The organism is Citrobacter farmeri (assembly GCF_019048065.1).
In the GTDB taxonomy this organism is placed as follows: Bacteria; Pseudomonadota; Gammaproteobacteria; order Enterobacterales; family Enterobacteriaceae; genus Citrobacter_A; species Citrobacter_A farmeri.
Genome location: NZ_CP077291.1, coordinates 922,081 through 979,751 on the forward strand (window position 1 = coordinate 922,081; position 57,671 = coordinate 979,751).

At 52.7% G+C, this 57,671-nt stretch carries 53 protein-coding genes and 3 tRNA genes (2 of these 56 only partly in view); 29 read left to right on the plus strand and 27 right to left on the minus strand.

All coding sequences use genetic code 11. The features are described 5' to 3' along the window. Together kduI and kduD are read left to right on the plus strand one after the other, a co-directional pair. Nucleotides 1-664, plus strand: partial view of a 5-dehydro-4-deoxy-D-glucuronate isomerase gene (gene kduI, locus I6L53_RS04300; protein WP_042288966.1) — the 3' portion only. It extends 173 nt beyond the left edge of the window; 664 of the gene's 837 nt are visible here — the last part of the coding sequence; the start codon falls outside the window, past its left edge; it ends in the stop codon at nucleotides 662-664. Between the two features lie 55 nt (nucleotides 665-719). Then, entirely contained in the window at nucleotides 720-1,481 is a 762-nt protein-coding gene (kduD, locus tag I6L53_RS04305; RefSeq protein ID WP_042288962.1) for a 2-dehydro-3-deoxy-D-gluconate 5-dehydrogenase KduD, read from the plus strand. 57 nt (nucleotides 1,482-1,538) lie between these two features. Here the strand turns inward: kduD and I6L53_RS04310 are convergent, their stop codons facing one another. Further along, nucleotides 1,539-1,865, minus strand: coding sequence for a cupin domain-containing protein (locus I6L53_RS04310; protein ID WP_042322392.1), 327 nt, complete (start codon nucleotides 1,863-1,865; stop codon nucleotides 1,539-1,541). 141 nt (nucleotides 1,866-2,006) lie between these two features. Here I6L53_RS04310 and I6L53_RS04315 point away from each other — a divergent pair, with 141 nt between their 5' ends. Further along, the gene (locus tag I6L53_RS04315) at nucleotides 2,007-2,699 is read left to right on the plus strand and encodes an aspartate/glutamate racemase (RefSeq protein ID WP_042322394.1); all 693 of its coding nucleotides are present in this window, start codon (nucleotides 2,007-2,009) and stop codon (nucleotides 2,697-2,699) included. On the opposite strand, the gene I6L53_RS04320 is transcribed toward I6L53_RS04315, so the two are convergent. After that, a complete protein-coding gene (locus I6L53_RS04320; RefSeq protein ID WP_042322396.1) occupies nucleotides 2,686-3,621 on the minus strand; it encodes a LysR family transcriptional regulator in 936 nt (311 codons plus the stop codon). The genes I6L53_RS04315 and I6L53_RS04320 overlap by 14 nt on opposite strands. 117 nt (nucleotides 3,622-3,738) lie before the next feature. Between I6L53_RS04320 and lysA the strand changes: the two genes are divergently transcribed. Then, nucleotides 3,739-5,001, plus strand: a complete 1,263-nt coding sequence (gene lysA / locus I6L53_RS04325) for a diaminopimelate decarboxylase (RefSeq protein ID WP_042322398.1) — start codon at nucleotides 3,739-3,741, stop codon at nucleotides 4,999-5,001. Between the two features lie 63 nt (nucleotides 5,002-5,064). On the opposite strand, the gene I6L53_RS04330 is transcribed toward lysA, so the two are convergent. The 3 genes from I6L53_RS04330 to I6L53_RS23600 all read right to left on the minus strand — a co-directional run bounded on the left by I6L53_RS04330 (nucleotide 5,065) and on the right by I6L53_RS23600 (nucleotide 7,535). Beyond that, nucleotides 5,065-6,084 carry a LacI family DNA-binding transcriptional regulator gene (locus I6L53_RS04330; protein WP_042322399.1) on the minus strand — a complete coding sequence of 340 codons (1,020 nt, stop codon included), beginning with the start codon at nucleotides 6,082-6,084 and terminating at the stop codon, nucleotides 5,065-5,067. A gap of 13 nt (nucleotides 6,085-6,097) precedes the next feature. After that, a complete protein-coding gene (gene galR, locus I6L53_RS04335) occupies nucleotides 6,098-7,126 on the minus strand; it encodes an HTH-type transcriptional regulator GalR (protein WP_042322402.1) in 1,029 nt (342 codons plus the stop codon). Between the two features lie 142 nt (nucleotides 7,127-7,268). Further along, complete coding sequence (locus tag I6L53_RS23600) at nucleotides 7,269-7,535, minus strand: hypothetical protein (RefSeq protein ID WP_247751670.1); 267 nt, start codon at nucleotides 7,533-7,535, stop codon at nucleotides 7,269-7,271. A 181-nt stretch (nucleotides 7,536-7,716) separates the two neighbouring features. Here I6L53_RS23600 and aas point away from each other — a divergent pair, with 181 nt between their 5' ends. Then, the gene (aas, locus tag I6L53_RS04345; protein ID WP_042322404.1) at nucleotides 7,717-9,876 is read left to right on the plus strand and encodes a bifunctional acyl-ACP--phospholipid O-acyltransferase/long-chain-fatty-acid--ACP ligase; all 2,160 of its coding nucleotides are present in this window, start codon (nucleotides 7,717-7,719) and stop codon (nucleotides 9,874-9,876) included. Next, nucleotides 9,869-11,065 carry a lysophospholipid transporter LplT gene (lplT, locus tag I6L53_RS04350; protein ID WP_042322406.1) on the plus strand — a complete coding sequence of 399 codons (1,197 nt, stop codon included), beginning with the start codon at nucleotides 9,869-9,871 and terminating at the stop codon, nucleotides 11,063-11,065. Before aas ends, lplT begins: the two co-directional genes overlap by 8 nt. Nucleotides 11,066-11,098: 33 nt before the next feature. Here lplT and I6L53_RS04355 read toward each other — a convergent pair whose 3' ends face one another. From I6L53_RS04355 to mutH, 4 genes are all read right to left on the minus strand, one after another. After that, a complete protein-coding gene (locus I6L53_RS04355; protein ID WP_042322408.1) occupies nucleotides 11,099-12,139 on the minus strand; it encodes an NADP(H)-dependent aldo-keto reductase in 1,041 nt (346 codons plus the stop codon). Between the two features lie 107 nt (nucleotides 12,140-12,246). Then, nucleotides 12,247-12,465, minus strand: coding sequence for a lipoprotein YgdR (gene ygdR / locus I6L53_RS04360; RefSeq protein ID WP_000758655.1), 219 nt, complete (start codon nucleotides 12,463-12,465; stop codon nucleotides 12,247-12,249). Between the two features lie 137 nt (nucleotides 12,466-12,602). After that, entirely contained in the window at nucleotides 12,603-13,316 is a 714-nt protein-coding gene (locus I6L53_RS04365; RefSeq protein WP_042322411.1) for a TerC family protein, read from the minus strand. A 63-nt stretch (nucleotides 13,317-13,379) separates the two neighbouring features. Then, a complete protein-coding gene (gene mutH, locus I6L53_RS04370; protein WP_042322414.1) occupies nucleotides 13,380-14,075 on the minus strand; it encodes a DNA mismatch repair endonuclease MutH in 696 nt (231 codons plus the stop codon). A gap of 684 nt (nucleotides 14,076-14,759) precedes the next feature. On the opposite strand from mutH, the gene rppH reads away from it, so the two are divergent. The 12 genes from rppH to recD all read left to right on the plus strand — a co-directional run bounded on the left by rppH (nucleotide 14,760) and on the right by recD (nucleotide 33,039). Next, complete coding sequence (gene rppH / locus I6L53_RS04375) at nucleotides 14,760-15,290, plus strand: RNA pyrophosphohydrolase (RefSeq protein ID WP_042322417.1); 531 nt, start codon at nucleotides 14,760-14,762, stop codon at nucleotides 15,288-15,290. 12 nt (nucleotides 15,291-15,302) lie between these two features. Beyond that, the gene (gene ptsP / locus I6L53_RS04380) at nucleotides 15,303-17,549 is read left to right on the plus strand and encodes a phosphoenolpyruvate--protein phosphotransferase (RefSeq protein WP_042322419.1); all 2,247 of its coding nucleotides are present in this window, start codon (nucleotides 15,303-15,305) and stop codon (nucleotides 17,547-17,549) included. Between the two features lie 148 nt (nucleotides 17,550-17,697). Continuing rightward, nucleotides 17,698-18,573, plus strand: a complete 876-nt coding sequence (gene lgt, locus I6L53_RS04385) for a prolipoprotein diacylglyceryl transferase (protein ID WP_042322421.1) — start codon at nucleotides 17,698-17,700, stop codon at nucleotides 18,571-18,573. Nucleotides 18,574-18,579: 6 nt separating this feature from the next. Further along, entirely contained in the window at nucleotides 18,580-19,374 is a 795-nt protein-coding gene (thyA, locus tag I6L53_RS04390) for a thymidylate synthase (RefSeq protein WP_042322422.1), read from the plus strand. Nucleotides 19,375-19,558: 184 nt separating this feature from the next. Then, nucleotides 19,559-20,029: a prepilin peptidase-dependent protein gene (locus I6L53_RS04395; RefSeq protein WP_042322424.1), complete on the plus strand. Its 471-nt coding sequence runs from the start codon at nucleotides 19,559-19,561 to the stop codon at nucleotides 20,027-20,029. Next, on the plus strand, nucleotides 20,020-20,583 hold the full coding sequence (locus I6L53_RS04400; RefSeq protein ID WP_042322426.1) for a prepilin peptidase-dependent protein: 564 nt from the start codon (nucleotides 20,020-20,022) through the stop codon (nucleotides 20,581-20,583). Before I6L53_RS04395 ends, I6L53_RS04400 begins: the two co-directional genes overlap by 10 nt. Then, nucleotides 20,580-20,987, plus strand: a complete 408-nt coding sequence (locus I6L53_RS04405) for a DUF2509 family protein (RefSeq protein WP_042322428.1) — start codon at nucleotides 20,580-20,582, stop codon at nucleotides 20,985-20,987. Before I6L53_RS04400 ends, I6L53_RS04405 begins: the two co-directional genes overlap by 4 nt. After that, a complete protein-coding gene (locus I6L53_RS04410; protein WP_042322430.1) occupies nucleotides 20,972-21,292 on the plus strand; it encodes a prepilin-type N-terminal cleavage/methylation domain-containing protein in 321 nt (106 codons plus the stop codon). Before I6L53_RS04405 ends, I6L53_RS04410 begins: the two co-directional genes overlap by 16 nt. 15 nt (nucleotides 21,293-21,307) lie before the next feature. Beyond that, a complete protein-coding gene (gene recC / locus I6L53_RS04415; protein WP_042322432.1) occupies nucleotides 21,308-24,676 on the plus strand; it encodes an exodeoxyribonuclease V subunit gamma in 3,369 nt (1,122 codons plus the stop codon). 113 nt (nucleotides 24,677-24,789) lie between these two features. Then, nucleotides 24,790-27,678 carry a pitrilysin gene (ptrA, locus tag I6L53_RS04420; protein WP_042322434.1) on the plus strand — a complete coding sequence of 963 codons (2,889 nt, stop codon included), beginning with the start codon at nucleotides 24,790-24,792 and terminating at the stop codon, nucleotides 27,676-27,678. Next, nucleotides 27,671-31,216: an exodeoxyribonuclease V subunit beta gene (recB, locus tag I6L53_RS04425; protein WP_042322436.1), complete on the plus strand. Its 3,546-nt coding sequence runs from the start codon at nucleotides 27,671-27,673 to the stop codon at nucleotides 31,214-31,216. Before ptrA ends, recB begins: the two co-directional genes overlap by 8 nt. Further along, nucleotides 31,213-33,039, plus strand: a complete 1,827-nt coding sequence (gene recD / locus I6L53_RS04430) for an exodeoxyribonuclease V subunit alpha (RefSeq protein ID WP_042322438.1) — start codon at nucleotides 31,213-31,215, stop codon at nucleotides 33,037-33,039. Before recB ends, recD begins: the two co-directional genes overlap by 4 nt. A 70-nt stretch (nucleotides 33,040-33,109) precedes the next feature. Here recD and argA read toward each other — a convergent pair whose 3' ends face one another. Beyond that, entirely contained in the window at nucleotides 33,110-34,441 is a 1,332-nt protein-coding gene (gene argA / locus I6L53_RS04435) for an amino-acid N-acetyltransferase (RefSeq protein WP_042322440.1), read from the minus strand. A 234-nt stretch (nucleotides 34,442-34,675) separates the two neighbouring features. Between argA and amiC the strand changes: the two genes are divergently transcribed. Then, nucleotides 34,676-35,929, plus strand: a complete 1,254-nt coding sequence (gene amiC, locus I6L53_RS04440; RefSeq protein WP_042322442.1) for an N-acetylmuramoyl-L-alanine amidase AmiC — start codon at nucleotides 34,676-34,678, stop codon at nucleotides 35,927-35,929. A 71-nt stretch (nucleotides 35,930-36,000) separates the two neighbouring features. Here amiC and I6L53_RS04445 read toward each other — a convergent pair. The 3 genes from I6L53_RS04445 to I6L53_RS04455 all read right to left on the minus strand — a co-directional run bounded on the left by I6L53_RS04445 (nucleotide 36,001) and on the right by I6L53_RS04455 (nucleotide 36,372). Then, nucleotides 36,001-36,077: transfer RNA gene (locus I6L53_RS04445), tRNA-Met, on the minus strand. A gap of 47 nt (nucleotides 36,078-36,124) precedes the next feature. After that, a tRNA-Met gene (locus I6L53_RS04450) sits at nucleotides 36,125-36,201 on the minus strand. Between the two features lie 94 nt (nucleotides 36,202-36,295). After that, nucleotides 36,296-36,372 (minus strand) — tRNA-Met (locus I6L53_RS04455). A gap of 207 nt (nucleotides 36,373-36,579) precedes the next feature. Between I6L53_RS04455 and mltA the strand changes: the two genes are divergently transcribed. Together mltA and tcdA are read left to right on the plus strand one after the other, a co-directional pair. After that, nucleotides 36,580-37,677 carry a murein transglycosylase A gene (mltA, locus tag I6L53_RS04460; protein WP_042322444.1) on the plus strand — a complete coding sequence of 366 codons (1,098 nt, stop codon included), beginning with the start codon at nucleotides 36,580-36,582 and terminating at the stop codon, nucleotides 37,675-37,677. A gap of 77 nt (nucleotides 37,678-37,754) precedes the next feature. Further along, nucleotides 37,755-38,561, plus strand: a complete 807-nt coding sequence (tcdA, locus tag I6L53_RS04465; RefSeq protein WP_042322446.1) for a tRNA cyclic N6-threonylcarbamoyladenosine(37) synthase TcdA — start codon at nucleotides 37,755-37,757, stop codon at nucleotides 38,559-38,561. 24 nt (nucleotides 38,562-38,585) lie between these two features. Here the strand turns inward: tcdA and csdE are convergent, their stop codons facing one another. Beyond that, nucleotides 38,586-39,032: a cysteine desulfurase sulfur acceptor subunit CsdE gene (gene csdE, locus I6L53_RS04470; protein WP_042322448.1), complete on the minus strand. Its 447-nt coding sequence runs from the start codon at nucleotides 39,030-39,032 to the stop codon at nucleotides 38,586-38,588. Next, nucleotides 39,032-40,237, minus strand: a complete 1,206-nt coding sequence (csdA, locus tag I6L53_RS04475; RefSeq protein WP_042322450.1) for a cysteine desulfurase CsdA — start codon at nucleotides 40,235-40,237, stop codon at nucleotides 39,032-39,034. The genes csdE and csdA overlap by 1 nt, the downstream gene beginning before the upstream one ends. A gap of 193 nt (nucleotides 40,238-40,430) precedes the next feature. Here csdA and I6L53_RS04480 point away from each other — a divergent pair, with 193 nt between their 5' ends. From I6L53_RS04480 to I6L53_RS04510, 7 genes are all read left to right on the plus strand, one after another. After that, nucleotides 40,431-40,658 carry a YgdI/YgdR family lipoprotein gene (locus I6L53_RS04480; RefSeq protein WP_042322452.1) on the plus strand — a complete coding sequence of 76 codons (228 nt, stop codon included), beginning with the start codon at nucleotides 40,431-40,433 and terminating at the stop codon, nucleotides 40,656-40,658. Between the two features lie 350 nt (nucleotides 40,659-41,008). Next, on the plus strand, nucleotides 41,009-41,926 hold the full coding sequence (gene gcvA, locus I6L53_RS04485; protein WP_042322455.1) for a glycine cleavage system transcriptional regulator GcvA: 918 nt from the start codon (nucleotides 41,009-41,011) through the stop codon (nucleotides 41,924-41,926). A gap of 18 nt (nucleotides 41,927-41,944) precedes the next feature. Then, a complete protein-coding gene (locus tag I6L53_RS04490) occupies nucleotides 41,945-42,340 on the plus strand; it encodes a DUF423 domain-containing protein (RefSeq protein WP_042322457.1) in 396 nt (131 codons plus the stop codon). After that, the gene (gene rlmM / locus I6L53_RS04495; protein WP_042322459.1) at nucleotides 42,333-43,433 is read left to right on the plus strand and encodes a 23S rRNA (cytidine(2498)-2'-O)-methyltransferase RlmM; all 1,101 of its coding nucleotides are present in this window, start codon (nucleotides 42,333-42,335) and stop codon (nucleotides 43,431-43,433) included. Before I6L53_RS04490 ends, rlmM begins: the two co-directional genes overlap by 8 nt. Before the next feature lie 580 nt (nucleotides 43,434-44,013). Then, the gene (locus tag I6L53_RS04500; protein ID WP_072015736.1) at nucleotides 44,014-44,181 is read left to right on the plus strand and encodes a YhfL family protein; all 168 of its coding nucleotides are present in this window, start codon (nucleotides 44,014-44,016) and stop codon (nucleotides 44,179-44,181) included. 122 nt (nucleotides 44,182-44,303) lie between these two features. Further along, nucleotides 44,304-44,951, plus strand: coding sequence for a winged helix-turn-helix domain-containing protein (locus tag I6L53_RS04505; protein ID WP_052425409.1), 648 nt, complete (start codon nucleotides 44,304-44,306; stop codon nucleotides 44,949-44,951). Between the two features lie 72 nt (nucleotides 44,952-45,023). Further along, nucleotides 45,024-45,581 carry a hypothetical protein gene (locus tag I6L53_RS04510; RefSeq protein ID WP_042322460.1) on the plus strand — a complete coding sequence of 186 codons (558 nt, stop codon included), beginning with the start codon at nucleotides 45,024-45,026 and terminating at the stop codon, nucleotides 45,579-45,581. A 22-nt stretch (nucleotides 45,582-45,603) separates the two neighbouring features. Here I6L53_RS04510 and I6L53_RS04515 read toward each other — a convergent pair whose 3' ends face one another. The 12 genes from I6L53_RS04515 to fucI form a co-directional block, all read right to left on the minus strand. Next, complete coding sequence (locus tag I6L53_RS04515; protein WP_042322462.1) at nucleotides 45,604-46,119, minus strand: hypothetical protein; 516 nt, start codon at nucleotides 46,117-46,119, stop codon at nucleotides 45,604-45,606. Further along, on the minus strand, nucleotides 46,109-46,987 hold the full coding sequence (locus tag I6L53_RS04520; RefSeq protein ID WP_042322464.1) for a DMT family transporter: 879 nt from the start codon (nucleotides 46,985-46,987) through the stop codon (nucleotides 46,109-46,111). Before I6L53_RS04520 ends, I6L53_RS04515 begins: the two co-directional genes overlap by 11 nt. A gap of 46 nt (nucleotides 46,988-47,033) precedes the next feature. Continuing rightward, nucleotides 47,034-47,585, minus strand: coding sequence for a hypothetical protein (locus I6L53_RS04525; protein WP_042322466.1), 552 nt, complete (start codon nucleotides 47,583-47,585; stop codon nucleotides 47,034-47,036). Between the two features lie 241 nt (nucleotides 47,586-47,826). After that, a complete protein-coding gene (locus I6L53_RS04530) occupies nucleotides 47,827-48,276 on the minus strand; it encodes a winged helix-turn-helix domain-containing protein (protein ID WP_167382398.1) in 450 nt (149 codons plus the stop codon). Nucleotides 48,277-49,013: 737 nt separating this feature from the next. Continuing rightward, nucleotides 49,014-49,487, minus strand: a complete 474-nt coding sequence (locus I6L53_RS04535; RefSeq protein WP_042322472.1) for a hypothetical protein — start codon at nucleotides 49,485-49,487, stop codon at nucleotides 49,014-49,016. Next, a complete protein-coding gene (locus I6L53_RS04540) occupies nucleotides 49,484-50,200 on the minus strand; it encodes a winged helix-turn-helix domain-containing protein (RefSeq protein ID WP_052425411.1) in 717 nt (238 codons plus the stop codon). Before I6L53_RS04540 ends, I6L53_RS04535 begins: the two co-directional genes overlap by 4 nt. Before the next feature lie 402 nt (nucleotides 50,201-50,602). Further along, nucleotides 50,603-51,226, minus strand: a complete 624-nt coding sequence (locus I6L53_RS04545) for a response regulator transcription factor family protein (RefSeq protein ID WP_042322473.1) — start codon at nucleotides 51,224-51,226, stop codon at nucleotides 50,603-50,605. A gap of 178 nt (nucleotides 51,227-51,404) precedes the next feature. After that, on the minus strand, nucleotides 51,405-51,992 hold the full coding sequence (locus tag I6L53_RS04550; RefSeq protein ID WP_042322476.1) for a hypothetical protein: 588 nt from the start codon (nucleotides 51,990-51,992) through the stop codon (nucleotides 51,405-51,407). 403 nt (nucleotides 51,993-52,395) lie between these two features. After that, nucleotides 52,396-53,106: an L-fucose operon activator gene (fucR, locus tag I6L53_RS04555; RefSeq protein ID WP_042322479.1), complete on the minus strand. Its 711-nt coding sequence runs from the start codon at nucleotides 53,104-53,106 to the stop codon at nucleotides 52,396-52,398. 42 nt (nucleotides 53,107-53,148) lie between these two features. Continuing rightward, a complete protein-coding gene (gene fucU, locus I6L53_RS04560; RefSeq protein WP_042322480.1) occupies nucleotides 53,149-53,571 on the minus strand; it encodes an L-fucose mutarotase in 423 nt (140 codons plus the stop codon). Between the two features lie 11 nt (nucleotides 53,572-53,582). Next, nucleotides 53,583-54,980: an L-fuculokinase gene (gene fucK / locus I6L53_RS04565; protein WP_042322482.1), complete on the minus strand. Its 1,398-nt coding sequence runs from the start codon at nucleotides 54,978-54,980 to the stop codon at nucleotides 53,583-53,585. Between the two features lie 51 nt (nucleotides 54,981-55,031). Beyond that, complete coding sequence (gene fucI, locus I6L53_RS04570; RefSeq protein ID WP_042322486.1) at nucleotides 55,032-56,807, minus strand: L-fucose isomerase; 1,776 nt, start codon at nucleotides 56,805-56,807, stop codon at nucleotides 55,032-55,034. A 476-nt stretch (nucleotides 56,808-57,283) separates the two neighbouring features. Between fucI and I6L53_RS04575 the strand changes: the two genes are divergently transcribed. Further along, nucleotides 57,284-57,671: the start of a sugar ABC transporter ATP-binding protein gene (locus I6L53_RS04575; RefSeq protein WP_042322489.1), read on the plus strand. It continues 1,112 nt past the right edge of the window; only the first 388 of its 1,500 coding nucleotides appear in the window; the start codon lies at nucleotides 57,284-57,286; the stop codon falls past the right edge of the window.

Sequence of the window (57,671 nt, forward strand, 5' to 3'; positions counted from 1 at the left end):
CGTCGGCGGCGAAGTGGGTAAACAACTCGGTGTAACCTATTTCCTGGAACGTCGCGAACTGGGTGTGATCAACATCGGTGGCGCAGGCACCATCACCGTCGACGGTCAGTGCTATGAGATCGGTCACCGCGATGCGCTGTATGTGGGTAAAGGGGCAAAAGAAGTGGTCTTCGCCAGCGTGGATAGCGCGACGCCAGCCAAGTTCTACTACAACTGCGCGCCAGCGCATACCACGTACCCAACCAAAAAAGTGACGCCTGCCGATGTTGCGCCTGTGACCTTAGGCGACAATCTCACCAGCAATCGTCGTACCATCAATAAATATTTCGTGCCGGATGTGCTGGAGACCTGCCAGCTGAGCATGGGGCTTACCGAATTGGCGCCGGGCAATCTGTGGAACACGATGCCGTGCCACACCCATGAGCGCCGCATGGAAGTGTACTTTTATTTCAATATGGAAGAAGACACCTGCGTCTTCCATATGATGGGGCAGCCTCAGGAAACGCGTCATATTGTCATGCACAATGAACAGGCGGTTATTTCACCAAGCTGGTCGATTCACTCCGGCGTGGGCACCAAAGCCTATACCTTCATTTGGGGCATGGTCGGTGAAAACCAGGTCTTTGATGACATGGACCACGTAGCGGTGAAAGATCTGCGCTAGTCGCGGGCGCTCATAACGCCTGTCCGTGACAGGTATGAAAAACTAAGGATTTACAATGATTTTGAATGCATTCTCTCTCGAAGGTAAAGTCGCTGTCGTGACCGGTTGTGATACCGGTCTGGGCCAGGGCATGGCGCTCGGTCTGGCGGAAGCCGGCTGCGATATCGTCGGGATTAACATCGTTGAGCCGACCGAAACCATCGAGCGTGTGACCGCACTGGGCCGTCGCTTTTTGAGCCTGACCGCTGACCTGCGTCAGATCGACGGGATCCCGGCACTGCTGGAGCGCGCGGTGGCTGAGTTCGGCCATATTGATATTCTGGTCAACAACGCAGGGCTGATCCGTCGTGAAGACGCGATCAATTTCAGCGAAAAAGACTGGGATGACGTGATGAACCTGAACATCAAGAGCGTATTCTTTATGTCTCAGGCGGCGGCAAAACACTTCATCGCACAGGGTAACGGCGGCAAAATCATCAATATCGCCTCGATGCTCTCGTTCCAGGGCGGTATCCGCGTCCCGTCTTACACGGCTTCCAAAAGCGGCGTAATGGGGGTGACCCGTCTGATGGCGAACGAATGGGCGAAGCACAATATCAACGTCAACGCGATCGCGCCGGGTTATATGGCAACCAACAATACCCAGCAGTTGCGTGCTGATGAGCAGCGTAGCGCTGAGATCCTCGATCGTATCCCGGCGGGTCGTTGGGGTCTGCCGAGCGATCTGATGGGGCCAGTGGTGTTCCTGGCATCCAGCGCCTCTGATTACATCAACGGCTACACTGTGGCGGTTGACGGTGGCTGGCTGGCGCGTTAACACGTTCCCGTTTGCCGGGCAAACCCTGCCTTCGCGCAGGGTTTTTTATTGATGAAATCAGGCGTTGAGAAAATCCTCGCGAACCGGTGTAAAAGTATCCAGCAGGGTTCCCGGTTTCAGGCAGACACAGCCGTGCACAATATTCGGCTGCTTATATAACGTATCCCCGGCGCGTACCACCTGCTTCTCGTCACCGATGGTAAATTCAAATTCACCGGATAACACGTAGGTCAATTGTTCATGAGGATGATGATGCAATGGGCCGATCGCCCCTTCTTCGAAATTAACCTCAACGGCCATCATGTTGCCATTATGCGCGAGGATGCGGCGGGTAACGCCATTGCCCAGATCTTCAAGCGTCGTCTCGTGATGGAAAACAAACATACGGGATCCTGTTAGTGTTTGAAACAATGTTTCATTAAAGCTAACTCAGGCGCGTGACAAAGAAAACGGCAGAGCGAATGAACTGGAAAGTTGATCACAAGTTTGTTTCACTGCAGTAAATCACTAATGAAGGAGCAGGTAATGAAGACGATCGGCTTGTTAGGCGGGATGAGTTGGGAATCGACGATCCCCTACTACCGGTTAATTAACGAAGGGATTAAACAGCAACTGGGTGGGCTTCATTCTGCGAGCCTGCTGTTACACAGCGTTGATTTCCATGAGATCGAAGCATGCCAGAGCCGCGGCGAGTGGGACAAAGCCGGGGACATTCTCGCGCAGGCCGCGATCGGCTTGCAGCAGGCGGGGGCGGAGGGGATCGTCTTATGTACCAACACGATGCACAAAGTGGCGGAGGCCATTGAATCGCGCTGTTCGTTGCCTTTTCTACATATTGCCGATGCGACCGGGCGTGTCATTTCCGCGCAGGGAATGCGCCGGGTGGCGCTGCTGGGAACACGTTACACCATGGAGCAGGATTTTTATCGCGGTCGCCTGGAACAGCAGTTTGCCATTGAAAGCCTGGTGCCAGAGGCGGATGTGCGGGCGAAGATCAATCAGATCATCTTTGATGAGCTTTGCCTCGGACGCTTTACCGACGCTTCGCGTCAGTTCTATGTAGAGGTGATTGAAGACCTGGCGTCGCAAGGTGCAGAGGGCGTCATTTTTGGCTGCACGGAGATTGGCCTGCTGGTACCGGTAGAGTGCAGTCCGATCCCGGTGTTCGACACCACCGCGATCCATGCCGCAGACGCCGTGACGTTTATGCTGTCGTAACCGGCCCGAGGATCTGCTCCAGCGCCGTCACCAGGTGGTGATGGCGGGTCTGCAGATGATGGCTGAATGCCTCTACCAGCGCGGAAGCGGGGCGGTGGACAGGGCGGACCAGGCTGACGGTAAACGGCACGGAAATACTGAAACGACGCGCCACCACGCCGCTCGCCGCATAATCCAGCGCGGTGAACGGATTCACGATCGAAAGACCGGCTCCGGCGCGCACCATCGCACACACGGATGCCGCGCTGTGGGTCTCCACCACCATCCGCCGTTTAACGTCGTGCTCATTAAACAGCGTGTCCAGCAGTTTCCGGTAACTGTCCGTACGCGACAGGCTGATGTAGTTCTCCCCCTGAAAATCCTGTGGCGTTAATACCGATTTTTCCGCCAGCGGATGACCCGGCGGCAGCACGCAGACTTCATCAAGCGAGAAGAGCTCCGTACGTTCAGTTCCGGCTGGCGTATGCAACGTCTCCGTCAGCCCCAGATCGTGACGCTGAGCGGAAAGCCACTCTTCCAGCAGCGGTGACTCCTGCGGCACGATATTCAGGCTGACTTCCGGATAGCGGGCAAGAAACGGCTGAATCAATACAGGCAGCAGCGACTGCGAAAAAACCGGCAGACAGACAATAGACAACTCCCCCTGACGAAACTCCCGCAGGCTTTCCGCGGCGCTGACGATTCGATCCAGCCCGTACCAGGAACGCTGTACCTCTTCAAAAAGACGTAACCCCTGAACCGTCGGATGCAGGCGACCGCGCGTGCGTTCAAACAGCGTCAGCCCCAGCACTTTTTCAAAGCGAGCCAGTTCGCGACTGACGGTGGGCTGTGACGTATGCAGCAGCCGTGCGGCTTCGGTCAGGTTTCCGGCGGTCATGACCGCATGAAAAATTTCAATATGACGTAAGTTAACGGCAGCCATAGTCACCTCGTTTGACTCAACCCATATCATTTTTGCATAGAGTCTATATAAAACGATATTTTTTATTCTCTTCACGCTGTGGCGTAATGATAAAAAAACATCATGTCCGGAGCCGTTATGCCTCATTCCTTGTATTGTACCGATACCGATCTCACCGCGGAAAACCTGCTCAGGTTACCGGCTGAATTTGGCTGTCCGGTCTGGGTTTACGACGCACAGATCGTTCGTCGCCAGATTGCGGCGTTACAACAGTTTGATGTGGTGCGCTTCGCACAGAAGGCCTGTTCCAATATTCATATTCTGCGTTTAATGCGCGAGCAGGGCGTCAAAGTGGACTCCGTGTCATTAGGCGAAATCGAACGTGCGCTGGCGGCGGGATACGATCCGCAAACGCATCCGGATGACATTGTTTTTACCGCCGATGTGATTGACAGCGCCACCCTGGCACGCGTCAGCGAATTGCGCATACCGGTCAATGCCGGTTCTGTCGATATGCTGGATCAGCTTGGACAAGTCTCGCCGGGGCATCGCGTCTGGTTGCGTGTAAATCCGGGTTTTGGTCACGGTCACAGCCAGAAAACCAATACCGGTGGCGAAAACAGTAAACACGGCATCTGGCATACTGATTTGCCGCAGGCGCTGGCGGTGATGCAGCGGCATCAGTTGAAACTGGTCGGTATTCACATGCACATTGGTTCAGGCGTTGACTATGAACATCTGGAGCAGGTGTGTGGGGCGATGGTACGCCAGGTGGTGGATTTTGGTCAGGATCTGGAAGCGATCTCCGCCGGTGGTGGCCTGTCGATTCCTTATCATGATGACGAAGAGGCGGTGGACACCCGGCATTATTTTGGCCTGTGGAATGCCGCACGCGAACAGATCGCTCGCCACCTGGGACATTATGTGAAGCTGGAAATTGAGCCAGGACGTTTTCTCGTCGCTCAGTCAGGCGTACTGGTCACCCAGGTACGCAGCGTGAAGCAGATGGGCAGTCGCCATTTCGTGCTGGTGGATGCGGGATTTAATGACCTGATGCGTCCGGCGATGTACGGCAGTTATCACCATATTACCGCGCTGGCGGCGGATGGTCGCTCGCTGGAAAATGCGCCGCGGGTCGACACGGTTGTCGCAGGACCGCTGTGTGAATCTGGCGACGTCTTTACCCAACAGGAAGGCGGTAAAGTAGAAACCCGCGCGCTGCCAGCGGTGGTGCCGGGCGATTATCTGGTGCTGCATGATACCGGCGCGTACGGTGCGTCAATGTCGTCGAATTACAACAGCCGCCCGCTGTTGCCGGAAGTGTTATTTGACAATGGTCAGGCGCGACTGATTCGCCGCCGCCAGACCATTGAAGAACTGTTAGCGCTGGAGTTACTTTAAGCTGAACCAGTTTGTAGGCCTGATAAGCGAAGCGCCATCAGGCATTGCGTCGCGCAGATAACGTTACGATTTATGTGTTAAATACGGCCCGGTGGTCACCGAGTCGCGCAACACCAGCGTGCCGGTAAAGGGCGGGATCGGTTCAACCTCTTCACCATTGACCATGCGGATCGCCTGGTCAATGGCGGTGGTGATCATCGTGTCGATGGGGAGATAAACCGTCGACAGCCCTGGCTCAAGCCATTTCGCGCTCGGCGCATCGTCAAATCCAAACAGCGACACATCCTGCGGAATGTTAAGCCCGGCCTGATGCAGGGCTTTCGATGCGCCCAACGCCATATCATCATTACAGGCGAACAGCGCGGTGAACGTCACTCCTTCCTGTAGCAGTTCGTTACAGGCGTCATAGCCGCGCGTCATGCTGGAATCGCCATATTTCACCTTCGCCGGATCCCAGGCGATGCCGTTTTTCTCCAGCGCTTTACGATAGCCCATCAGACGCGACTTCCCGGTCGGCGTGTGTCCCGGCACGGTAATACAGGCGATCTCGCGGTGTCCCTGGGAAATCAGGTAATCTACCGCCTGAAATGCCGCGTCTTCCTGTTCAAAAAAGATGGCGCGTTCACGGGCGAGGCTGACGTCGCGGTTGATGATAATCAACGGCATAGTGATCGAATCCGCCAGCGCCAGAATTGCTTTTTCGCTCATATAGCGGGTGTAGAGAATGATGGCGTCACACTGCCGGTCGGCCAGCATTTGCACCGCTTCCTGTTCGCGCTCTGGTGTATCGTGACCATCGGTGACAATCAACTGTTTGCCATGAGATTCAGTCTGTCGCGAGGCCTGCTGTAGCAGGCGGCCAAAGTAGAAGCCATCAAAGGTCGACACGACCAGCCCAATGCTGTTGCTGGTCCGGTTTGCCAGCGAACGGGCCAGAAAGTTCGGACGATAATCCAGCGCCTGCATCGCTTTAAACACTTTCTGACGTGTACTCTCTTTAACCTGACCGGTGCCATTCAGCACGCGAGAAACGGTGGCTTTCGAGACACCGGCACGACGGGAAACATCCAGCATTGTTATCATGACGCGTTCCTGATTACTCGTTTGATGACGCATTGCCCGGATCCACTGGCGTTGTCACGGAATGGCGACGGACCAGCGTAGGGCTGAAGACATGGGTAACATCCGGCAGCGGGTGTTTTTTCGCCAGCGCGAGCGCCAGTTCTGCGGCCTGCGTCGCCATCGTCACGATGGGATAACGCACAGTGGTCAGTCGCGGGCGAACGTAACGCGAAACCAACACATCATCAAAGCCGATCAGCGAGATTTCCGCCGGGACTTCCACACCGTTATCATTTAGCACGCCCATTGCGCCTGCGGCCATGGAGTCGTTATAACAGGCTACCGCAGTGAAGTTTCTGCCCCTACCCAGCAGTTCGGTCATCGCCTGCTCACCGCCGCTCTCATCCGGCTCGCCAAACGTCACAAGGCGATCGTTGACCGGGAGATGGCTCTCTTCAAGCGCATCGTAATAGCCTTTGAGACGATCTTCCGCATCCGAAATGGAATGATTTGAGCAGAGATAGCCAATGCGGGTATGGCCCTGCTGGATCAGGTGACGGGTCGCCAGCCAGGCACCGTAGCGGTCATCCAGCGCCACACAGCGTTGTTCGAAACCTGGCAGGATCCGGTTGATTAGCACCATGCCGGGAATTTGCTTCATGAGTGACGCCAGATCGGCATCCGGGATCATCTTGGCGTGCACGACGAGCGCGGCGCAGCGGTGACGAATGAGTTGCTCGATCGCCTGACGCTCTTTTTGTTCATTATGGTAGCCGTTGCCAATCAGTAAAAAATTTCCGGTGTTGTAGGAGACCTGCTCCACCGCTTTTACCATCGCGCCGAAAAAAGGGTCGGAAACATCGCCAACCACCAGACCGATGGTCTCGGTGGATTGCTGCGCCAGGGCGCGCGCGTTGGCGTTGGGATGGTAGCTGAGCGACTCCATCGCACTGGTCACCGCCAGGCGTGACGCCTCGCTGGCTTTGGGGGAATCGTTGATGACGCGGGAAACGGTGGCGACTGATACACCAGCCAGTCGGGCTACATCCTTTATGGTCGCCATGACAGTACCTATTGTGGGTAAACGCTTACATTCTGTCAGTGTTACGGAAAACGTCTGTTGGTTCAAGCAGATTGCCCGTTACGACGCGGCAAATGTGAGCAACACCCTCGGAATTAAGACAAAAATCGAAAGATGCAAACCATTAGTTACACTTTGCGAAGGGCTGTTGCGATTGTTCGCTGGCGACGTTTCCTGGCGGCTTGATAAAGTTGAGATCCCAGAGGTATTGATAGGTGAAGCCAACTTTCGGGTTGAGCACACGAATTACACCAGCCTGCGCCAGTTGCGCAGGTTTTTTTTTGTGATTACGGCAATCTGTAACAGTAAGCGATAATTTACACAACTGGTTGCATTTCCCTTCATTCCTTTGCGTTTTCTCGCTGGCGAAGCGGCCATGTACCGACCACAATCAAGATCCCAGAGGTATTGATTGGTGAGATTATTCGGTACGCTCTTCGTACTCTGTCTCTTGCACCAACCTGCGCGGATGCGCAGGTTTTTTTTCGCCCCGAGTTTACTGTCGCTCCCGTTGCCTTGTTCGTGTAATCTGCCACCATTATTTTACCGAATCGTGCGCAAAGGGAGTTGAAATGTTATTTGGCTTTTTCCGTAACCTGTGCCGTGTGCTCTATCGGGTACGCGTGACGGGGGATATGCAGGCGTTACAGGGAGAGCGCGTCTTAATCACCCCCAACCACGTCTCTTTCATCGACGGTATTCTGCTGGCGTTGTTTCTACCGGTACGCCCGGTGTTTGCGGTCTATACCTCGATTAGCCAGAAGTGGTACATGCGCTGGTTAACCTCGCTGATTGATTTTGTGCCGCTCGATCCAACGAAGCCGATGGCGATTAAACATCTGGTCCGACTGATCGAGCAGGGGCGTCCGGTGGTGATTTTCCCGGAGGGACGCATTTCGGTGAGCGGCTCGCTAATGAAAATCTACGATGGCGCCGGATTTGTTGCCGCGAAATCCGGGGCGACGCTGGTGCCAGTGCGGATTGAAGGCGCAGAGCTCACCCATTTCAGCCGCCTGAAAGGGCTGGTGAAACGTCGTTTCTTCCCGCAGATCCATCTGCATGTTTTACCGCCAACCCGTCTGCCGATGCCTGATGCGCCGCGCGCACGCGATCGTCGTAAAATTGCGGGTGAAATGCTGCATCAAAAAATGATGGAAGCGCGAATGGCGGTGCGCCCACGCGAAACGCTGTATGAATCGCTGCTGGCGGCAATGTACCGCTATGGCGCGGGTAAGCACTGTATCGAAGACATCAATTTCAAGCCGGACAGTTACCGACAGTTGCTCACTAAGACGCTGTTTGTCGGGCGTATTCTGGAAAAATACAGCGCAGAGGGTGAAAGAATTGGCCTGATGCTACCGAATGCCGCCATCAGCGCAGCGGTGATTTTCGGCGCGGTTTCTCGCCGTCGTATCCCGGCAATGATGAACTACACGGCGGGCGTCAAAGGGCTGACCAGCGCCATCACCGCCGCGGAAATCAAAACCATTTTTACCTCCCGCCAGTTCCTGGATAAAGGCAAACTCTGGCACCTGCCGGAGCAACTGACGCAGGTTCGCTGGGTCTATCTGGAAGATCTCAAAGCCGATGTGACTACCGCAGACAAGCTGTGGATCTTTGCGCATCTGCTGATGCCGCATCGGGCGCAGGTTAAGCAGCAGCCGGAAGAAGCGGCGGTGATCCTCTTTACCTCAGGTTCTGAGGGGCACCCAAAGGGGGTGGTACATAGCCACAAGAGCCTGCTGGCCAACGTTGAGCAGATCAAAACCATTGCTGACTTCACCGCTAATGACCGCTTTATGTCGGCGCTGCCGCTGTTTCATTCTTTCGGCCTGACGGTGGGGCTGTTTACGCCGTTACTCACCGGCGCTGAAGTGTTCCTCTATCCCAGTCCGCTGCATTATCGCATTGTGCCGGAACTGGTTTATGACCGGAACTGCACGGTACTGTTTGGCACCTCCACGTTCCTCGGGAACTATGCGCGCTTTGCCAATCCGTATGATTTCTATCGCCTGCGCTATGTGGTGGCGGGAGCGGAAAAACTCCAGGAGAGTACTAAACAGCTCTGGCAGGACAAGTTTGGTCTGCGCATTCTTGAAGGTTACGGCGTGACGGAATGTGCGCCTGTGGTCTCGATTAACGTCCCGATGGCAGCGAAGCCTGATACCGTCGGGCGGATCCTGCCAGGTATGGACGCGCGCCTGCTGGCGATCCCTGGCATTGAAGAGGGCGGTCGTTTGCAGTTGAAAGGGCCCAACATCATGAACGGTTACCTGCGCGTAGAAAAACCGGGCGTGCTGGAGGTGCCGGTGGCGGAAAACGCCGCGGGAGAACTGGAACGCGGCTGGTATGACACCGGAGACATCGTGCGCTTTGATGAGCAGGGATTCGTGCAGATTCAAGGGCGCGCCAAACGCTTTGCGAAAATTGCCGGCGAGATGGTCTCGCTGGAGATGGTTGAGCAACTGGCGCTCGGCGTGTCGCCAGAGAAAATGCATGCAACGGCGATCAAGAGCGATGCCAGTAAAGGTGAAGCGCTGGTGCTCTTCACCTCCGATAGCGAACTGACGCGTGAGGCTTTACAGCAGTATGCCCGTGCGCACGGCATCCCGGAACTGGCGGTGCCGCGCGATATCCGTTACCTGAAACAACTCCCGTTACTCGGCAGCGGTAAGCCGGATTTCGTAACGCTGAAAAGTTGGGTTGATGATCCGGAAAAACAAAATGCCTGAGTCAGTACATACCAATACCTCTGTCTGGTCGAAAGGGATGATGTCGGTTATTGCGGCGCAATTTCTCTCGGCGTTTGGTGATAACGCTCTGCTGTTTGCCACGCTGGCGCTGCTGAAGGAGCAGTTCTATCCGGACTGGAGTCAGCCGATTCTGCAAATGGTGTTTGTGGGCGCTTACATCCTGTTTGCGCCGTTTGTTGGTCAGGTCGCTGACAGTTTTGCCAAAGGTCGGGTGATGATGTTCGCCAACGGCCTTAAACTGCTGGGGGCGGCAAGCATCTGCTTTGGCTTCAATCCGTTTATTGGCTATACGCTGGTGGGCATTGGCGCGGCGGCCTACTCACCGGCCAAATATGGCATTCTGGGGGAATTAACCACCGGCGATAAGCTGGTGAAAGCCAACGGTCTGATGGAAGCATCAACCATCGCGGCAATCCTGCTTGGCTCGGTGGCGGGTGGTGTACTGGCCGACTGGCATGTCACCGCTGCACTGGTTGCCTGCGCATTGGCCTACGCCGGTGCCGTGGTGGCAAACCTCTCTATTCCCAAACTGGCCGCCGCACGTCCGGGGCAGTCCTGGCATCTGGCGAAAATGACCCGCAGTTTCTTTTGCGCCTGTGTTTCATTGTGGCGCAACGGTGAAACGCGCTTCTCGCTGGTGGGTACCAGTCTGTTCTGGGGCGCGGGAGTTACGCTGCGTTTTCTGCTGGTGCTGTGGGTGCCGGTGGCGTTAGGCATTACCGATAACGCCACGCCAACCTATCTTAATGCGATGGTTGCTATCGGTATTGTAGCCGGGGCGGGGGCTGCTGCCAGACTGGTGACGCTGGATACCGTGGTGCGCTGCATGCCGGCGGGGATCCTGATTGGTGTCGTCGTGCTGATTTTCTCTTTGCAACACGCGCTGCTGCCTGCTTATGCGCTACTGATGCTGATCGGTGTGCTGGGCGGTTTCTTTGTGGTACCGCTGAATGCGCTGTTGCAGGAGCGTGGCAAGAAGAGCGTCGGCGCGGGTAATGCGATTGCGGTACAGAATCTCGGAGAGAACAGCGCGATGCTGTTGATGCTGGGACTCTATTCGCTGGCAGTATGGATAGGGATCCCGGTTATTGCCGTTGGCATCGGTTTTGGCGGTCTGTTCGCGCTGGCAATTGCGGCGCTGTGGATCTGGCAGCGCCGTCAGGCGTAATCAACGCGCCGGAATTCCTCCGGCGCGCTTCTGTTACGGTGCAGGATAGGTGTAAACCTGATGCACCGCTTCAATCTCCGCCAGCACCTCTTCGCTTAACGCCAGATGTAAGCTCTCAACATTGGTTTTCAGCTGTTCCATGGTGGTGGCACCAAGCAGCGTACTGGCAACAAACGGCTGATGGCGAACGAATGCCAGCGCCATCTGCGCCGGATCGAGGTTGTGGCGTCTGGCGATCTCCACATACGCTGCCACGGCTTTTTGCGTCTGCTCGCCGCTGTAGCGGGTAAAGCGACTAAACAGCGTATTACGCGCTCCGGCAGGCTTCGCGCCGTTCAGGTATTTACCGGTCAGCGTGCCAAATCCCAGACAGGAATAGGCCAGCAGTTCGACGCCTTCGTACTGGCTCACTTCCGCCAGTCCCACTTCAAAACTGCGGTTAACCAGACTGTAAGGGTTCTGGATGGTGACAATGCGCGGCAGATCATGTTTATCCGCCAGGTGCAGATAACGCATCACGCCAAAGGCGGTTTCATTTGAGACGCCGATGTAGCGAATCTTACCCGCGCGCTGGAACTCAGCCAGCGCATCCAGCGTATCCAGTAGCGACACCACCGGCGCGGCGTCGGTCCAGGTGTAGCCGAGCTTGCCAAAACAGTTGGTCGGGCGCTGCGGCCAGTGAACCTGATAGAGATCCAGATAATCGGTCTGCAGACGCCTCAGGCTGTCGTGCAGCGCTTCGCGGATGTTCTTACGATCCAGAGCCTGATTCGGGCGAATGCTGTTGTCGTTATTACGCGACGGGCCGCTGACCTTGGAGGCGACAATCAGCTTTTCACGGTTGCCATATTTGGCCAGCCAGTTTCCGACGTAAGTTTCGGTGAGTCCCTGGGTTTCCGGGCGCGGCGGGACCGGGTACATTTCGGCCACGTCGATCAGGTTAATGCCGCTGGCGACGGCATAGTTGAGCTGTGCATGCGCGTCGGCTTCGCTATTTTGTTCACCAAACGTCATTGTGCCCAGCCCCAGTGTACTAACTTCAAGCGAGCTGTGGGGTATACGGTGATATTGCATAGCCGTTTCCTTTTTATAATCACAACATAAGGATTATAAAAATGGCTGAGGGAAGGGAAAAAGGGAAGAAAAATTGTTAAGGCCAGCAGCACGGCTGACCTCAGCCTTCACCGTTCAATGATTTGAGAAACGTCGTCGCGGTTAATTTGCATGGCGTTGCCCTGCTGGTCGTGGTAGCTCACCAGACCGGTATCGTCGTCAATTTCGGGTTTCCCGTCGGTCAGGATCATCCGACCATCTTTGGTCGCCATCACATAGTCGCTACTGCAGCCGGAAACAGCAAAAGCCAGTCCAACCGCGGAAATTATCACTGCCCATTTTTTCATCCATTTATCCTCACGTGGCCTGCGTCTGATAATAGTCTAGTAATAACCTGACGTTATGGGCAGGAAAAGCAGGAAAATCTTAAACTGAGAGCGGAAACGGAAAGAAATTCGCTCCCGGCAGGGAGCGAAAAAGGCAATTACAGCGGATTTTTTTTGTTTCGCAACAAATTCAAACTTTCGACCGCAATGGAGAAGAACATCGCGAAATAGATGTAACCCTTCGGTACGTGAACATCGAAGCTTTCCAGAATCAGGGTGAAGCCAACCAGAATCAGGAACGACAGGGCCAGCATCTTCACGGACGGGTGTCGGTCGACAAACTCGCCAATAGGACGCGCCGCAAACATCATCACCCCAACGGCAATCACCACCGCCGCCATCATAATGAACAGGTGATCGGACAAGCCGACCGCCGTAATCACCGAGTCCAGGCTGAAGATGATGTCGAGCAGCATAATCTGCACGATTGCCCCCAGGAAGGAGGTGACGCGCATATTCATCCCTTCTTCTTCACCTTCGATGGATTCATGGATCTCCTTACTCGCTTTCCAGATCAGGAACAATCCACCGAGCAGAAGGATCAGGTCACGGGCGGAAATGGCCTCACCAAACACGTCAAACAGCGGATTGGTCAGCCGGGTCACCCAGGCGATGGAGGCGAGCAGCGCCAGTCGCATAATCATCGCCGCCGCAAGGCCCAGACGTCGGGCATGCGCGCGTTGCGCAGTCGGGAGTTTTGCAACAACCAGAGAGAGGAAAATAATATTATCGATCCCAAGCACGATCTCCAGCAGCGTCAGCGTACCGAGCGCAAGCCAGGCGTTAGGATCGGTTATCCATGCAAATAACATTGAACAAAGTCCTGCCAAAAAAAGAAACGCTAATTATATGCTTCCCGGCCACCAGGCGAAAGTCTAACGCTGTTGTAACAAAAAGTGGCGTTCCAGTAAGGCGCGCGTGAAGTTCTTTTTCAGATAAAAACCCCGCGGCAACGTCAGTATTGGCTCGCCCTGGGCGCCGATCGCCTCGGTGAGCGCTTTGGCATTTGCTGCCTTCGGTCGCAGTTGTAAAAATTCGCCATGCCGGGCGGTGATGCGTTCAACCTGACCGAGCACAATCATGTCCATCAACTCTTCCCAGTCGAGACGCAACTGACGGTCTTCTTCTTCATCGGGACTCCACAGGACTGGCGATCCTACCCGTCGTTGGGCGAGGGGAATGCTGCGCTCACCTTCAACCGGGATCCACAGCACCCGCTTCAGTTTGTGCCGCACGTGGCTGGTTTCCCACGTCACACCACTGTTTCCCGTCAACGGCGCGACGCAGACGAAGGTGGTTTCGAGCGGTCGCCCAAAGCTATCTACAGGAATGGTTTTCAACTCGACGCCGAGTGCGGCGAAATCTTGCTCAGGCTTACTTCCGGCGCTGGCGCCCAGCCAGAGTTCCAGTAATACACCGATCCAGCCTTTGTCCCGCTTGAGATCTTTCGGTGCAACGATACCCGCCAGTGCCGCCAGTTCACCTAACGAATAGCCCGAAAGCTGCTGCGCCTGCTGGAGCAAAAGGGCTTCAGATTCCGGTGGAAAGCGTAAAGGATGGAGTCCGGACATGGCGTAATACCTTAGGTGAAAAAATGAACAATGATTTTATACCGTGGGAAAGAAGTTTATCGTTTTCCACAGGTGATATTCAATGCCATGATTTATATTGGTTTTTATTTTCCCGCATAGTGTGTTGCGCAACACCAGAACAGGTTTTCCATTTCTGGTCACTGAAAATAAACAGGATCTTACACCATGTTATCCACAGAAAGATGGGATAACTGTGAAAAACCCCGACTACTGTTTCCATTTACAGCCTTGACGTGCGACGAAAATCGAATTTTCACACAATTTGTGTCTAACTTATTGGCACAATCTGTGGATAAAGTCGGCGCTGTTCGATCTTTCATCAGCCTGAAGATCGTCAGTGTGATGTTTATCACTTTTTTGCCTGATGAACGGTGGAATGACCGGGTAACTTCATGAATAAAAGAACATATTTTTTTTACCCTGTCGGCAGTTTATTCAGACTGTTCCGGGTTTTCCCGGAGTAATTCCGTACTTCTTCACAACTCTATCCACAGAAAAGGTGAATAAAATCGCCCATATGGGTGAGTGTCTGTTTATAACTTTGTCTTTAACTGTGAGTTATTCAATTGTTATTAGATGCACACCGCCTTAACTCAGTGGTTTACCGTCTGTCAGGAGTGTGAAACAATCATTCTCATATAAGGTTTATGTTGAGGTAGTCCGGTGATTGATGACGATGGCTACCGCCCAAATGTAGGTATCGTAATTTGTAATCGTCAGGGGCAGGTGATGTGGGCCCGGCGGTTTGGTCAGCACTCCTGGCAGTTCCCACAGGGTGGGATAAACCCAGGAGAATCAGCAGAACAGGCGATGTACCGGGAACTGTTTGAAGAAGTAGGGTTAAGCCGTAAAGATGTGCGAATCCTTGCCTCTACTCGCAACTGGTTGCGTTACAAGTTACCAAAACGTTTGGTGCGTTGGGATACAAAGCCGGTGTGTATCGGCCAGAAACAAAAGTGGTTTCTTTTGCAGTTGATGAGCGCGGATGCGGAAATCAATATGCAAACCAGCAGCACTCCTGAGTTCGACGGCTGGCGTTGGGTAAGTTACTGGTACCCGGTCCGGCAAGTGGTTTCATTTAAACGCGATGTCTACCGCAGGGTGATGAAAGAGTTCGCAAGTGTTGTGATGGCGCTTCAGGAAGCGACGCCGAAGCCGCAAAGTACACCTGCTTATCGACGTAAAAGAGGTTAAGCCACGCAAATTATGCTCACCCGCCTGCGCGAAATAGTCGAAAAGGTGGCCAGTGCTCCGCGTCTTAATGAAGCGCTGAATATTCTGGTTACTGACATCTGTCTTGCGATGGATACAGAGGTCTGCTCGGTTTATCTGGCCGATCATGACCGCCGTTGTTATTACCTCATGGCGACTCGGGGGCTTAAAAAACCGCGCGGTCGCACTGTCGCACTCGCGTTTGATGAAGGGATCGTCGGTCTGGTTGGCAGGCTGGCGGAACCAATCAACCTCGCTGATGCCCAAAAACATCCCAGTTTTAAATATATCCCCTCGGTAAAGGAAGAGCGCTTCCGTGCTTTCCTTGGGGTGCCGATCATTCAGCGTCGTCAACTGCTGGGGGTCCTCGTTGTGCAGCAGCGCGAACTGCGCCAGTATGACGAAAGCGAAGAATCTTTCCTTGTGACACTCGCCACGCAGATGGCGGCGATCCTGTCACAATCTCAGCTTACCGCCCTGTTCGGTCAGTATCGCCAGACGCGCATCCGCGCGTTACCGGCTGCACCGGGCGTGGCGATCGCAGAAGGTTGGCAGGATGCGACGTTGCCGCTGATGGAGCAGGTGTATCAGGCCTCAACGCTGGACCCTGCCCTGGAGCGTGAGCGTCTGACCGGCGCGCTGGAAGAGGCGGCAAATGAGTTTCGCCGCTACAGTAAGCGGTTTGCCGCAGGCGCGCAGAAAGAGACTGCTGCGATATTCGATCTCTATTCGCACCTGCTCTCCGATGCTCGCTTGCGACGCGAACTGTTTATCGAAGTCGATAATGGCTCGGTGGCGGAATGGGCGGTCAAAACGATCATCGAAAAGTTTGCCGAACAGTTTGCCTCGCTGAGTGACAACTATCTCAAAGAGCGTGCGGGCGATCTGCGTGCGCTGGGCCAGCGCCTGCTGTTTCATCTTGATGACTCTGTACAAGGGCCGAATGCCTGGCCAGAACGCTTCGTGCTGGTGGCTGACGAACTCTCTGCTACGACGCTGGCGGAACTGCCGCAGGACCGACTGGTGGGTGTCGTTGTTCGTGACGGGGCAGCTAACTCCCATGCGGCAATTATGGTGCGTGCATTGGGCATTCCCACCGTGATGGGGGCTGATATTCAGCCGTCGGTGTTGCACCGGCGGACGCTGGTAGTGGATGGTTATCGGGGTGAGCTGCTGGTCGATCCCGAACCGGTATTGATCCAGGAATATCAGCGGCTTATCAGCGAAGAGAACGAACTCAGTCGTCTGGCGGAAGATGACGTCAATTTACCCGCGCAGTTGAAAAGCGGCGAGCGAGTGAAGGTCATGCTGAACGCAGGGCTCAGCCCGGAGCATGAAGAAAAGCTAGGCAGTCGTATCGACGGTATTGGTCTGTATCGCACCGAAATTCCCTTCATGCTGCAAAGCGGTTTCCCTTCAGAAGAGGAGCAGGTGGCGCAGTATCAGGGCATGTTGCAGATGTTTAACGACAAGCCGGTGACACTTAGAACGCTGGACGTGGGTGCGGACAAACAGTTGCCGTATATGCCGATCAGCGAGGAGAATCCTTGCCTTGGCTGGCGAGGGATCCGTATTACGCTCGATCAGCCAGAGATCTTCTTGATCCAGGTTCGCGCCATGCTGCGTGCTAATGCGGCGACGGGCAACCTGAGTATTCTGCTGCCGATGGTGACCAGCATTGACGAGGTGGATGAAGCGCGCCGCCTGATTGAACGTGCCGGGCGCGAAGTGGAAGAGATGATCGGCTACGCGATCCCGAAACCGCGTATTGGCATCATGCTCGAAGTGCCTTCGATGGTCTTTATGCTGCCGAATCTGGCGAGTCGCGTTGATTTTATCTCCGTCGGGACTAACGATCTGACTCAGTACATCCTTGCGGTGGACCGTAACAATACCCGTGTCGCCAACATCTACGACAGTTTGCATCCAGGGATATTACGTGCGCTGTCGATGATTGCACAGGAAGCTGAGCGGAGTGATATCGACCTGCGCGTGTGTGGCGAAATGGCGGGCGATCCGATGTGCGTAACCATCCTGATTGGGCTGGGTTTCCGCCATCTATCAATGAATGGTCGCTCTGTGGCGCGTGTAAAATATCTGCTGCGCCGTATTGATTACGAAGAGGCAAAAACGCTTGCCCAGCGTAGCCTTGAGGCGCAACTGGCAACGGAAGTGCGCCATCAGGTAGCGGCGTTTATGGAGCGTCGCGGCATGGGCGGTCTGATTCGCGGGGGGTTGTAAAAGGGCTATACAGATCTTTTACATCTTCCCGACAGCCTCACAGAACCTCGTATGCTATTATTCGCTCCTTTGGAGCGCCTGTAAGCAGTGGGTGCGCATATCGCTCGCTGATATTTTTCAGCGAAATAACAAGAACTTGTGGTGACAGATGACCAGTAGCTATCTGCATTTTCCGGAATTTGATCCGGTCATTTTCTCAATTGGACCCGTTGCACTTCACTGGTACGGCTTAATGTATCTGGTGGGCTTCATTTTCGCGATGTGGCTGGCGACGCGCCGTGCCAACCGCCCAGGCAGTGGCTGGACTAAGAATGAAGTCGAAAACTTACTGTATGCAGGTTTCCTCGGGGTTTTCCTCGGTGGGCGTATTGGCTACGTGCTGTTCTACAACTTCCCGCTGTTCCTTGATAATCCGCTTTACTTGTTCCGCGTCTGGGACGGCGGCATGTCCTTCCACGGTGGCCTGATTGGTGTGATTCTGGTGATGATTATTTTCGCCAAACGCACGAAACGTAGTTTCTTCCAGGTCTCTGATTTTATTGCGCCGCTAATCCCTTTTGGCCTGGGCGCCGGACGTCTGGGGAACTTCATTAACGGCGAGCTGTGGGGCCGTGTCGATCCGAATTTCTCTTACGCTATGCTGTTCCCTGGGTCGCGCACGGAAGATATTCTGCTACTGCAAACCAACCCGCAATGGCAATCCATTTTCGATACCTACGGCTCCTTACCGCGCCACGCGTCTCAGCTTTATGAGATGGCGCTGGAAGGTGTCGTGTTGTTTATTATTCTTAACCTGTTTATCCGTAAACCGCGCCCAATGGGATCCGTCTCCGGACTGTTTTTGATCGGCTACGGCGCGTTTCGTATCATCGTTGAATTCTTCCGTCAGCCGGATCAGCAGTTCACCGGCGAATGGGTACAGTACATCAGCATGGGACAGATCCTCTCGATTCCGATGATTGTCGCTGGTGTGATCATGATGGTTTGGGCCTATCGCCGTCGCCCACAGCAACACGTTTCCTGAGGAACCATGAAACAGTATTTAGAACTGATGCAAAAAGTGCTGGATGAAGGCACACAGAAAAACGACCGTACCGGAACCGGAACGCTTTCCATTTTTGGTCATCAGATGCGTTTTAACCTGCAGGAAGGATTCCCGCTGGTGACGACAAAACGTTGCCATCTGCGTTCCATCATCCACGAACTGCTGTGGTTCCTGCAGGGTGACACCAATGTGGCTTATCTGCACGAAAATAACGTCACCATCTGGGACGAATGGGCGGACGAAAACGGTAATCTGGGCCCGGTGTATGGCAAACAGTGGCGTGCCTGGCCGACGCCGGACGGTCGCCACATCGACCAGATCACGACCGTGCTGAACCAGTTGAAAAATGATCCCGATTCGCGCCGTATTATTGTTTCGGCGTGGAACGTTGGTGAACTGGATAAAATGGCGCTGGCACCGTGCCACGCGTTCTTCCAGTTTTATGTCGCGGACGGCAAGCTCTCCTGCCAGTTATATCAGCGATCCTGCGACGTGTTCCTCGGTCTGCCGTTTAACATCGCCAGCTACGCGCTGCTGGTGCATATGATGGCGCAGCAGTGCGATCTGGAGGTCGGCGATTTCGTCTGGACCGGCGGTGACACGCATTTGTACAGCAACCACATGGAGCAGACGCACCTGCAACTGACTCGCGAGCCGCGCGCGCTGCCAAAACTGGTGATCAAACGTAAACCTGATTCCATCTTTGACTACCGCTTCGAAGATTTTGAAATCGAAGGTTACGATCCGCATCCGGGGATTAAAGCGCCGGTTGCTATCTAAACAGGTTTTATCCTGTCATAGCCGATGCCTCCGTGCGTCGGTTTTTTTTACCCTAATTTTGGTTATTCGGCGTGGATTCCTGAAATTTTGCAATCTGCTGCAACAGGGTAAATTTTCCTCGTAACGCGCCGAAAAACCTGAATTCTCGCCTCGTTTAAATTTTCCGACACGGCATACTGCCGCCATGAATACACAGCAGGGCTATACGCTCATCGAAACGCTGGTCGCGATGCTTATCATTGTCAGCCTGAGTGCAACAGGACTTTACGGCTGGCAGCAGTGGCAGCAACAGCAACATCTCTGGCAGACCGCCTGTCAACTGCGCGATTTCTTGCTGCAGCTACGGGAGGACGCTAACTGGCATAACCGCGACCACATCATTACCGCCATCAGGGAGGACGCGTCATGGTGTCTTGTCAGTACAACAACCTCACAAAATACCTGCACGCCGCGCTCTGCGCTCGTTTTTGTGCCACTTTGGCGCGATGTCGATCTTGTCGGGATCACTGCCTCACTGGCCTTTTATGGTCAACGCAATACCGCGTGGCCGGGGAATATTCGCCTGAAAAATGCGGCGGGAGAATGGCGTGTCGTGGTTTCGCCCTGGGGACGCATTCGCCTGTGCGAGCGCGACGATACCCAGGGATGCAGATGAGTGAACGCGGCTTTTCACTACTTGAGGTGTTGATTGCGATGGCCATCAGTAGCGTATTGTTGTTGGGTGCCGCCCGGTTTTTACCGGCGTTACAGCGTGATATTTTGCAGCAGACCCGCAGACTCGCGCTGGAGGATGACGTATGGCAGCGGGTGTATACCGTCGCGAAGCACCTTCAACGCGCGGGATATTGTCACGGTAGTTGCAGTGGCGAAGGGGTAAACATTGCCGAGGCGGGCCAGTGCGTTATTGTGCAGTGGGACGCAAACGCGAATGGTATCTGGGAAAGCGAGCCGGTAAAGGAGGCTGAACAAACCGGGTTTCGCCTGAACGAAAACGTGCTGGAGACGCAGCGCGGCGCGAAAACGTGCAGCGGAAAAGGATGGGATAAAATGACCGATCCGGACGTGGTGCTGATTACGGCATTTGAGGTCACGCGCCAGGATATCGCGGGCTTTGCGCCTGAACTGACCTTACATCTGCGCGGCATTAGTCGGGCTGATCCGCAAACCGTGGCCGATGCGCGCTACAGCGTGAGCGGCTTTAATTTATGAACTGCGAGCGGGGCGTCTCCTCTCTTGCGATGGTTTTGCTGCTGTTGGCCCTTGGTAGCCTCCTGTTGCAAGGGGTTAATCAGCAGCAGAGCAGTTATGCTTCGCGGGTGGCGATAGAAAGTCAGGCTTTGCAACGCCAGGCTGTCGTGCAGTCGGCCATGGAGTGGGGCAGGATGCAGCAATGGCCGGTAAGTTCAGATAAACCGTGTCGGTACTATGGAGAGGGCAATGTCCCTGTCTGCCTGCGCAGACTCGCTGACAGTCGCGCTTTGCTTATTGCCAACTATCAGGGAATATCCTTATGGCGAGAAGGCGAACAAAAAGAGGAAAACGTCATTTTTTCTCTTCATGGCTGGAGCGATTTCTGTCCGCTACGAGAGGTCGCACTATGCCAGATCCCCTGAGCCAGCAGCGTGGGTTTAGCCTGCCGGAAGTGATACTGGCAATGGTCCTCATGGTGATGGTGGTGACGGTGCTTTCTGGATATCAGCGCGTGCTGATGAACAGTTTTTTCATCAGGGGGCAGTACCTTCAGCTCTGGCGGCAGGGTTGGCAGCAGACGCAACTGCGTTCATTTTCACCACCGGTTAACTGGCAGGTTAACCGGATGCAGACAACGCAGGCGGGATGTGTCAGCATCAGCGTTACGCTATCTTCACCTCAGGGCAGGCAGGGAAAAATGACGCGTCTGCATTGCCCGAATCGTTAGTCGTCAGGAGTCTCTATGTTAAGGGTCTACCACTCAAATCGTCTGGATGTGCTGGAAGCATTGATGGAGTTCATCGTCGAGCGTGAACGGCTGGACGATCCCTTTGAGCCGGAAATGATTTTGGTACAGAGTACGGGGATGGCGCAGTGGTTACAAATGACCCTTTCGCAGAAATTTGGCATTGCCGCTAATATAGCGTTTCCACTCCCGGCAAGCTTTATCTGGGATATGTTCGTCCGCGTTCTGCCGGAGATCCCAAAAGAAAGCGCCTTCAACAAACAGAGTATGAGCTGGAAGTTGATGACGCTGCTTCCGCAACTGCTGGAGCATGACGACTTTGCGTTATTACGCCACTATCTGACGGACGATACTGATAAACGTAAGCTGTTTCAGTTGTCGTCACGCGCCGCGGATCTTTTCGATCAGTATCTGGTGTACCGACCGGAATGGCTAACGCAGTGGGAAGCGGGGAGAACGGTCGAGGGGTTAGGTGAGGCGCAATGCTGGCAGGCGCCGCTGTGGAAAGCGTTGGTAGAGTACACCGATACGCTGGGGCAGCCGCGCTGGCATCGTGCCAATCTCTATCAACGGTTTATCCAGACTCTCGAAAACGCCGATAGCTGCCCATCAGGACTTCCTTCTCGCGTGTTTATCTGCGGGATCTCCGCGTTGCCACCTGTATACTTACAGGCACTTCAGGCGCTCGGTAAACATATCGATATTCATCTGCTCTTCACCAATCCCTGCCGCTATTACTGGGGGGATATCAAAGATCCGACGTATCTGGCGAAGCTGCTGGCACGTCAGCGGCGACATAGTTTTGAAGACCGCCATTTACCGCTGTTCCGTGACAATTCGAATGCCGAAAGTTTGTTTAACGGCGATGGCGAACAGGATGTCGGTAACCCGCTGTTGGCCTCCTGGGGAAAATTGGGTCGCGATTATATTTATCTGCTCTCTGAACTGGAAAACAGTCAGGAGCTCGATGCGTTTGTCGACGTTACTCCGGATAACCTGTTGCATAACATCCAGGCCGATATCCTTGAGCTGGAAAACCGCGCAGTGGCGGGGGTGAGTCTGGAAGAGTATTCCCGCAGTGACAACAAGCGACGCCTTGATCCAAACGACACCAGCGTCACTTTTCACGTCTGTCATAGCCCGCAGCGTGAAGTTGAAGTCCTCCACGATCGTCTGCTGGCGATGCTGGAGGCGGACCCAACGCTTACCCCGCGTGACATCATCGTGATGGTGGCGGATATCGACAGCTATAGCCCGTTTATTCAGGCCGTCTTTGGCAGCGCTCCTGCGGAGCGGTATCTGCCTTATGCCATTTCCGATCGCCGGGCGCGTCAGTCACATCCGGTATTGCAGGCGTTCATCAGCCTGTTGTCTTTACCTGACAGCCGCTTTGTTTCTGAGGATGTGCTGGCGCTGCTGGATGTCCCGGTGCTGGCGGCGCGCTTTAATATCAATGAAGAAGGGTTGCGCTATTTGCGACTGTGGGTCAATGAGTCGGGCATTCGCTGGGGAATTGATGATGACAACGTGCGGGAACTGGAGCTGCCGGCAACGGGACAGCATACGTGGCAATTTGGCCTCACGCGCATGCTGCTGGGCTATGCGATGGAAAGTGCGCAGGGCGAGTGGCAGTCCGTTCTGCCTTACGATGAGTCCAGCGGACTGATCGCTGAGCTGGTGGGACATCTGGCGTCATTACTGATGCAGCTTAATCTCTGGCGTCGTGGTCTGGCGCAGGAGCGTCCGCTGGAAGAGTGGCTACCGGTGTGTCGTGAGATGCTCAACGACTTCTTCCTGCCTGACACTGAAACCGAGGCGGCCATGACGCTGATCGAGCAACAGTGGCAGGCAATGATCGCGGAAGGAATAGGGGCTGAGTATGGTGAGGCGGTTCCACTGTCACTACTGCGTGATGAACTGGCGCAGCGGTTGGATCAGGAGCGGATCAGTCAGCGCTTTTTAGCTGGGCCAGTGAACATTTGTACTCTGATGCCGATGCGTTCCATTCCCTTTAAAGTCGTCTGCCTGCTGGGTATGAACGACGGTGTCTATCCGCGCCAGCTCGCACCGCTCGGCTTTGATCTCATGAGTCAGAAACCGATGCGCGGGGATCGCAGTCGTCGAGATGACGACCGCTATCTGTTCCTTGAAGCCTTAATTTCTGCCCAGCAGTCGCTTTACATCAGCTACATCGGGCGCTCGATCCAGGATAACAGTGAACGTTTCCCTTCCGTGCTGGTTCAGGAGCTGCTCGATTACATCGGACAAAGCCACTATTTGCCGGGTGACGAAGCATTGACCAGCGATGAGAGCGAGAAACGGGTCAAAGCGCATATTGCTCGACTGCATACCCGTATGCCATTCGATGTGCAAAATTTCCTGCCCGGCGAGCAGCAGAGCTATGCCAGCGAGTGGTTACCGGCGGCAAGCCGTAGCGGAGAGGCTCATCGCGATTTCGTGCAGCCGCTAGCCTTTGACATGCCTGAGATGCTGAGTCTGGAAACGCTGCAACGCTTCTGGGCACATCCGGTGCGAGCATTTTTCCAGCAGCGTTTGCAGGTCAATTTCCGCTCCGAAGAGAGTGAGATCCCGGATACTGAACCGTTTACCCTGGAAGGGTTGACCCGTTATCAGCTCAACCAGCAGTTACTGAATGCGCTGGTTGAACAGGATGATGCCGAACGTCTGTTTCGTCGTTTCCGGGCGGCGGGGGATCTGCCGTATGGGGCTTATGGTGAGATCCTTTGGGACGTTCAGTATCAGGAAATGCAGTCGCTGGCGGACAGGATTGTGGCTTGCCGCCAGCCGAGCCAAAGTCTGGAGGTCGATCTGCACTGCAACGGCGTACAGTTGACCGGTTGGCTGCCGCAGGTGCAGGAAGATGGTCTGCTGCGCTGGCGGCCTTCGTTAATCCGCATTTCACAAGGCGTGCAACTTTGGCTCGAACACCTTGTCTATTGTGCCTGCGGGGGAAAAGGTGAAAGCCGACTGTTTTTGCGAAAAGACGGAGAGTGGCGATTCCCACCGTTGGAAAAAGAGCAGGCATTGGGGTATCTGGCGCAACTGATTGATGGATATCGCGAAGGGATGTCCGCACCGCTGTTGGTGCTACCGGAAAGCGGCGGCGCGTGGATAAAAACCTGTTATGACGCGGCAAATGATGCCATGTTAGATGACGATGATACGCGACAAAAAGCCCGCGTGAAATTTATGCAGGCCTATGAAGGCAACATGGTTGTGCGTGGCGAAGGCGAGGATATCTGGTATCAGCGCCTGTGGCGGCAACTGGACTCCGATACTCTGGAGGCCATTATTTTGCAGTCACAACGTTACCTGCTTCCGCTTTTCAGATTTAATCGGTCGTGATGATTGTATAAAAATTGCGCAATTTTGATGCTTCCTTTATGATGCGTTGCCCTGCTCAGAGAAGCATCCAACGAGTCTTTGCGCAGAAAGAAAGTTAATGATGAGGTTCTTGAATGCCCCGCAGCACCTGGTTCAAAGCGTTACTGTTGTTGGTCGCCTTTTGGGCGCCCTTAAGTCAGGCAGATACCGGTTGGCAACCCATTGCGGAAACCATCCGTAAAAGCGACAAAGATACCCGCCAGTATCAGGCAGTACGTCTGGATAATGGCATGGTGGTATTACTGGTTTCTGACCCGCAGGCGGTGAAATCGCTTTCTGCGCTGGTGGTACCCGTGGGGTCGCTGGAAGATCCGGATGCGCATCAGGGACTGGCGCATTACCTTGAACATATGTGTCTGATGGGATCGAAAAAATACCCACAGGCCGACAGCCTGGCGGAATACCTGAAACTGCACGGCGGCAGCCACAATGCCAGTACCGCGCCGTACCGCACCGCGTTCTATCTGGAAGTGGAGAACGACGCACTTACCGGTGCCGTTGACCGCCTGGCCGATGCCATTGCCGAACCGCTGCTGGATAAAAAATATGCCGATCGTGAGCGCAACGCGGTAAACGCTGAGCTGACGATGGCGCGCACCCGTGACGGGATGCGAATGGCGCAGGTGAGTGCGGAAACCATCAATCCGGCACACCCTGGCTCACGTTTTTCCGGTGGCAACCTGGAAACCTTAAGCGACAAACCGGGCAACCCAGTGCAAAAGGCGTTACGCGATTTTCACAGCAAGTATTACTCCGCCAACCTGATGAAAGCGGTTATCTATAGTAATAAGCCTTTGCCGGAACTGGCAAAGATTGCTGCCGAAACCTTCGGGCGGGTGCCAAATAAGAATATCGAAAAGCCGGAAATTACCGTGCCGGTTGTCACCGATGCGCAAAAGGGCGTCATCATCCATTACGTTCCTGCGCTGCCGCGTAAAGTGTTGCGCGTTGAATTCCGAATCGACAACAACAGCGCGCAGTTTCGCAGTAAAACCGACGAACTGATCACTTATCTGATTGGCAACCGTAGTCCGGGTACGCTTTCTGACTGGCTGCAAAAACAAGGGTTAGTGGAAGGTATTCGCGCGGACTCCGATCCGGTGGTCAACGGTAACAGCGGTGTGTTAGCCATTTCCGCCACGCTGACCGATAAAGGCCTGGCGAACCGCGAAGAGGTTGTCGCGGCTATTTTCAGCTACCTCAATCTGTTACGTGAAAAGGGCGTGGATAAACGTTACTTTGACGAGCTGTCGCATGTGCTTGATCTCGATTTCCGTTATCCGTCGATCACCCGTGATATGGACTACGTCGAATGGCTGGCGGATACCATGATCCGCGTGCCGGTGGCGCATACCCTGGATGCAGTGAACATTGCCGATCGGTACGATGCAAAAGCGATACAGGGCCGCCTGGAGATGATGACGCCGCAAAATGCGCGTATCTGGTACATCAGCCCGAAAGAACCGCATAACAAGACCGCTTATTTTGTTGATGCCCCTTATCAGGTCAATAAAATCAGCGAGCAAACCTTTACCGACTGGCAGAAAAAAGCACAGGGTATTGCGCTGTCTCTGCCGGAACTGAACCCCTATATCCCTGACGATTTCACACTGATTAAACCGGAAAAGAAATATGACCGTCCGGCGCTGATTGTGGATGAGCCAAATCTGCGCGTGGTGTACACCCCGAGCCAGCATTTTGCCAGTGAGCCAAAGGCGGATGTGAGCGTCATCCTGCGTAATCCGCAGGCGATGGACAGTGCCAAAAACCAGGTCATGTTTGCGCTGAACGACTATCTGGCGGGGATTGCGCTCGACCAGTTAAGTAATCAGGCGGCAGTGGGCGGCATCGGTTTTTCAACCAACGCCAACAATGGCTTAATGCTCAATGCTGACGGCTACACCCAGCGTCTGCCGCAGCTTTTCCAGGCGTTACTTGAAGGCTATTTCAGCTACACCGCAACCGAAGAGCAGCTTGAGCAGGCGAAATCCTGGTATAGCCAGATGATGGATTCCGCTGAGAAAGGAAAAGCCTACGAGCAGGCGATTATGCCGGTGCAGATGATCTCTCAGGTGCCTTATTTCTCGCGCGATGAGCGGCGCGCGCTGCTGCCGTCGATCACCCTGAAAGAGGTCATGGCATACCGTGACGCGTTAAAATCAGGCGCCCGTCCGGAATTCCTGGCCGTTGGCAACATGAGTGAAGCGCAGGTCACGACGATGGCGCGGGATATCCAGAAGCAGCTTGGCGCGAACGGTTCCGAATGGTGTCGCAACAAAGATGTGCTGGTGGATAAGAAGCAGTCGGTTATTTTTGAAAAAGCGGGCAGCAGTACCGACTCCGCACTCGCGGCGGTATTTGTCCCCACCGGCTATGATGAGTATGCCAGTGCGGCCTACAGCGCCATGCTGGGCCAGATTGTTCAGCCGTGGTTCTACAATCAACTGCGTACGGAAGAGCAGTTAGGGTATGCGGTGTTCGCCTTCCCGATGAGCATCGGACGCCAGTGGGGGATGGGCTTTCTGCTGCAAAGCAGCGATAAACAGCCGTCATATCTCTGGGATCGCTACAAGGCGTTTTTCCCCACGGCGGAGGAGAAGCTGCGGTCGATGAAACCAGAAGAGTTCGCCCAGATTAAGCAGGCTATCGTCACGCAGATGTTGCAGGCACCGCAAACGCTGGGCGAGGAGGCATCGAAATTAAGCAAAGATTTCGATCGCGGTAATATGCGCTTCGATTCACGTGATAAAATTGTGGCTCAGATAAAACAGCTGACGCCGCAAAAACTTGCTGATTTCTTCCATCAGGCGGTGGTAGAGCCGCAAGGCATGGCGGTACTGTCGCAAATTTCCGGCGATCAAAACGGGAAGCCTCACTATGTGCACCCGGAAGGCTGGAAAGTATGGGATAACGTCAGCGCGTTGCAGCAAACTATGCCCCTGGTGAGAGAACAGAATGAATGATGTCGCCGAGTCCCTTGATCCCCTGCGCTTGCCCCTCACGGGCGAGCGCCTGATTGAAGCCTCTGCGGGCACCGGCAAAACCTTTACTATCGCGGCGCTCTATCTGCGTCTGCTCCTGGGGCTTGGCGGTTCCTCCGCCTTTCCCCGTCCCCTGACCGTTGAAGAACTGCTGGTGGTGACCTTTACCGAGGCAGCCACTGAAGAGTTGCGCGGTCGTATTCGTAATAATATTCATGAGTTGCGGATCGCCTGTCTGCGCGAATCGACCGAAAATCCCCTTTATGCCCGTCTGCTGGATGAGATCGACGATAAAAAACAGGCGGCTCAGTGGCTGCTGCTCGCCGAGAGGCAGATGGATGAGGCGGCGGTGTTCACCATCCACGGTTTTTGTCAGCGCATGCTGAGTCTCAATGCCTTCGAATCTGGCATGCTGTTTGAGCAACAACTGATTGAAGATGAATCATTGTTGCGCTACCAGGCCTGTGCGGATTTCTGGCGTCGTCACTGTTACCCCTTGCCGCGTGAAATTGCTCAGGTGGTATTTGAAACGTGGAAAGGACCGCAGGCGCTGCTGGCAGATATCAACCGCTACCTGCAAGGGGAAGCGCCGGTCATCAAGGCGCCGCCGCCGGATGACGAAACGCTGGCGTCCCGTCATCAACAGATCGTGCAGCGAATCAACGCGCTTAAACAGCAGTGGTGTGAAGCGGTGGATGAGCTTGACGGATTGATGGAAGCCTCAGGCATTGACCGGCGTAAATTTAACCGTGGCAACCAGGGAAAGTGGATCGAGAAGATCAGCGCCTGGGCCCAGTCCGGGACGCAAAGTTACCAGTTGCCAGAGGCTCTCGAGAAATTCTCGCAGCGTTTTCTTGAGGAACGCACCAAAGAAGGCGGCGCGGTGCCGCAGCATCCGCTGTTTGTCGCAATTGATGAATTGCTGTCGGAACCTCTGACACTCAGAGATTTGGTGATCACTCGTGCGCTGGCGGAGATCCGTGAGACGGTGGCGAGAGAAAAACGTCGTCGGGGTGAGCTGGGATTTGACGATATGCTCAGCCGACTGGATGACGCGCTGCGCAGTGAAAGCGGCGATGCGCTGGCGGCGGCGATTCGAACCCGTTTCCCGGTGGCGATGATCGATGAGTTCCAGGACACCGATCCGCAGCAATACCGCATTTTCCGTCGCATCTGGCGTCATCAGCCAGATACCGCGCTGTTGTTGATAGGCGACCCGAAGCAGGCGATTTATGCGTTTCGCGGCGCGGATATTTTTACCTATATGAAGGCTCGGGGTGAGGTCAACGCGCACTATACCCTCGACACCAACTGGCGTTCCGCGCCGGGTATGGTGAACAGCGTCAACAGGCTGTTCAGCCAGATGGACGATGCCTTCATGTTCCGGGAGATCCCGTTCCAGCCGGTGAAATACGCCGATAAAAATCAGTCGCTACGTTTTGAATTTCATGGCGAAACTCAACCCGCGATGACGATGTGGCTAATGGAAGGGGAAAGCTGCGGAATAGGGGATTATCAAAGTTATATGGCGCAGGTGTGCGCCGTGCAGATACGCGACTGGCTGAAGGCCGGCTTAAGCGGTGAGGCAATACTTATCAGCGGTCAGGATGTGCGTCCGGTGAGTGCGGCGGATATCAGTGTGCTGGTGCGTAGCCGACAGGAAGCGGCGCTGGTGCGTGATGCTCTGACGCACCTGGCGATTCCTTCCGTCTATCTTTCCAACCGCGACAGCGTGTTTGAAACGCTGGAAGCGCAGGAGATGCTCTGGGTTTTACAGGCGGTGATGGCGCCAGAAAAGGAAAATACGCTACGTAGCGCGCTGGCGACCTCAATGATGGGGTTGAACGCACGCGACATTGACATGCTCAACAACAATGAAAATGCCTGGGATGAGGTGGTCGAAGAATTTGTCGGCTATCGTCAGATCTGGCAGAAACGGGGCGTGATGCCGATGCTGCGCGCGCTGATGTCCGCGCGACAGATTGCGGAAAATCTGCTGGCGACGGCGGGGGGAGAGCGTCGCCTGACCGATATTTTGCACATCAGCGAACTGTTGCAGGAGGCCGCTTCGCAACTGGAAAGCGAGCATGCGCTGGTGCGCTGGCTTTCGCAGCATATTCTTGAGCCTGACAGCAACGCTTCCAGCCAGCAAATGCGTCTGGAAAGCGACAACCATCTGGTACAGATCGTCACTATCCACAAGTCAAAAGGGCTGGAGTATCCGCTGGTCTGGCTGCCGTTTATCACGAATTTCCGCGTACAGGAACAGGCGTTTTATCATGACCGTAACACATTTGAAGCGGTACTGGATCTGAGCGAAGCGGACGAAAGCGTGGCACTGGCAGAAGCCGAACGACTGGCGGAGGATCTGCGTTTACTGTACGTGGCGCTGACCCGTTCAGTCTGGCACTGCAGTTTGGGCGTCGCTCCTCTGGTTCGTCGTCGGGGCGATAAAAAGGGCGATACCGATGTGCATCAGAGCGCGCTGGGGCGTCTGCTGCAAAAGGGCGAACCAATGGATGCCGCCGGGCTACGCGCGGCGATCGAGACCGTTTGCGATGAGAACATCGTCTGTCGTATCCCGGAAGCGGCCAGCATGGAGCCGTTGCCTGACGCCGTTGCGCTCGAAGCGTCGCTGAATGCCCGACAGGTACAAAGAATACCGGGCGACAGTTGGCGGGTGACCAGTTATTCCGGCCTGCAACAGCGTGGTCACGGTATTGCACAGGATCTCATGCCGCGACTGGACATCGATGCGACAGGCGTCGGTGAGGTCGTTGAGGAGCCGGAACTGACGCCGCATCAGTTTCCACGCGGTGCGTCGCCGGGGACGTTTTTACACAGCCTGTTTGAAGATCTCGATTTTACCCAGCCAGTAGAGGCTGACTGGGTGCAGGAAAAACTGGCGCTTGGGGGTTACGATGTCTGCTGGGAACCGGTTATCACCGCATGGGTGACCTCCATTCTTCATGCTCCGCTCAATGAGAGCGGCATTAGCCTGAGCCAGCTTTCCGCGCGGGAAAAACAGGTCGAGATGGAGTTTTATCTGCCAATTAGCCAGCCGCTTATTGCAGAGAGGCTGGATGCGCTGATCCGCCAGTTTGACCCACTCTCGGCGGGCTGTCCGCCGCTGGAGTTCACCCAGGTTCGCGGGATGCTGAAGGGCTTTATCGATCTGGTGTTTCGTCACAACGGGCGCTATTACCTGCTGGATTACAAATCGAACTGGCTGGGTGAAAACAGCTCGGCTTACACCCCAGAGGCGATGGCGAGGGCAATGCAGGCGCATCGCTACGATTTACAGTATCAGCTCTATACCCTCGCGCTGCACCGGTATTTGCGCCATCGCATCGCGGATTACGACTACGAGCGCCATTTTGGTGGCGTGATTTATCTGTTCCTGCGTGGTGTGGACAGCGAGCAGCCGCAGCAGGGGATTTACACCACCCGCCCGTCGGAGGAGCTGATTGCCCGAATGGACGAGATGTTTGCCGGGGTGGCACTGGAGGACGCATCGTGACACTACAAAAGCGATTGCTTGAGGCCGTCGAACAGAAGCAACTGCGGCCTCTGGATGTGCAATTCGCGCTGGCGGTGACCGGCGAACATGAACCTGCCGTCACGCTGGCTGCGGCATTACTCAGCCGGGATGCCGGAGAAGGGCACGTTTGTTTACCGCTCGCCCGACTGGCGATAGAGGCTGACCTTCCCCCTCTGCTGGCAGCCTGCCTGAGTGAGGCAGGCGAACCGGCGGACTGGATGGAATGCCTGCTCGCCTCGGATGCCGTCAGTCGTGGAGAGCGGCCATCACCGATGATCCTCCATGGCGATCGGCTGTACCTGAACCGGATGTGGCGCAACGAACGCACGGTCGCTTGTTTCTTTAGCGAGGTGAATCAACCCATCGCGGTGGATGAAGCCTTGCTGACGCAAACGCTGGAAGCGTTGTTCCCGACGACAGACGAAACCAACTGGCAAAAAGTTGCCGCTGCGGTGGCGCTGACCCGCCGTATTTCGGTGATTTCCGGCGGACCAGGAACGGGGAAAACAACGACCGTTGCGAGACTGCTGGCGGCACTGATCCAGCTGGCGGAAGGCGAGCGTTGCCGTATTCGCCTGGCGGCACCCACGGGCAAAGCCGCCGCGCGTCTGACAGAGTCCCTGGGCAAAGCGCTGCGCCAGTTGCCGCTGACGGATGAACAAAAGAAACGCATCCCGGATGATGCCAGCACCCTGCACCGACTATTGGGCGCTCAGCCTGGCAGCCAGCGCTTACGCCATCACGCAGGCAACCCGCTGCATCTGGATGTGCTGGTGGTGGATGAAGCGTCGATGATCGACCTGCCGATGATGTCGCGACTGATTGAGGCGTTACCGCCGCACGGGCGCGTCATTTTTCTCGGCGATCGCGATCAGCTCGCCTCGGTTGAGGCGGGGGCGGTGTTGGGCGATATCTGTGCCTGGGTGAACGCAGGCTATACTCCGGAACGGGCGCAGCAGTTGGCTCGCCTGACGGGGATGCCCGTTCCGGCAGGTAGGGACAACGAGGCCGCCACGCTGCGGGACAGTCTCTGTCTGCTGCAAAAAAGCTATCGCTTTGGCAGCGATTCCGGCATCGGACAACTGGCTGCGGCGATCAACCGTGGCGATAAGGCCGCGATAAACGGCGTTTTCCGGCAGGGCTTCAGTGATATTGATAAACGGACGCTGGAGAGCAGTGACGATTACGCCGCCATGCTTGAAGACGCGCTGACAGGTTACGGGCACTACCTGACGTTGCTCCAGGCGCGCGCGGAACCTGCGTTAATCATTCAGGCGTTCAATGAATTCCAGCTGCTGTGCGCGCTGCGTGAAGGGCCGTTTGGCGTGAGCGGGCTGAATGAACGCATCGAACTGGCTATGCAGCAAAAGCGTAAAATTCATCGTCTGCCCCATTCCCGCTGGTATGAAGGGCGACCCGTAATGATTGCTCGTAACGACAGCGCGCTGGGATTGTTTAACGGCGATATCGGCGTGGCGCTCGATCGTGGGCACGGATTACGCGTCTGGTTTGCGATGCCGGATGGCAGCATTAAGTCCGTGCAGCCCAGTCGCCTGCCGGAGCATGAAACGACCTGGGCGATGACGGTGCACAAATCGCAGGGCTCGGAGTTCGATCATGCCGCGCTGGTGTTACCCACGCAGCGTACGCCGGTAGTGACAAGGGAACTGGTGTATACCGCCGTGACTCGCGCGCGTCGACGCCTGTCGTTGTATGCTGATGAACGTATTCTTGGCAGCGCGGTTGCCACCCGAACTGAGCGTCGCAGTGGGCTGTCGATGCTGTTTACAGAAGGGCTGTGAAGGTGTGCCGGGTGGGCGCATTGCGGAAAGCCTGATGAGGCGCGTGAGCATCGTCATCAGGCAATACGCTTTATCCTAAATCGGCCATCAGCACTTTGGATTTCCGCTGATAGTTGTACATCTCTTTCTTGCTTTCAGGCAGCAGGTCGATATCCACCGGCGTGAAGCCGCGTTCCTGGAACCAGTGAATGCTGCGGGTCGTCAGGACGAACAGTTTGCTCAGACCAATCTGCTTCGCCTGGGCGGCGATCCTCTCCAGCAACACTTCTCCTCTTGAAGAACTGCGGTAGTCCGGATGGACAGCCACGCATGCCATTTCGCCGATCTTTTCTTCCGGGAAGGGGTACAGCGCGGCACAGGCAATGGTCATGTTATCGCGCTGAATAATGGTGAACTTGTCGATCTCCATTTCCAGCTGTTCGCGTGAACGACGCACCAGAATACCTTGCTGTTCCAGCGGGCGGATCAGCTCCAGGATCCCGCCGATATCGTTAATGGTGGCGCGGCGGATCTGCTCGGCGCTTTCCATCACAATTTGTGTTCCGATGCCGTCGCGGGAGAACAGTTCCTGCAACAGCGCGCCATCTTCCTGATAGCTGATCAGGTGGCAGCGACGGACGCCGCTCCGGCAGGCTTTCACCGCGCCACGCAGGAAGCGTACGGTGCCTGAGTTGTAATCGCCTTTTTCTTCCTGTGCTTCTACGCGCGCTTGCGCTTCGTTCGGAAACAGTTCGGAAACGATATCACCGTCGTCGTTGGTTACCCCTTGCGATGAGCAAAAGCCGATCATTTTTTCGGCTTTCAGCTTGATCGCCAGCTGCGTGGCGATCTCTTCCGAGGTCAGGTTAAAGCTTTCGCCAGTAACCGACACCGCGACGGGGCCCATCAGCACAATGGCGCCGCTGTCCAGTTGACGATGGATCGCCTCTTCATCGATACGACGGATACGCCCGCTGTGGCAGTAATCCACACCATCATCGACGCCCAGCGGCTGGGCAATGATAAAGTTGCCGCTGACCACGTTGATATGCGCGCCCTGCAGCGGCGTATTGTTCAGACTCATCGACAGGCGAGCGGTGATATCCAGTTGCAAAGTGCCCGCCGCCTGCTTAACCAGCTCCAGCGTTTTGGCATCGGTGACGCGGGTATTTTTGTGATACATCGGCTCATGATGATGAGTGACGAGGTTGGCGTCGATTTGCGGACGTGCGCCATACACCACCACCAGACGAATGCCGAGGCTGTGAAGAAGCCCAATGTCGTTGACAATACTGGAAAAGTTTTCATGCTCAATGGCTTCGCCGCCGAGCATAATGACAAACGTTTTTCCCCGATGGGTATTGATATAGGGAACAGAATGGCGGAATCCCTGTACCAGTTCGGTTCTACGTTCCTTCACCACGGCATATCCTCATTGCATGATTATTCGTAATTAGTGTATTTTTATTCTGTTTTTCCGCCGTACGCAAGTGCAAATTTTGACCCTGACAAAGTTTTTTCTCAGTAATACCGTGAATACAATAACAATGTTTACCCTTTTATAGATGACAGATTATGCGTCATTCGCTAAAGTTTCCGGTCAATTTAGACGTTTAGTATCTCATCACCCTTACGTTTTATTTTGCTCGGGAGAAGCATGTCGGGATCCAATCCACCTATCAGCCGCCGTCGTTTACTGCAAGGGGCGGGCGCCATGTGGCTATTGAGCGTCAGTCAGGTCGGTCTGGCTGCTGCCAGTCAGGTCGTTGCGGTTCGTATTTGGCCAGCATCCAGTTACACCCGTGTGACGGTGGAATCGAATCAACAGCTTAATTACAAACAGTTTGCGCTGAGCAATCCTGAGCGTGTGGTAGTGGACATTGAAGGTGTGAACCTGAATTCCGTGCTGAAAGGTATGGCGGCGCAAATTCGTCCCGACGATCCTTATATCAAGTCCGCACGCGTGGGACAGTTCGATCCGCAAACCGTACGTATGGTGTTTGAACTGAAGCAAAACGTGAAGCCGCAACTGTTTGCGTTGGCACCGGTGGCAGGCTTTAAAGAACGTCTGGTGATGGATCTCTATCCGGCCAATGCGCAGGATATGCAGGATCCTCTGCTGGCGCTGCTGGAAGATTACAACAAAGGCGATCTCGATAAGCAGGTTCCACCGGCGCAAAGCGGCCCGCAACCGGGTAAAGCCGGTCGCGATCGTCCGATTGTGATCATGCTCGATCCTGGGCATGGCGGTGAGGATTCCGGTGCCGTCGGTAAGTACGGCACGCGTGAGAAAGATGTGGTGTTGCAGATAGCCCGGCGACTGCGAGCGTTAATCGAGAAAGAAGGTAACATGAAGGTCTACATGACGCGGAATGAAGATATCTTCATACCGCTGAAGGTGCGCGTGGCGAAAGCTCAGAAGCAGCGTGCGGATCTCTTTGTATCTATTCATGCGGACGCGTTCACCAGTCGGCAGCCCAGTGGTTCATCCGTGTTTGCGTTGTCGACTAAAGGGGCAACCAGTACGGCGGCGAAATATCTGGCGCAGACGCAGAACGCCTCGGATTTGATCGGGGGGGTAAGTAAAAGCGGCGATCGCTATGTCGACCACACCATGTTCGATATGGTGCAATCGCTGACCATTGCCGATAGTCTGAAGTTTGGTAAAGCGGTGCTCAACAAGCTCGGCAGGATTAATAATCTGCATAAAAACCAGGTGGAACAGGCCGGGTTTGCCGTGCTGAAAGCACCGGATATCCCATCGATTCTCGTTGAAACGGCGTTTATCAGTAATATCGAAGAAGAGCGGAAGCTGAAAACGGCAACCTTCCAGCAGGAGGTGGCGGAGTCGATTCTGGCGGGGATCAAAGCGTACTTCGCCGATGGGGCGACGCTGGCGAGAAGAGGATAATAAAAAGCGCTGAAAAGCGCTTTTTTTCTGGACCACAGAAACAAAAAAACACCCGTGAAGGTGTTTGATGTTGGTTGCGGGGGCCGGATTTGAACCGACGACCTTCGGGTTATGAGCCCGACGAGCTACCAGGCTGCTCCACCCCGCGTCCGTCTTTCTGCTGCTATGCAGAAGCTTTACTGCATCAAATTTGATTGGTTGCGGGGGCCGGATTTGAACCGACGACCTTCGGGTTATGAGCCCGACGAGCTACCAGGCTGCTCCACCCCGCGTCCGTCTTTCTGCTGCGCATTTCAAACCACATGTGCGTTGGCTTTCCTGTGATTCGAACGACTATGCAAAAACTTTACTGCATCAAATTTTAATTGGTTGCGGGGGCCGGATTTGAACCGACGACCTTCGGGTTATGAGCCCGACGAGCTACCAGGCTGCTCCACCCCGCGTCCGTGGATGCGCACTATACTCTGCTCGCATTTTCATGCAACCCTTTTTTCACCTGGATCACGGTTTCGGGATCAAAATGAACAAAAACAAGGCATTTCAGTTTAAATAATGTGCAAAATTTGCGTCAGGGCAGCGGTGCACGTTTCATTAGCGGGCCGGGTTTGTTATCTTCATTGCGCATGATTTACAGCTAAAAGAAGAGAACAATGAAAGGACGTTGGGTCAGTTACCTTCTCGTGGGCGCGGTAGTTGCAATGCTGGCTGCCTGTTCCTCTAAACCAACCGATCGCGGGCAGCAGTATAAAGACGGGAAGTTTACCCAGCCTTTCTCACTGGTGAACCAGCCGGATGCCATCGGTGCGCCGATCAACGCCGGCGATTTTGCCGAGCAGGTCAATCAGATCCGCAGTGCTTCTCCGCGCCTGTACGGTAATCAAAGCAACGTTTATAACGCCGTACAAGACTGGCTGCGCGCCGGTGGCGATACGCGCACCATGCGCCAGTTTGGTCTTGATGCCTGGCAGATGGAAGGCGCTGATAACTACGGCAACGTGCAGTTTACCGGTTACTACACGCCGGTGATTCAGGCGCGTCATACGCGTCAGGGCGAGTTCCAGTATCCTATCTATCGTATGCCGCCGAAGCGAGGTCGTCTGCCGTCACGCGCCGAGATCTACTCCGGTGCCCTGAGCGACAGCTATATCCTGGCGTACAGTAACTCCCTGATGGATAACTTTATTATGGACGTGCAGGGCAGTGGCTATATCGACTTTGGCGATGGCTCCCCGCTCAACTTCTTTAGCTATGCCGGGAAAAACGGTCACGCCTACCGCAGTATTGGCAAGGTCCTGATCGATCGCGGCGAAGTGAAGCGAGAAGACATGTCGATGCAGGCGATTCGCCACTGGGGTGAAACGCACAGCGAAGCGCAAGTGCGTGAATTACTTGAGCAAAACCCGTCATTCGTTTTCTTTAAACCGCAATCTTTTGCCCCAGTGAAAGGGGCCAGTGCGGTACCGCTGATTGGCCGTGCGTCGGTGGCGTCTGACCGTAGTATTATCCCGGCGGGCACGACGTTGCTGGCAGAGGTCCCGCTGCTGGACAACAACGGGAAGTTTAATGGTCAGTATGAGCTGCGTCTGATGGTGGCGCTGGATGTCGGCGGGGCGATTAAAGGCCAGCACTTTGACATTTACCAGGGCATTGGGCCGGACGCGGGACACCGCGCAGGCTGGTATAATCACTATGGTCGCGTATGGGTGCTGAAGAGCGCGCCTGGCGCGGGTAACGTGTTTAGCGGCTGATTGTGGTATTCTGAGCACCGTTTCTACGGATAAGGCAGGGTGAGGAATAACCTCACCCTTTTTACTTCTGAGGTGGTATGTCTGTTGTAATAAGTGATGCCTGGCGTCAGCGTTTTGGCGGCACCGCGCGTCTGTATGGTGAAAAAGCGCTACAGCTGTTTGCCGATGCGCATATCTGCGTGGTTGGGATCGGCGGCGTCGGCTCCTGGGCGGCGGAAGCGCTGGCGCGAACCGGGATCGGCGCGATTACGCTCATCGATATGGATGACGTCTGCGTGACGAACACTAACCGGCAGATCCATGCGCTGCGCGACAATGTTGGGTTGGCGAAGGCGGAAGTGATGGCTGAGCGTATTCGCCTGATCAACCCTGAATGTCGGGTGACGGTGGTCGATGATTTTGTTACGCCGGATAACGTCGCGGAATATATGCGCGTGGGATTTAGCTATGTCATTGATGCTATTGACAGTGTACGGCCAAAAGCGGCGTTGATTGCGTACTGCCGACGCAATAAGATCCCGTTAGTGACCACTGGCGGTGCGGGTGGACAGATCGATCCCACGCAGATTCAGGTCGTCGATCTGGCGAAAACTATCCAGGATCCGCTGGCGGCAAAACTGCGTGAACGACTGAAAAGCGATTTTGGCATCGTGAAAAACAGCAAAGGCAAACTTGGCGTTGACTGCGTGTTTTCAACGGAAGCGCTGGTGTATCCGCAGTCTGACGGTAGCGTCTGCGCCATGAAGGCGACGGCAGAAGGACCAAAGCGGATGGACTGTGCGTCGGGTTTCGGCGCGGCAACGATGGTCACCGCCACGTTCGGTTTCGTGGCAGTATCCCATGCGTTGAAAAAGATGATGGCAAAAGCGGCGCGTCAGGGGTAGGCCGGATAAGACGCTTCAGCGTCGTCATCCGGCGGAATGGGCCGCATTAATAACAGCCTCGTTCAGCGCCGCCAGGCCCTGACCGCGTGACGCGCTGAGCTGAGTACGTAACCCCAGCTCATCAAACAGCGCCAGCGGCGAATGCGCCAGAAGTTGTGCCGCCGTCTTCCCTTCAGCGGCGGTCAACAAGACTGCCAGCAGTCCGCGGACGATACGACCTTCACTGTCGCCGAAAAAGTGCAGCGTGCCCTTTTCCGCGCGCGTATATCCCAGCCAGACGCGATTTTCGCAGCCTGCGATCTCTTTGGCCTGCGCTTTGAGGTCGTCGGGCAATGCCGGAAGCTGTTTACCGAGCAGGATCAACTGGCGATATTTGTCTTCCCACTGGGTAAGCGGGAGAAAGGTATCGCGCAACGTCTCTTCGGTTACGGTTGTGCCGAACGGGTGTCCGGCAAACATTGGGCTAGTCATTAATCCACCAGTATTTCCAGCGCGCGATCAACGGCGTTGACCAGCGCATCCACATCACTCTGGGTATTATACGGCGCAAATGAGGCGCGTAGCGTACCCGTGACGCCAAGTTCAGCCAGCAGCGGCTGTGCGCAGTGCTGACCGGCGCGCAGTGCAATGCCATATTCCGCCAGCAGAGTGACCATATCGCTATGGTGAACGCCGGTAAAATCAAAAGCCAGCAGACTGGAGTCCTGACAGCGAAACGAACGGAACCCCGGACGCTGAGCCAGCGCCTCTTCCGCCAGCGTGGCCAGCCCGCGGCTCCAGCTTTCCGCCTGGATGATGTCAACATCGGCCAGCCATTCCAGCGCGGCGCTCATGCCAATCACGCCAGCGACGTTAGGAGTGCCTGCTTCCAGCTTCCAGGGTGCTGCCTGAGTCGTGAAGCCCTCGAAACTGACTTCGTTGATCATCTTACCGCCGCCGAGCCAGGGCGACATGGCTGCCAGCAGCTCTGGTTTACCGAAAAGAACACCGATACCGGTTGGGCCGTACAGTTTATGTCCGGAGAAGGCATAGAAGTCGATGTCGAGCGCCTGGACATCCGCCGGGAAATGGACGGCCCCCTGCGCGCCATCCACCATCACCACCATGTCAGCGGCATGGGCGAGCGTAATGGCGCGGGCTAAGTCCGGGCAGCCGCCGGTAACGTTCGACATCTGCCCCAGCGCGAGAATTCGGCTACGCGGGGTGATTATCTCCGGCAGACGCTCGACGTCAGGCAGGTGCTGGGTATTAAGCGGCAGCTTGACCACTTTCGCCCCGGTTTTCTCCGCGACCATCAGCCACGGCACAAGGTTCGCATGGTGCTCCGCGACGCTGACGATAATTTCATCGCCCGGTTGCAGGCGAGGGCGGGCATAGCTCTGCGCCACCATGTTGATGGCCTCCGTGGTGCCCCGGGTCCAGACGATAGTTTTATCATCAGGCGCGTTCAGCAAACGCGCCACTTTCTCCCGCGCGGCCTCATAGCGCGCGGTCAGGCGCTGGGCTTCGGCGAACTGACTGCGGTGGACGTTGCCGGCGCTCAGACTATAGAACTGACGGGTTGCCTCAATAACGGCCTGCGGTTTGAGGGCCGTCGCGGCGCTATCAAGATAGACGCCGGCGTCAGCTAATGCGGGAAATTGCGCGCGAAACTGCGCGGGATTGAAAGCGTTCATGGTATTCCTCGATTCAGTGATCCGATCGTGGCGCAAATTGGTTATTGATTCAAGGATTGTGCAACCACCAGGAATCCTCTGGATGTTGTGGCGAAATCAGACCAGTAGCTTATGCTGAATTATGTTAGGCAAATATTTATGCCTGTTACGGAGTACGTTTTAAATAGCATAAACAGCTTTAAGGAGAACGAAGATGAAAAAGACTGCCGCAATTATCTCTGCATGTATGCTGACTTTTGCCCTGAGCGCCTGTTCCGGTCCAAACTACGTGATGCACACCAATGATGGGCGGAGCATCGTCGCGGACGGTAAGCCGAAAACCGATGATGAAACCGGGATGATTTCGTACAAGGACGCTAATGGCAACAAACAGCAGATCAATCGTACCGACGTGAAAGAGATGGTCGAGTTGGATCAGTAGTCGGTAGATAGCAGATAAAAAAAAGCACCGCAAATTGGCGGTGCTACATTAATCACTATGGACAGACAGGGTAAATGTACAGGAAGTGAAAAAGGGTAGCGTTGCTACCGTGGTCTGAATCGCAGACCAATTGCAAACACAACAACACAACATCACAACCGTAAGCCAAAAGCCCACCAGAACACGCATTCCGATAAAACTTTTCGTTCCGGCTCAGGAAGTGCCGCCACTATAGGTATTTGCTGGTAGTTCCTCAACGGACAAATTATAATGGCTCAGATTAAAAAAACTAATAGGTTACATAGTGTAGCTTAATTGTTAAATTCTTTTAACATCAAAGTTTAAAAGCCATGTCAAAACGACTTCCACCTCTGAACGCATTACGTGTTTTTGATGCCGCCGCACGGCATCTGAGCTTTACCCGCGCAGCAGAAGAGCTTTTTGTGACGCAGGCCGCAGTAAGCCACCAAATCAAGTCACTTGAGGATTTTTTGGGGCTTAAGCTGTTTCGCCGACGCAACCGTTCTCTTCTTCTTACCGAAGAAGGACAGAGCTACTTTCTCGATATAAAAGAGATTTTTTCGCAATTAACGGAAGCGACGCGTAAACTTCAGGCGCGGAGTGCAAAGGGGGCGCTGACGGTCAGTTTATTGCCCAGTTTTGCGATTCAGTGGCTGGTGCCCCGACTCTCTAGCTTTAACTCAGCTTATCCGGGAATTGACGTCAGGATCCAGGCGGTGGACCGTCAGGAAGATAAACTGGCGGACGATGTCGACGTGGCAATTTTTTATGGTCGCGGCAATTGGCCGGGACTGCGTGTAGAAAAATTGTACGCAGAATATCTGCTGCCGGTGTGCTCGCCGCTGCTGCTGACGGGTGATAAGCCTCTGAAATCGCCAGAGGATTTAGCCTCGCATACCCTGTTGCACGATGCCTCGCGTCGTGACTGGCAAACCTATACGCGACAGTTGGGGCTGAGTCACATCAACGTTCAGCAGGGGCCTATCTTTAGCCATAGTGCGATGGTGCTCCAGGCTGCTATCCACGGGCAGGGCGTTGCGCTGGCGAATAACGTGATGGCGCAGTCAGAGATTGAGGCGGGCCGACTTGTCTGCCCGTTCAATGATGTTCTGGTCAGTAAAAATGCATTTTATCTGGTTTGTCATGACAGTCAGGCAGAACTGGGTAAAATAGCCGCGTTCCGTCAGTGGATACTGGCGAAAGCGGCCACGGAACAAGAGAAATTCCGCTTTCGTTACGAACAATAACTTACTTAGGGTATTACCATGACCAGCCGTTTTATGCTGATTTTTGCCGCTATCAGTGGCTTTATTTATGTCGCTCTGGGGGCTTTCGGTGCGCATGTCCTGAGCAAAACCCTCGGTGTGGTTGAAATGAGCTGGATCCAGACCGGCCTGCAATATCAGGCGTTTCATACGCTGGCTATCTTCGGGCTGGCGGTTGCGATGCAACGCCGGATCAGCATCTGGTTTTACTGGAGTAGCGTTTTCCTCGCGCTGGGTACGGTGCTGTTTAGCGGCAGCCTGTATTGTCTGGCGCTGTCTCATTTGCGCCTGTGGGCGTTTGTTACCCCTGTCGGCGGCGTCAGCTTCCTGGCAGGTTGGGTGCTGATGTTAATCGGCGCCATCCGTTTGAAGCGTAAGGGCGTAGTTCATGAATAAGGTTGTGTTGTTGTGTCGCCCGGGCTTTGAAAAAGAGTGTGCCGCCGAGATTACCGATAAAGCAGGGCGTCGGGAGCGTTTCGGTTTTGCTCGTGTCAAAGAGAACGCGGGCTATGTCATCTATGAGTGCTATCAGGCTGAAGACGCCGAAAAAATTATCAGCGAACTGCCATTCAGTTCTCTCATTTTTGCCCGTCAGTGGTTTGTGGTTGGCGAGTTGCTACAGCACTTGCCACCGGAAGATCGCATAACGCCGATTGTTGGTATGTTGCAGGGTGTGGTGGAAAAGGGCGGCGATCTGCGCGTGGAAGTGGCGGATACGAATGAAAGCAAAGAGCTGATGAAATTCTGTCGCAAATTTACGGTACCGTTGCGAGCCGCGCTGCGTGATGCTGGCGTTCTGACGAACTATGAGACGCCGAAACGCCCGGTGGTGCATGTCTTCTTTATCGCGCCGGGCTGCTGTTATACCGGCTACTCCTGGGCCAGTAACAATTCTCCGTACTATATGGGCATTCCACGTCTGAAGTTCCCGGCCGATGCGCCCAGCCGCTCGACGCTGAAGCTGGAAGAAGCGCTGCACGTGTTTATTCCGCAAGATGAATGGGATGAACGTCTGGCAAACGGAATGTATGCGGTGGATTTGGGGGCCTGCCCTGGCGGCTGGACTTATCAACTGGTCAAACGCAACATGTGGGTATATTCGGTCGATAACGGTCCAATGGCGCAAAGCCTGATGGATACCGGGCAGGTCACTTGGCTGCGCGAAGATGGTTTTAAGTATCGCCCCAACCGCAACAACATCTCATGGATGGTGTGCGACATGGTTGAGAAGCCGGCTAAAGTGGCCGCGCTGATGGCGCAGTGGCTGGTCCACGGCTGGTGCAGGGAGACCATCTTTAACCTCAAGTTGCCGATGAAAAAACGTTACGAAGAGGTCTCACAGAATCTGGCCTATATCCAGGCGCAGCTTGACGAACATGGCGTGAATGCGCAGATTCAGGCGCGTCAGTTGTATCACGACCGTGAAGAGGTGACGGTGCACGTCCGTCGCCTGTGGGCTGCGGTAGGTGGGCGCCGCGACGAGCGTTAATGCCTGCTTTTGTCTTATCGGTAGCGTCATCACAGCGCCGTCAGGCGCTGTTCTCCCCAGTAGTGTCTCTTATTTTCATTGGCATTAATCAGACCAGAGAATAGGACGTATCAATATTAATATCGTTAAAGTACAAATTATTATCTCTGGTATGCATAATTAATAAGCTGAAGTTAAAAATGCTGTCTTTCTTAATTTTCCCTTGGTAAAAAACCAGGTCGTGCCGAGAAATAAGATGTTGATATATCAAAAAAGCTATTTTATCAGCCAGGCAGCAATGTTAATGTACAAAAAACATATAAAGTCGATAATGTTTTTATTGTCTTAATCCTGTTTTATGTATTGCGCTCTCCAGAGGTTGCTGATAATAATATTTATACGTTTTCCTGGTCAGGGTAGTTATCTGATCGTAAAACAGCAAAACTGACATTGTATTGAAGGTGAATAATATAGGTACTATGGGCTTTTTGATGTTCAGGATAAAACGTGACGCTAAATGCCATGATATGGCAGGTGATATTGCCTGAGCTTAATGGCTAAAAACGTTAGGTTGGCATCATTTTTATACCAAGGAGACGATATGTCAAAGGTAATTAAATTCTCTCTGCTCGCTGTTGCTATTTCTGTGATTTCTGGTTGCACAGGTAGTGTCTATAACAAACAAAAAAATTGTGATTACGATTATTTGTTACATCCGGCAATTTCTATCTCTAAAATTATTGGTGGTTGTGGCCCTGTAGATCAGTAATCCTGTCTGAGCCAACCAGTCTGGTTGGCTCAATCTCTGTTTCATCTACGCAGGGTTAGAACTCTCTGAGAAATAAATCTCTGATTTTATTAACATGCTTCCGTCGCGACAAGGAGGGCATTTTGAGATTATTATTGATTGGTGAGAATGAAATTAAAATGCAATTTCTGTGCTCTGGACTTAACAAGTCAGGGAATATTATTGATCGTGTGAAAAATATTTCGCAAGCCGAGGCATTTTTAAATGCAACTCACTATTGTGCAATAATTATTTTGAATCCAACAGATCAATGCTTAAGTACAACGTCGCAGTGGCACAATAAAAATTCAAAATTTGCCTTAATCTCGTTAATTGAGAGTAGGGAGGCGAATGAAAGAGTGAAGTGTTTTAATTTGGGACTAAATGATTGCATTGATTTCCCCGTTGACATAGAAGAGCTCAACGCCAGAATCCATGCGGCAGTTCGCCGGAATTGTGCATTAGCCCCTTCAATTTTAAGACACAGCAATATCATCTATAACACCAGTTCGCGTGAAGTCAAAGTAAATGGCGAAGAGGTCGGGTTAACCCCCAGGGAATTATCCCTTCTGGAAGTCTTTATGATGAACAAAGAGAGAATCCTCTCCCGACGTTATCTTGAGGATAAGCTATGTTCATGGGGCGAGGTGATTGGCAGTAATGTCATTGAGGTACATATTTCGTCGCTGAGAAAAAAACTGGGGAAAGGTGTTATCAAGACGTTGTCAGGGCAGGGATATCGTTTAGTTTAATTCCAGGCTACATCGATACTACGCGAAAAATAGGTAACATGGCGTACTCTTAGGATAGAGTGAGAGGTTAGTGTGACTGATATTGCAGAAATGGATAATGTTGAAAGAGTGGGGGCTGAATTAGATTCTCATCGTATTGAGTTTCTCGTCGTCAAAAAAACGAGTCATCATAAATTTGTCGCTATTCTATTAGATGGGCGCGTTGTCAGTTTTTCGCCTGTCGTACCGGCAGACATCTATTATGAACTCAATGAGAGGATTCTTATCGATGGGAAAATGAGAAATGTCTCGGGGATTTCGGCACCGGTAAAACAAGGACTGAACGAAAATATTCAACTTCTTTTGGAGAATAAACATTTAGCCGGTAATAAGCAACTTGCGACGTTACTTAAACAGAGTGGCAGTATTGTATCATCGCGCAAAGAAGGACCAGATTTAATCTACGAAATGTGGTTTTTCCTCGGCATTATGGTTCCCGTATGCGTCGTTTTAATCAAGACTTTTCATCGTGAGATTTTTTCAGCGATAAAAAACGTTGAAATCATTGATATGCTCATTATGCTCGGGATCCCATTTATTCCAACTACGCTTATTTATCTCGTCGTACTCATTTTTAGACGATTCTGGTAACACAGTCGAAAACATCCCCTTATCAACGAAGAAAAATATTGACGGAAACCGCTCCATCGCGGGGATAAAAGCGTATTTCATCGTCAGATAACCACTCTACGTGCCAGGCTATTATCTCTGTTGAGCCTACAACATCCGGGGTTACGATCGGTATCATAAAAATAGAATGTCTGCGATAGAGAGACGGTCGACTGGCATGGTCATATTCGATAACCAGATGTTTCTCACCCGATGGCGATGCAAACTCGCGCTGGAATTCACGGGGCGCCAAAAAGAGTAACAGCCAGTACAGAAAAATAGCGATAAAACAGGCCGGGACAAGTGTCAGGATACGCCAGAAAATCCTGCTTCCTACCGGCAAAATAACAAGACTGCACAGCACCAGCAACACCGGCGGGACGCGATGAAACCAGGTAAATACCACCAGGCGGTTAGTAGCGACAATCAGAGAGAGCAGCGTCAGCGCGCAGAGTAACCAAAAAATGCACCTTGTGTGGGGCTTTTTACGAGGGGAGGCATTGCCTGCATTATCGTCCATGGCTTTTATTCTTGCGTAAAAAACAGAGCAGGCAAATCAGGATAATAGTCCCGCCAGCCAGGGTGGCTTTCCCTGGATAGCTGTCGGTGACGACATACTCCAGTAAGAGTGCCAGGCAGGGGGTTAAAAACATCCAGTTGGTGACTTGTCCGGTATTTTCGGCTAAGGACAGTGCTTTTCCCCAGGTAATATAAGCAACAGCGCCGGGGAAGAGACCAAGATAAATCACCAGTGCTATGGCACCCGACGGGGCATCGTGCAGTTCACGGAGTGCATCAGGGGCATACCCCAGGAGCATCACCGTGCCGAACAAAAAGCTGTAAGCCGTCATCTGCAACGCGGATATCTGCCGGTTCATCCGGCGCTGTATCACATTATAGAGCGCCAGTAAGGCGGCGGCGCCCAACATCCAGATAATCCCTTGCGATATGAGCAAAGACCCTTCCTGAAGCGAAATAAACAGTACCGCAGAAAATGCGGTCAGTGTTGCCAGCCACTGACTCGTCCGCAACTTTTCTTTAAATACCACGAGAGCCAACAGGGCGCTGATGATTGGGCACAGCGCAATAATAATGCTGGCGGTAGTGGGGTTAAGGGAGAGGGATCCTGTATTAAAGGCGATAAAGTAGAGCGAAAAGCCACTTGCGCCAGAGAGCATAAAAACAGGTATATGACGCCACTTGACGGCGAGTTGTCGATAAAAAGTGAGTAATGTCATTAGACAAAGCGTGGCGACCCCGCAGCGCAAAAGACCGAGGGCGGTGGCCGAGAATGTCAGCAATGCCACTTTGGTATAGACATAGGCGCTGGACCAGATCGCTACGGTCAGAAAAGCATAAAACTGACTAAGTAAGACCTCCCTGTTCATCCGGACTCCTTTATATTAAAAGGGGCGCACCTGCCCCTGTAAGCGATCAATATTTCAGAGAGGAAAGCGCTTCCACGCCCGCTGCACTGTATTTCTCTTTCAGGTCATCAGTGCTGTTAAAAGTGGTAATCAGCAGCTTGTCATCCAGTGAAGAGAGTTGCATAACGTTATAGATGCCCGTGGCTGGATTATTGACGTCGGGGGTGATCATCTCTAAACGCTGCATTTTCTTGCCGTTCACGGTCACTTCGGATACTTGCGGGGAAAATGCGCTAAGTTGCTTTTTCATCATCTCTGCAAATTGCGGAAGTTGAGATTCTTTCATCGGGTTGGTGGTCATGCTAAAAGCCATTGTCACTTTCCCACCCTCGCTTTCAACATACCATGCTTCTTTTGGTCGTTGCGCCGCCTGAGTATATTTTTTCTCCAGCATATCCTGAGGCATCAGCGTGTATTCTTCTGGCAGAACTATCGTGGCTTTCCCCTCGAGTATCTTCGTGCCGTTGACTGCGGCAGCGGTGTCGCTACCGCTATCGCAGGCGGTGAGCGCAAAGGTAGAACACACAAGCATGGCACTAAATAACAGGCGAGATTTCATCAGTTCACTCCTTGTCAGCTTTTATTGGGTTATTGAAATAACCCTCCCTTCGGGCGTAAGTTGCTATGAAAGTCAATGCTGCTTACGCTAATTTATAGATATATTATTTCTGTTTTTTAGACGCATAATCACTGTCATCCTGAAGTGGATATTCAGTTTTGAAGGTATCTTACAAGTGTAAAAATACTAAACTGTTGATATCACACTTAGTGATGCGGATTTAATTTCAGGAACGAGAGAGTTAAATTCGTGAAAAATTAACGTGGCTACTCTCTTTGCCCGATTTACTCTTATCAAAAGTGTATAGAGGCGTTATTTTATCATTCATCAGATAATATCCCTTCCCTCTGACACGAATAAACAGCTCATTCTCTACACCGACTTCATCGAGTTTCTGTTTCAGATTTTGCATCACTTGCCATAAGCGGCTATAGGTGCCAGAAAGTTGATTTTTTTCCCAAACGTTAAATATAATTTCGTCATCGGTAACAATGCCTCTCTCCGCGTGCCGCATAAGAAAATACATCAGTTCACTCATTGTGTTTCGTAACTGGCAGGAGGCACCACGGTTACTGATGAGCTGTTGCTGAAATGGCAAGTAGAGAACAGAGGAATCAATAAGATATCCATACAATTTGTTCATATGCATGTCTGAAATTACTCCGTAATCTGATGTTCCTTTTTCACTCATTATATAGGTCATTACTCTGTATTAAATCCATATAGATGATAATTAAGATTGAAGGGCAAAAGTCTTACTTAACTGAAATTATTGAAATTAAACGCCTGCAAACCTTCTTCGACCCACTGAAATCTCTGACTTAACGCATTTATCACGTACATTTGTTTAGAATTTTAAGTTCCATAACATAAATGGTTAAATTTTATTTATCAGGTAAAAACAAAATATAAGTCTGTTTGTTAATATTATGTAGCGCCGTGAGAGGTATATTTCGTTTACTATTGTTTAAGTCCTGCTTAACTTGAGTACATTTTTTCTGTTTATGACAACAATTGATATCTAAACTCGCAAATTGACATTTATTTAGTGAATTTAACTATTATTTAGTGAGTTGCAGGGATAATCATCTTATTCATGAGCCGGGTGAGATGAAGAGAGAAGCGGATGAGGAGAGCAGCCTGGGGAAAGGGAGTAGTGAAAAGAATAAAAATGAGTGGCGGAGTTGTCTGAGACCGTTAGCAGGCTGGCGGAACATCAGCTGGTCAGATGATAGTAAGACGCAGGGCGAAACCATGCAACAGAGCACCAGCGACATAGCTGGTCTCAACCAGGGCCAGGGCTGTTGCGCTCAGGGAAATGGCGTACTGCTTACTTTGTTGATGCAGAATGATGGATAATCTGGACAGGAGGATATTAACGTGCGGCAGTCATCGCCTCTCATCCAGATAGCGGTACGATCAGTTGGATCAGGCTTCCATTTGGCAGGCATAGACCCAGATGTACTCTGTGCCGAAGACGAGCAGGTCATTACGGATTTTATTGCTTCTTACATTGATTTTTTCACCAACCTTAATACCAAAAATGTTGCTACTTAAGCGATCGGGAGATTGGTCGATAGAGAACCGCTGCTCCTGAAGCAATGTGGTTTCATAGAGTCCGTTGTAGAACTGGCGGTACTGGTAGGTACCTTGGCGATAAATTCTGCTCATAGAACCATCCGCTTGATGATGAGCTCCTTTCACCGTCATGCTGACCGTTTGTTTATGAATATTAATTTTAATCCGTAAATTCATGTATTCGTCAGCGTTCAGATAAACCTTTTGCTGACCTGTACAAGAGTAGGTCTGAGTGCGCTTGTAAAAATGAGAGACAATTAAAAACAGGAAAGCCAGTAACAGAGGTAGCCAAATGAAAAGTTTGTTTTTTTTAATAATTATCATAATGGACCTCTTGCCAGGTACTTCTCACAGACAGGTGTAGCACTGGTTGAAGAACGGCAATGCACCAGTGATTCAGTGGCAATATTAACGGAGTCATTCTCGAGGTAATAGAGAACGTCCTCATCGTTACATTGCAGTGATTCCTTTTGGATCAGACTCGCAAGGCTCTCTTTTGCCTGTTCCGTTTTGCTCAGGATATGAACCTTACAACCATTGATGTTCTCTGCTTTGGGCAAAGGCAGAGCGCTGAAATGCTCCTGATGGTAAATGTAAGACCAAACGGACAGGAGGAGTGCCACGGTAAGGGACAACAGGATACTGAAGAGGTTGATCCCTGACTTAATACTGAATTTTTTTTTCAACGTCCTGGTGGGTTGAGGCGACATTTCCGTCACCTTCACCTCTTCGGAGAGGAGTAACCCTATTCTGGGCTTAGTTAAGAGGATATCTTTACTGATGCCTAAGTCACGGAAACTTTTTCTCAACATTGAGACATTTTGACTTAGATTACTGTCACTATCCACTAACTCATTCTTTTTAAAAATATCGTCAAGCAACTGATTGCGAGTGAATATTGTCCCCTGGTTTTTAACAAGGTATTCAAGAAGAAAGCATCCGGGCATCGCTAAAAATATGTTATCACTTGTTTCAACGTGGGTAAGCGATCGATCTTCCGTATTAAACCTGATAGTGTCCTCTATAATATAATCCATATGTATACCTCCCCCCAATAGTGGGAAATAATATAGCAATGCAGGATTATATTAATTTAGGAATTATTCTATATATGAAACGTTATCTTTTTTTATGTCAGTAAATGATGATTATCTTAATTGTTATTAACAAGTGGATAGCATGGCTTTATCTAATCAACTATAATTAACACTCAAGTAACTATAGTATGCATAGACAGAGAAAATGTTAACTAATGCAATGATTAATAGGTCTTTTATATGTTTCAATTATGTAGTTCCCACGATATTTGTTTAGTCATGTATCAGAGATGATGTGATTAATGTCTTGTGAAGCCTCCACAGGGGCAATGGCTTACGGCGTATAAACCCTAAGCTAATCACGGTTAGCTTAGGGTTAACTGAAAGCGGAAACCATCCACGTCATTGCGATGTTGTCATCTCTGGTGTAATGGCTTTTTTATGATGTCCCCGTTCCATATTGTAATAGAGTAAATCAGCGGGAGACTGCCGTGAGATAAAAGGGAGTATTTTTTTGCAATATATGGCTGTAAAGGGATGGTATCGCAGGAAACCACACTTATAAACTAAATGGTTTCTCAATTGATATATGTTTTTCTCCGTGGTGTTAAGCATGGAGGCAATGACCGGGATATTCTTTCCTGCGGCCGTAAACTGTAGCGCCTTAAACTCTTTGTATTTAACGTCCTCGTGAACAAGGCTTAAATATTGTTGCACCTTGCTTTGAATGACATGAATAGGGTCTTTCTTCGATATGAAGTTTCGTTTATCCCTGAGAAGCGAAGGTGAAATATCTATAGCCACAATGACATTGTGCAAAGGGTGATTAAAGTTAAATTTCACGTTTGATTTTGTGAAATTAACCGCATCAAGAATGATGAGATCATATTCATTAGATAATGTGTATAAATCAGAACATGAAAAATTATCCGACGACATGCTCTCACAGCAATATTCTGCGGTTTGAAAAATGTTCAGAACCCCATGAGTGAAGTAAACGTCCTGAGAAATAAGCAATATCTTCATACAAAAGTCCTTTTTGATAAAGCCAGGCAGGAACGATTAAGATTCATGCCTGACTTATATTGTGATTAACCGTTGCTTACAGCTTTCGTCATTTTATGGGTTATGTTGGATGCTTAAGGATAAAGTCCTGGTGTCGGCGTTCCTTGCGCTAAATTGCTATTAATGAATAAAGCATGTTTTAGTATTTGAGCGAATCTAAAGCGATGAGTCCAGTCGGCAGATATTTATCCTTTAATTCGGCAGGCACTGTAAAAGTGGACATCATCAGCTCATTGTTGAAAGAGGAGATCTGTATGATCATGTGATTTGACGCGCCCTTTCTCGTGCCGTCCGGCATCGCCAGCTCCAGTCGACTAACCGTATGCCCATTGACTTTTTTGGTGGTCAGAACAGGGTTGAGTTGTGCCATCTGCGTTTTCATCATCTCTGCAACCATCGGCACTTGCTCATCCTGTAGAGCCTTTCCTGGATAAGGAAAAGAAAACGTCAGGGCAATAACATTTTTACCGGTATCAATATACCATGCTTCTTTGGGGGGCGGGTTGGCCGCGGCATATTGCGTTGCCAACTGCTTTGCAGACATGCGTTTAAATTCTTCAGGCAAAGTCATTGTTGCTTTATTATCAAGAATATTGATAACGCTGATATTGTCAGACGACTGAGTTGAAGCCGTTGCCGTTGAGGGAGCCTTAGCCAGCGCAATGCCACTTGCGCAGGTGAAAATGCCCAGTGCCAGAAATAAAAATACCTTAGTTCTCAAATTCATAAATCATCCTTAATATATATGTCGGTAGTCTTGAGTCATAAAAATAGCACTATGCTCAACTCTTTTAGAAAGCGTGCATGGTTACAATTATAAATAATGACTTAATTAGATTGATAACATTATTTTTTTACCAGGGCAACGCGTAAAAATAGTCATAATCAAAAAAGAGATTATTATCTTTATGTATTTTAAAAGGGATAATTTCTTGTTATTTTCTATTTTATCGGGATTATTGGCATAATGCGCTTTGTACTATTGTGGATTGGTGTTTTATGCTTTATTTTCGTGATTTATGTGGTGGATTATTCTTATGATTGTTTTTTCTGCAATGGATGATATTTGAAGGCGTATTGTTGCTATGGCGCGAGCTCTGAAATTGACATCAGTGAATGTAATAGTCTGATTACCTCGACGCGCTGTCCGACACAATATGCGTTACGTCATCCAGATGCCCGAGTCGAGCTTCTCCTGAGCGATTGAATTTGCTCTTGTCGATCAGCAATAACGACTGAGACGCACGTTTCAACAGGACCGATTTGAAATCCGCGTTAAAGGTGCTGGAATCCCATAGCTCGCCATGACGATCGATCCCCTCGCAGGAAAAAATAAACAGATCGACATCAAGGAATTTAAGCTGTGAAATGAGTGCAGGATTGACGTAGCAGCCATGCTTGCGCTCTAGTCTGCCGCCAGAACTGATGAGCTGAATATGTTGACGCTTACCGAGTTCCTGGCAAATGGGCTGACTGTTGGTGAAGATCTGTATATTGATATCTGGTAGCTGTCGCGCCAGATACCAGCAGGTAGAACTGGCATCCAGCGCAATCACCATGCCTTCTTCAATCCAGCTCAGCGCCTTTCTGGCGATATCGGCTTTGTGTGCGTAATGGCTCTTCAGGCGAATATGAAAAGGATCGCCGCTGTCCGGGTTTTCCCGCAGAATCCCTTTCGCGCGCCCGTGGTTGCGTAGAACCTTTCCTTGTACCTGTAGTTCGCTGAGATCGCGGCGGATGGTCTCTTTACTGACATTGAGCTGAACGGCCAGCGCTTCGGTGGTCAGACTTTTATGCTGACTGAGCAGATCCACAATGGTCTGCTGACGTGCCGCTTTCATCTCTTCTCACCTCTTAATCCGATACCCTGAGCGTGATTGAGATTACGGTGTTACCCCTTTTTTTAAAAGAATATTCCCGTATTTTGCACATTCGCCGGTGATGACGATCGCGAAGACCTTTTGCGCACGCTCATAGAAGGCAAAGCGATCAATACGAATGATATCCGGGCACGGTGCCTGTGTGGAGAGTGCCTCGCGATAGCGCGTCTCTACACTCGGGTCGAGAGTGTCGCCTTCGACGGCAGCCATCATGACCAGCGGTGGGGCATAGCTGTCGAGCTCAAATAGTGGGATTACGGCTCGCAGTAAGTCGCTGACGCTAAGACCATCCGCACGTATCACCTGCGGTCCCATGCTGTGCGCCGGGAAGTGCGCGTCTGAGAGAATAATTTCATCACCGTGCCCCATCTGCGCCAGAACGTTAAGCAGAGCCGGCGAGATTAAAGGAGAAATCGTTTTGAGCATGTAATATTCCTTTACTGTGTTTGGGGATAGAAATAACGGTACTGGTAGTGCACCTGCTCTCTGGCCTTCTGTGGACTGGAAAACGCGCCGACGCCATACCAGCCGAACATCGCCGCACCGGCAACGGTGGTTTCTGCGTCATCCAGCACCTTGACAGGAAGCTCAAGGATGTTGGCCTTGATTTGATTCCACAGCGTATTGCGACTCCCACCGCCGACCAGTAGCAGTTCCGTCGCGCTGAACTGACCAATTTTTTCCAGCGTATGCAGGTTATGTCGCAATTGTTCCGTTAATCCTTCCAGCGCCGCGCGGTAGAAATGCGCGCGGGTGGTATTCAGCGTAACGCCTCGCCAGCCTGCGTCCGCAGAAGAGAGCAGTTCGCACTGCATTTGCACGCCATCGGCCCCGGCAGGAACGGCTTGCGCTTCAGCAATCAATGTTTGCCACGGTGTCTCAGGGGGCCACAGCAACGTGCGCACCCATTCGAGTACGCCGGAAGCAAGCCACTGCATCCCCGGATTATAAAGTCCCGGCTGGCTGTCCAGCTCACAGGTTGAACCGGGATGTCTGCTCAATAACGACGTATCAACCCTGGCACTGCGTACCATCAGAATCTCCCACGTGCCGGAGGAGAGCACCGGTTCGTCTTGCTCCGCACCAGCGCCAAACAGTGCGAACTGGGTATCGTGCCCGGCGGAGATAACGGGAATTCCTGCCGGGAGACCGAACATTGTTGCCATTGCAGGCAGCAGCGAACCTATCTGTTCACCCGCTTCCACGAGTCGCGGGAAGAGCCGCCGCGGTAATCCTGTAGCCTGTAAGATATCGGCGCTGAAATCCCGCTGCTGGATATCCAGCATCTGGCTGGTGCCGGCCATGGTGATGTCAGTGGTGAATTCGCCGGTGAGGCGATGATTAATGAGTGAGGAGATGAATAGCCAGGCGTGGGCCTGCTCCAGCAGCTGTGGGTGATTTTCTTTTAGCCATATCAGCTTGTACAGGGTATTGAAACTGAATGCGCCGACGCCAGAAAGGGTCTGAAGTTGACGCGGCGGTATAAAACGGCTGATGTTATCCATCACCGCGGTGGTGCGAGGACACTTCCAACTGATAATGGGGTAGAGCAACTGACCGCGTTCATCGACCAACGCGCCATCAACGCCGAAGGTGGTGACCGTGATCCCATGGATCTGGCAGGCTGAGAGTTCAGCGGATAGCGTTCGGCAGCATTCGGCGAAACGTTGCAGGATGGCATCCAGCGACCACTGGTGCCAGGCGCTGTTCTCCACGGCAATCTCACTGGCATTGGCAACCGCAGCTCGGGCGACAATGTGTCCTTGACGATCAACGGCAATGGCCCGCACGTTTGTCGCGCCGCAGTCGAGAACCAGAATCACTTCTTGTTTCATAACCGCTCCTTAAGCCGTAAAAATACCCTCCCCAAAGAGGAGGGTTGCCTGTTAGCGTTTGTAGAGAGGACCGTAATTTTGACAGGCGCGATAATCCTGGCCTTCTGTATCCATGCCGTGCGCGGCCCAGGCGGAAGGGCGGTAAATTTTCGCCTCTTCCACGTTGTGCATACAGACAGGTATGCGCAACATCGCGGCGAGGGTGATGAAGTCTGCGCCGACGTGGCCGATGGTCAGGACGCCATGGTTTGCTCCCCAGTTAGCCATCACGGAATAGACGTCGGAGAAGGGGCCTTTACCGGTGAGGCGTGGCGCAAACCAGGTGGTGGGCCAGCTGGAATCGGTACGTTTGTCGAGAGTGTCATGGACCTCTTTTGGCAGTTCAACGCTCCAGCCTTCTGCAATTTGCAGAACGGGCCCCAGACCTTTGATGATATTCACACGAGTCATGGTGAATGGCACGCCGCCTTCGGTCAGGAAGCGTGACGAATAGCCACCACCGCGGAAATATTCATGGATCGCCGGACACCACTCAGTGGCCGCCAGGCAGGCGTCAGCCTCCTGCTGTGTGACCTCCCAGTGTGGTTTCATCGTCGGTTTTCCTTCACTATCACGCTGTTTACAGGTGCCATCCAGCGCGGCGGAACCGGAGTTGATCAGATGGATAATGCCGTGTTCTGCTTGTCCGGTCAGCGGCTGGCCCGTCACGCGTTCAACGGCTTCTGGCGACCAGTAGGTACGCACGTCGGCAAAGACTTGTGCGGTGCCGGTCAACTGATGTCCAAGCAGCATGGCGACGCCGTTCAGACTGTCGTTTTCGGTGGCGACAACAAACGGTTCGCGCACGCCGTTCCAGTCAAACGAGCTGTTCAACAGCGCTTCGGCGGTATCGCCGTTGGGGTATTGGTCGGTCCAGTGTCGTTGCCCCTGGAAGCCCGCAGCAATCGCGTTATAGCCGAGCGACTCTTCCACGCGTCCCATCTCCGCCAGCTTAGCGTTTCCTTGCATCATGTCGCGAATGCACATTGCCATCAGCAGGCTTTCCCTCAGGATCGCCCGGCTTTGTTCGGCATTACGCTGATACTGCTGAGCATTTTTATCTTCGCCGTAGCGGAAGTGCTTATCCGCCCACGCCAGCGCCATTTCCAGTTCGGCTTCGTCATAGATTTTGTGATCGATACGGCGGCGCAGTTCCGTCATATCGACGGACTGGACCTTCATCCCCAACCAGGACTCAAAGAAATGATGATCGACGATGGAACCGGCGATCCCCATCGACACGCCGCCCAGTGAGAGATAACTTTTTCCCTTCATGCTGGCGACGGCAAGTCCTGCCCGGGCGAAGCGCAGTAATTTTTCCTCAACGTCGGCCGGGATCGACGTATCACCAGCATCCTGTACATCCTGACCGTAGATGGCGAAGGCTGGGATCCCTTTTTGGCTATGCGCCGCCAGCGCTGCCGCCAGGTAGACTGCGCCCGGGCGCTCGGTGCCGTTAAAACCCCAGATGGCTTTTGGCCGCAGGGGGTCCATATCGATGGTTTCGCTGCCGTAGCACCAGCATGGGGTCACGGTGATCGTCAGACCGACATTCTGACAACTGAATTTCTCCTCACAGGCGGCAGATTCCGCCATTCCGGCAATGCAGGTGTCGGCAATAACGCATTCAACCGGCGTGCCGCAGGCGTAGCGTAGTTTCTCTTTCAGCAGTGCGGCTGTGGCCTTCGCCATGTTCATCGTCTGGGCTTCCAGTGATTCACGCACACCCATTCGGCGTCCATCAATGACCGGACGAATACCAATTTTCGGCAGGCTGTTCTTCTTCATTCGGGGTTCCTCATCTCACGTGTAGGCGTGCTGCTCAGGCGGATGAAAGAGCACCGCCGCAGCAGTCGTCTGAAATAGGTGAATTTGCTAACTCGAGTTAGCTTAGATATTAGCGTGTTTTTTACACAACTTTTTTCTGATGGGAATGTGAGTGGCTTCACGAGAAGTGGTTAAAATTCGATCTGCATCAAATAATTCAACGGCAGTCAAATTTATTAAAATATTTAAAATCAAAAGATTAGAAATAAATGTCTGTCCGGTATCACACTTTTAACCCAAATGATTTGGCTATTTTGGGTGGCTAAAATAGCTTTAAAGGGCAAATCGCTAACTCGAGTTAGCAATATCTGGCAACTTATCGACGTGACGTATACGTGTTTTCAGGAAGTATTCACATTCATGGTGACGCTCGCTCCCTGAGAATGCACTTCGCCTGATTCACTGCCTGCAGTTTCTGATTATTGAGGAAAGCAGCAATGTCCGAAACCTTTTTACAGATGAATCATATTACCAAGCGCTTTCCCGGCGTATTAGCGTTGAGTAATGTGAACTTTACTCTTCGCAAAGGCGAAGTGCATGCGCTATTAGGTGAAAATGGTGCAGGCAAATCCACGCTGATGAAAATTTTATCCGGTGTTTATCAACCGGATGAGGGAGATATTATATTTGAGGATCGTCCGGTGTCATTCAGCGATCCGCTCAGCGCGCAGCATGCCGGGATCACCATTATTCATCAGGAATTTAATCTCTTCCCGGAATTAACCGTGGAAGAAAATATCTTTATCGGCAGAGAGTTTTGTAAAAATAACCGTTGGCGACTGGATGAAAAACAACAGCGCCAGGCGGCGACCGAAATTTTACACA

Bases quoted from the DNA above. Each gene is read 5' to 3' on its own strand.
- I6L53_RS04480 (WP_042322452.1), top strand. From the start codon at position 40,431: ATGAAAAAGACTGCCGCAATTATCTCTGCATGTATGCTGACTTTTGCC.
- I6L53_RS04500 (WP_072015736.1), top strand. From the start codon at position 44,014: ATGTCAAAGGTAATTAAATTCTCTCTGCTCGCTGTTGCTATTTCTGTG.
- thyA (WP_042322422.1), top strand. From the start codon at position 18,580: ATGAAACAGTATTTAGAACTGATGCAAAAAGTGCTGGATGAAGGCACA.
- fucR (WP_042322479.1), bottom strand. From the start codon at position 53,106: ATGAAAGCGGCACGTCAGCAGACCATTGTGGATCTGCTCAGTCAGCAT.
- mltA (WP_042322444.1), top strand. From the start codon at position 36,580: ATGAAAGGACGTTGGGTCAGTTACCTTCTCGTGGGCGCGGTAGTTGCA.
- ptrA (WP_042322434.1), top strand. From the start codon at position 24,790: ATGCCCCGCAGCACCTGGTTCAAAGCGTTACTGTTGTTGGTCGCCTTT.
- ptsP (WP_042322419.1), top strand. From the start codon at position 15,303: ATGCTCACCCGCCTGCGCGAAATAGTCGAAAAGGTGGCCAGTGCTCCG.
- I6L53_RS04330 (WP_042322399.1), bottom strand. From the start codon at position 6,084: ATGATAACAATGCTGGATGTTTCCCGTCGTGCCGGTGTCTCGAAAGCC.
- I6L53_RS04355 (WP_042322408.1), bottom strand. From the start codon at position 12,139: ATGCAATATCACCGTATACCCCACAGCTCGCTTGAAGTTAGTACACTG.
- lysA (WP_042322398.1), top strand. From the start codon at position 3,739: ATGCCTCATTCCTTGTATTGTACCGATACCGATCTCACCGCGGAAAAC.
- recB (WP_042322436.1), top strand. From the start codon at position 27,671: ATGAATGATGTCGCCGAGTCCCTTGATCCCCTGCGCTTGCCCCTCACG.
- tcdA (WP_042322446.1), top strand. From the start codon at position 37,755: ATGTCTGTTGTAATAAGTGATGCCTGGCGTCAGCGTTTTGGCGGCACC.
- I6L53_RS04405 (WP_042322428.1), top strand. From the start codon at position 20,580: ATGAACTGCGAGCGGGGCGTCTCCTCTCTTGCGATGGTTTTGCTGCTG.
- I6L53_RS04395 (WP_042322424.1), top strand. From the start codon at position 19,559: ATGAATACACAGCAGGGCTATACGCTCATCGAAACGCTGGTCGCGATG.
- I6L53_RS04310 (WP_042322392.1), bottom strand. From the start codon at position 1,865: ATGTTTGTTTTCCATCACGAGACGACGCTTGAAGATCTGGGCAATGGC.
- amiC (WP_042322442.1), top strand. From the start codon at position 34,676: ATGTCGGGATCCAATCCACCTATCAGCCGCCGTCGTTTACTGCAAGGG.
- I6L53_RS04400 (WP_042322426.1), top strand. From the start codon at position 20,020: ATGCAGATGAGTGAACGCGGCTTTTCACTACTTGAGGTGTTGATTGCG.
- I6L53_RS04410 (WP_042322430.1), top strand. From the start codon at position 20,972: ATGCCAGATCCCCTGAGCCAGCAGCGTGGGTTTAGCCTGCCGGAAGTG.
- aas (WP_042322404.1), top strand. From the start codon at position 7,717: ATGTTATTTGGCTTTTTCCGTAACCTGTGCCGTGTGCTCTATCGGGTA.
- recC (WP_042322432.1), top strand. From the start codon at position 21,308: ATGTTAAGGGTCTACCACTCAAATCGTCTGGATGTGCTGGAAGCATTG.
- lgt (WP_042322421.1), top strand. From the start codon at position 17,698: ATGACCAGTAGCTATCTGCATTTTCCGGAATTTGATCCGGTCATTTTC.
- csdE (WP_042322448.1), bottom strand. From the start codon at position 39,032: ATGACTAGCCCAATGTTTGCCGGACACCCGTTCGGCACAACCGTAACC.
- rlmM (WP_042322459.1), top strand. From the start codon at position 42,333: ATGAATAAGGTTGTGTTGTTGTGTCGCCCGGGCTTTGAAAAAGAGTGT.
- gcvA (WP_042322455.1), top strand. From the start codon at position 41,009: ATGTCAAAACGACTTCCACCTCTGAACGCATTACGTGTTTTTGATGCC.
- I6L53_RS04545 (WP_042322473.1), bottom strand. From the start codon at position 51,226: ATGAAGATATTGCTTATTTCTCAGGACGTTTACTTCACTCATGGGGTT.
- I6L53_RS04540 (WP_052425411.1), bottom strand. From the start codon at position 50,200: ATGGATTATATTATAGAGGACACTATCAGGTTTAATACGGAAGATCGA.
- kduD (WP_042288962.1), top strand. From the start codon at position 720: ATGATTTTGAATGCATTCTCTCTCGAAGGTAAAGTCGCTGTCGTGACC.
- csdA (WP_042322450.1), bottom strand. From the start codon at position 40,237: ATGAACGCTTTCAATCCCGCGCAGTTTCGCGCGCAATTTCCCGCATTA.
- I6L53_RS04365 (WP_042322411.1), bottom strand. From the start codon at position 13,316: ATGTTATTTGCATGGATAACCGATCCTAACGCCTGGCTTGCGCTCGGT.
- I6L53_RS04320 (WP_042322396.1), bottom strand. From the start codon at position 3,621: ATGGCTGCCGTTAACTTACGTCATATTGAAATTTTTCATGCGGTCATG.
- I6L53_RS04550 (WP_042322476.1), bottom strand. From the start codon at position 51,992: ATGAATTTGAGAACTAAGGTATTTTTATTTCTGGCACTGGGCATTTTC.
- I6L53_RS04530 (WP_167382398.1), bottom strand. From the start codon at position 48,276: ATGAGTGAAAAAGGAACATCAGATTACGGAGTAATTTCAGACATGCAT.
- fucI (WP_042322486.1), bottom strand. From the start codon at position 56,807: ATGAAGAAGAACAGCCTGCCGAAAATTGGTATTCGTCCGGTCATTGAT.
- lplT (WP_042322406.1), top strand. From the start codon at position 9,869: ATGCCTGAGTCAGTACATACCAATACCTCTGTCTGGTCGAAAGGGATG.
- mutH (WP_042322414.1), bottom strand. From the start codon at position 14,075: ATGTCCGGACTCCATCCTTTACGCTTTCCACCGGAATCTGAAGCCCTT.
- galR (WP_042322402.1), bottom strand. From the start codon at position 7,126: ATGGCGACCATAAAGGATGTAGCCCGACTGGCTGGTGTATCAGTCGCC.
- I6L53_RS04535 (WP_042322472.1), bottom strand. From the start codon at position 49,487: ATGATAATTATTAAAAAAAACAAACTTTTCATTTGGCTACCTCTGTTA.
- fucU (WP_042322480.1), bottom strand. From the start codon at position 53,571: ATGCTCAAAACGATTTCTCCTTTAATCTCGCCGGCTCTGCTTAACGTT.
- I6L53_RS04515 (WP_042322462.1), bottom strand. From the start codon at position 46,119: ATGGACGATAATGCAGGCAATGCCTCCCCTCGTAAAAAGCCCCACACA.
- fucK (WP_042322482.1), bottom strand. From the start codon at position 54,980: ATGAAACAAGAAGTGATTCTGGTTCTCGACTGCGGCGCGACAAACGTG.
- ygdR (WP_000758655.1), bottom strand. From the start codon at position 12,465: ATGAAAAAATGGGCAGTGATAATTTCCGCGGTTGGACTGGCTTTTGCT.
- I6L53_RS04520 (WP_042322464.1), bottom strand. From the start codon at position 46,987: ATGAACAGGGAGGTCTTACTTAGTCAGTTTTATGCTTTTCTGACCGTA.
- I6L53_RS04525 (WP_042322466.1), bottom strand. From the start codon at position 47,585: ATGAAATCTCGCCTGTTATTTAGTGCCATGCTTGTGTGTTCTACCTTT.
- I6L53_RS04490 (WP_042322457.1), top strand. From the start codon at position 41,945: ATGACCAGCCGTTTTATGCTGATTTTTGCCGCTATCAGTGGCTTTATT.
- I6L53_RS04315 (WP_042322394.1), top strand. From the start codon at position 2,007: ATGAAGACGATCGGCTTGTTAGGCGGGATGAGTTGGGAATCGACGATC.